This is a genomic window from Caballeronia catudaia, assembly GCF_001544755.2.
In the GTDB taxonomy this organism is placed as follows: Bacteria; Pseudomonadota; Gammaproteobacteria; order Burkholderiales; family Burkholderiaceae; genus Caballeronia; species Caballeronia catudaia.
This window is the reverse complement of sequence record NZ_FCOF02000031.1, coordinates 1-56,641: the sequence shown is the minus strand read 5'-3', so window position 1 is coordinate 56,641 and position 56,641 is coordinate 1. Positions and strand designations below refer to the sequence as shown.

Annotated in this window: 51 protein-coding genes and 6 pseudogenes; 34 read left to right on the top strand and 23 right to left on the bottom strand. The window is 61.9% G+C overall.

The window, feature by feature from the left end; genetic code table 11:
• The first annotated feature begins 25 nt into the window (after positions 1-25).
• Positions 26-421, top strand: a complete 396-nt coding sequence (locus tag AWB75_RS26025) for an acyl-CoA thioesterase (RefSeq protein ID WP_327219821.1) — start codon at positions 26-28, stop codon at positions 419-421.
• Positions 422-443: 22 nt separating this feature from the next.
• Here the strand turns inward: AWB75_RS26025 and AWB75_RS26020 are convergent, their stop codons facing one another.
• Entirely contained in the window at positions 444-875 is a 432-nt protein-coding gene (locus AWB75_RS26020) for a MarR family winged helix-turn-helix transcriptional regulator (RefSeq protein ID WP_061126914.1), read from the bottom strand.
• Between the two features lie 418 nt (positions 876-1,293).
• On the opposite strand from AWB75_RS26020, the gene AWB75_RS26015 reads away from it, so the two are divergent.
• The 3 genes from AWB75_RS26015 (at position 1,294) to AWB75_RS26005 (ending at position 3,844) form a co-directional block, all read left to right on the top strand.
• Positions 1,294-1,665, top strand: a complete 372-nt coding sequence (locus tag AWB75_RS26015; protein WP_061126913.1) for a tautomerase family protein — start codon at positions 1,294-1,296, stop codon at positions 1,663-1,665.
• Positions 1,666-1,735: 70 nt separating this feature from the next.
• Positions 1,736-3,064 (top strand): MFS transporter, encoded by a 1,329-nt coding sequence (locus AWB75_RS26010; protein ID WP_235012241.1) that lies wholly within the window; start codon positions 1,736-1,738, stop codon positions 3,062-3,064.
• A 21-nt stretch (positions 3,065-3,085) separates the two neighbouring features.
• The gene (locus tag AWB75_RS26005) at positions 3,086-3,844 is read left to right on the top strand and encodes an SDR family NAD(P)-dependent oxidoreductase (protein ID WP_061126911.1); all 759 of its coding nucleotides are present in this window, start codon (positions 3,086-3,088) and stop codon (positions 3,842-3,844) included.
• A 46-nt stretch (positions 3,845-3,890) separates the two neighbouring features.
• Here AWB75_RS26005 and AWB75_RS26000 read toward each other — a convergent pair whose 3' ends face one another.
• Positions 3,891-4,106: a hypothetical protein gene (locus AWB75_RS26000; protein WP_061126910.1), complete on the bottom strand. Its 216-nt coding sequence runs from the start codon at positions 4,104-4,106 to the stop codon at positions 3,891-3,893.
• Positions 4,107-4,842: 736 nt separating this feature from the next.
• Between AWB75_RS26000 and AWB75_RS25995 the strand changes: the two genes are divergently transcribed.
• From AWB75_RS25995 to AWB75_RS25980, 4 genes are all read left to right on the top strand, one after another.
• Positions 4,843-5,706, top strand: a complete 864-nt coding sequence (locus AWB75_RS25995) for a VOC family protein (protein WP_061126909.1) — start codon at positions 4,843-4,845, stop codon at positions 5,704-5,706.
• Positions 5,707-5,846: 140 nt separating this feature from the next.
• Positions 5,847-7,208, top strand: coding sequence for an MFS transporter (locus tag AWB75_RS25990; protein ID WP_061126908.1), 1,362 nt, complete (start codon positions 5,847-5,849; stop codon positions 7,206-7,208).
• 397 nt (positions 7,209-7,605) lie between these two features.
• On the top strand, positions 7,606-7,905 hold the full coding sequence (locus AWB75_RS25985) for a toxin-antitoxin system TumE family protein (RefSeq protein WP_235012240.1): 300 nt from the start codon (positions 7,606-7,608) through the stop codon (positions 7,903-7,905).
• Positions 7,887-8,249, top strand: coding sequence for an HVO_A0114 family putative DNA-binding protein (locus AWB75_RS25980; RefSeq protein WP_235012239.1), 363 nt, complete (start codon positions 7,887-7,889; stop codon positions 8,247-8,249). The genes AWB75_RS25985 and AWB75_RS25980 overlap by 19 nt, the downstream gene beginning before the upstream one ends.
• Before the next feature lie 640 nt (positions 8,250-8,889).
• Here AWB75_RS25980 and AWB75_RS38210 read toward each other — a convergent pair.
• The 4 genes and pseudogenes from AWB75_RS38210 to AWB75_RS39200 form a co-directional block, all read right to left on the bottom strand.
• Positions 8,890-9,064, bottom strand: a pseudogene (locus AWB75_RS38210) (transposase); the annotation flags it as partial.
• A gap of 83 nt (positions 9,065-9,147) precedes the next feature.
• Positions 9,148-10,362 carry an MFS transporter gene (locus AWB75_RS25965; RefSeq protein ID WP_061126905.1) on the bottom strand — a complete coding sequence of 405 codons (1,215 nt, stop codon included), beginning with the start codon at positions 10,360-10,362 and terminating at the stop codon, positions 9,148-9,150.
• Positions 10,363-10,398: 36 nt separating this feature from the next.
• Positions 10,399-10,902 (bottom strand): DsbA family protein, encoded by a 504-nt coding sequence (locus AWB75_RS25960; RefSeq protein ID WP_268807869.1) that lies wholly within the window; start codon positions 10,900-10,902, stop codon positions 10,399-10,401.
• On the bottom strand, positions 10,830-11,069 hold the full coding sequence (locus AWB75_RS39200; RefSeq protein ID WP_268807868.1) for a DsbA family protein: 240 nt from the start codon (positions 11,067-11,069) through the stop codon (positions 10,830-10,832). Before AWB75_RS39200 ends, AWB75_RS25960 begins: the two co-directional genes overlap by 73 nt.
• A 120-nt stretch (positions 11,070-11,189) precedes the next feature.
• Here AWB75_RS39200 and AWB75_RS25955 point away from each other — a divergent pair, with 120 nt between their 5' ends.
• Positions 11,190-12,110, top strand: a complete 921-nt coding sequence (locus AWB75_RS25955) for a LysR family transcriptional regulator (protein WP_061126904.1) — start codon at positions 11,190-11,192, stop codon at positions 12,108-12,110.
• Positions 12,111-12,729: 619 nt separating this feature from the next.
• Here the strand turns inward: AWB75_RS25955 and AWB75_RS25950 are convergent.
• The 3 genes from AWB75_RS25950 to AWB75_RS25940 are packed head-to-tail and all read right to left on the bottom strand — an operon-like array spanning position 12,730 to position 15,737.
• Positions 12,730-13,656: a LysR family transcriptional regulator gene (locus AWB75_RS25950; RefSeq protein ID WP_061126903.1), complete on the bottom strand. Its 927-nt coding sequence runs from the start codon at positions 13,654-13,656 to the stop codon at positions 12,730-12,732.
• 21 nt (positions 13,657-13,677) lie between these two features.
• Positions 13,678-15,234, bottom strand: a complete 1,557-nt coding sequence (locus AWB75_RS25945) for an MFS transporter (RefSeq protein ID WP_061126902.1) — start codon at positions 15,232-15,234, stop codon at positions 13,678-13,680.
• The gene (locus tag AWB75_RS25940) at positions 15,231-15,737 is read right to left on the bottom strand and encodes a MerR family transcriptional regulator (RefSeq protein ID WP_061126901.1); all 507 of its coding nucleotides are present in this window, start codon (positions 15,735-15,737) and stop codon (positions 15,231-15,233) included. Before AWB75_RS25940 ends, AWB75_RS25945 begins: the two co-directional genes overlap by 4 nt.
• Before the next feature lie 430 nt (positions 15,738-16,167).
• Here AWB75_RS25940 and AWB75_RS25935 point away from each other — a divergent pair, with 430 nt between their 5' ends.
• The 3 genes and pseudogenes from AWB75_RS25935 to AWB75_RS38715 all read left to right on the top strand — a co-directional run.
• Positions 16,168-17,079, top strand: a complete 912-nt coding sequence (locus AWB75_RS25935; protein WP_061126900.1) for a LysR family transcriptional regulator — start codon at positions 16,168-16,170, stop codon at positions 17,077-17,079.
• A 374-nt stretch (positions 17,080-17,453) separates the two neighbouring features.
• Positions 17,454-17,744, top strand: coding sequence for a hypothetical protein (locus AWB75_RS25930; protein ID WP_143746499.1), 291 nt, complete (start codon positions 17,454-17,456; stop codon positions 17,742-17,744).
• 273 nt (positions 17,745-18,017) lie between these two features.
• Positions 18,018-18,251 (top strand): annotated as a pseudogene (locus AWB75_RS38715) (MarR family winged helix-turn-helix transcriptional regulator); the annotation flags it as partial.
• A gap of 47 nt (positions 18,252-18,298) precedes the next feature.
• Here the strand turns inward: AWB75_RS38715 and AWB75_RS25925 are convergent.
• The 4 genes from AWB75_RS25925 to AWB75_RS25910 all read right to left on the bottom strand — a co-directional run bounded on the left by AWB75_RS25925 (position 18,299) and on the right by AWB75_RS25910 (position 22,198).
• Positions 18,299-19,075 carry an enoyl-CoA hydratase gene (locus tag AWB75_RS25925; protein ID WP_061126898.1) on the bottom strand — a complete coding sequence of 259 codons (777 nt, stop codon included), beginning with the start codon at positions 19,073-19,075 and terminating at the stop codon, positions 18,299-18,301.
• 368 nt (positions 19,076-19,443) lie between these two features.
• Positions 19,444-20,424: an NAD(P)H-dependent flavin oxidoreductase gene (locus AWB75_RS25920; RefSeq protein ID WP_061126897.1), complete on the bottom strand. Its 981-nt coding sequence runs from the start codon at positions 20,422-20,424 to the stop codon at positions 19,444-19,446.
• A gap of 142 nt (positions 20,425-20,566) precedes the next feature.
• On the bottom strand, positions 20,567-21,355 hold the full coding sequence (locus AWB75_RS25915; RefSeq protein ID WP_061126930.1) for a crotonase/enoyl-CoA hydratase family protein: 789 nt from the start codon (positions 21,353-21,355) through the stop codon (positions 20,567-20,569).
• Between the two features lie 60 nt (positions 21,356-21,415).
• Positions 21,416-22,198: an SDR family oxidoreductase gene (locus AWB75_RS25910; protein ID WP_061126896.1), complete on the bottom strand. Its 783-nt coding sequence runs from the start codon at positions 22,196-22,198 to the stop codon at positions 21,416-21,418.
• A gap of 160 nt (positions 22,199-22,358) precedes the next feature.
• Here AWB75_RS25910 and AWB75_RS25905 point away from each other — a divergent pair, with 160 nt between their 5' ends.
• Positions 22,359-22,961, top strand: coding sequence for a TetR/AcrR family transcriptional regulator (locus AWB75_RS25905; RefSeq protein ID WP_200823033.1), 603 nt, complete (start codon positions 22,359-22,361; stop codon positions 22,959-22,961).
• Between the two features lie 33 nt (positions 22,962-22,994).
• Here the strand turns inward: AWB75_RS25905 and AWB75_RS38710 are convergent, their stop codons facing one another.
• On the bottom strand, positions 22,995-23,399 hold the full coding sequence (locus tag AWB75_RS38710; protein ID WP_235012238.1) for a hypothetical protein: 405 nt from the start codon (positions 23,397-23,399) through the stop codon (positions 22,995-22,997).
• A gap of 541 nt (positions 23,400-23,940) precedes the next feature.
• Between AWB75_RS38710 and AWB75_RS25895 the strand changes: the two genes are divergently transcribed.
• The 13 genes from AWB75_RS25895 to AWB75_RS25835 all read left to right on the top strand — a co-directional run bounded on the left by AWB75_RS25895 (position 23,941) and on the right by AWB75_RS25835 (position 38,961).
• Positions 23,941-26,061: a 3-hydroxyacyl-CoA dehydrogenase NAD-binding domain-containing protein gene (locus tag AWB75_RS25895; protein ID WP_061126895.1), complete on the top strand. Its 2,121-nt coding sequence runs from the start codon at positions 23,941-23,943 to the stop codon at positions 26,059-26,061.
• Positions 26,062-26,075: 14 nt separating this feature from the next.
• A complete protein-coding gene (locus tag AWB75_RS25890) occupies positions 26,076-27,257 on the top strand; it encodes an acetyl-CoA C-acyltransferase (protein ID WP_061126894.1) in 1,182 nt (393 codons plus the stop codon).
• Positions 27,258-27,269: 12 nt separating this feature from the next.
• The gene (locus tag AWB75_RS25885; RefSeq protein WP_061126893.1) at positions 27,270-28,478 is read left to right on the top strand and encodes an acyl-CoA dehydrogenase family protein; all 1,209 of its coding nucleotides are present in this window, start codon (positions 27,270-27,272) and stop codon (positions 28,476-28,478) included.
• Between the two features lie 10 nt (positions 28,479-28,488).
• A complete protein-coding gene (locus tag AWB75_RS25880; RefSeq protein WP_061126892.1) occupies positions 28,489-29,619 on the top strand; it encodes an acyl-CoA dehydrogenase family protein in 1,131 nt (376 codons plus the stop codon).
• Between the two features lie 4 nt (positions 29,620-29,623).
• Positions 29,624-30,436 (top strand): oxepin-CoA hydrolase, alternative type, encoded by an 813-nt coding sequence (locus tag AWB75_RS25875; protein WP_061126891.1) that lies wholly within the window; start codon positions 29,624-29,626, stop codon positions 30,434-30,436.
• A gap of 41 nt (positions 30,437-30,477) precedes the next feature.
• Complete coding sequence (locus AWB75_RS25870) at positions 30,478-31,686, top strand: CaiB/BaiF CoA transferase family protein (RefSeq protein ID WP_061126890.1); 1,209 nt, start codon at positions 30,478-30,480, stop codon at positions 31,684-31,686.
• 35 nt (positions 31,687-31,721) lie between these two features.
• A complete protein-coding gene (locus AWB75_RS25865) occupies positions 31,722-32,708 on the top strand; it encodes an NAD(P)H-dependent flavin oxidoreductase (RefSeq protein WP_061126889.1) in 987 nt (328 codons plus the stop codon).
• Positions 32,709-32,773: 65 nt separating this feature from the next.
• Complete coding sequence (locus tag AWB75_RS25860) at positions 32,774-33,523, top strand: electron transfer flavoprotein subunit beta/FixA family protein (RefSeq protein ID WP_061126888.1); 750 nt, start codon at positions 32,774-32,776, stop codon at positions 33,521-33,523.
• 14 nt (positions 33,524-33,537) lie between these two features.
• Entirely contained in the window at positions 33,538-34,473 is a 936-nt protein-coding gene (locus AWB75_RS25855) for an electron transfer flavoprotein subunit alpha/FixB family protein (protein ID WP_061126887.1), read from the top strand.
• Between the two features lie 152 nt (positions 34,474-34,625).
• Positions 34,626-34,943, top strand: a complete 318-nt coding sequence (locus AWB75_RS25850; RefSeq protein WP_061126886.1) for a DUF485 domain-containing protein — start codon at positions 34,626-34,628, stop codon at positions 34,941-34,943.
• A gap of 3 nt (positions 34,944-34,946) precedes the next feature.
• Positions 34,947-36,632 (top strand): cation acetate symporter, encoded by a 1,686-nt coding sequence (locus AWB75_RS25845; protein WP_061126885.1) that lies wholly within the window; start codon positions 34,947-34,949, stop codon positions 36,630-36,632.
• 87 nt (positions 36,633-36,719) lie between these two features.
• Positions 36,720-38,384 (top strand): electron transfer flavoprotein-ubiquinone oxidoreductase, encoded by a 1,665-nt coding sequence (locus tag AWB75_RS25840; protein ID WP_200823032.1) that lies wholly within the window; start codon positions 36,720-36,722, stop codon positions 38,382-38,384.
• A gap of 226 nt (positions 38,385-38,610) precedes the next feature.
• A complete protein-coding gene (locus tag AWB75_RS25835) occupies positions 38,611-38,961 on the top strand; it encodes a MaoC/PaaZ C-terminal domain-containing protein (protein WP_327219833.1) in 351 nt (116 codons plus the stop codon).
• Positions 38,962-39,176: 215 nt separating this feature from the next.
• Here the strand turns inward: AWB75_RS25835 and AWB75_RS38205 are convergent, their stop codons facing one another.
• Together AWB75_RS38205 and AWB75_RS25825 are read right to left on the bottom strand one after the other, a co-directional pair.
• Positions 39,177-39,356 (bottom strand): hypothetical protein, encoded by a 180-nt coding sequence (locus AWB75_RS38205; RefSeq protein WP_061126884.1) that lies wholly within the window; start codon positions 39,354-39,356, stop codon positions 39,177-39,179.
• Between the two features lie 182 nt (positions 39,357-39,538).
• A complete protein-coding gene (locus tag AWB75_RS25825) occupies positions 39,539-40,369 on the bottom strand; it encodes an alpha/beta fold hydrolase (protein ID WP_061126883.1) in 831 nt (276 codons plus the stop codon).
• A gap of 236 nt (positions 40,370-40,605) precedes the next feature.
• On the opposite strand from AWB75_RS25825, the pseudogene AWB75_RS25820 reads away from it, so the two are divergent.
• Positions 40,606-40,695 (top strand): annotated as a pseudogene (locus AWB75_RS25820) (DDE-type integrase/transposase/recombinase); the annotation flags it as partial.
• 5 nt (positions 40,696-40,700) lie between these two features.
• Here AWB75_RS25820 and AWB75_RS25815 read toward each other — a convergent pair.
• A complete protein-coding gene (locus AWB75_RS25815) occupies positions 40,701-40,907 on the bottom strand; it encodes a hypothetical protein (RefSeq protein WP_061126882.1) in 207 nt (68 codons plus the stop codon).
• Between the two features lie 334 nt (positions 40,908-41,241).
• Entirely contained in the window at positions 41,242-41,574 is a 333-nt protein-coding gene (locus AWB75_RS25810; RefSeq protein ID WP_061126881.1) for a DUF4148 domain-containing protein, read from the bottom strand.
• Positions 41,575-41,895: 321 nt separating this feature from the next.
• Here AWB75_RS25810 and AWB75_RS25805 point away from each other — a divergent pair, with 321 nt between their 5' ends.
• The 3 genes from AWB75_RS25805 (at position 41,896) to AWB75_RS25795 (ending at position 47,911) form a co-directional block, all read left to right on the top strand.
• Positions 41,896-45,096: an efflux RND transporter permease subunit gene (locus AWB75_RS25805; RefSeq protein WP_061126880.1), complete on the top strand. Its 3,201-nt coding sequence runs from the start codon at positions 41,896-41,898 to the stop codon at positions 45,094-45,096.
• A 97-nt stretch (positions 45,097-45,193) separates the two neighbouring features.
• Positions 45,194-46,354: an efflux RND transporter periplasmic adaptor subunit gene (locus AWB75_RS25800; RefSeq protein WP_235012245.1), complete on the top strand. Its 1,161-nt coding sequence runs from the start codon at positions 45,194-45,196 to the stop codon at positions 46,352-46,354.
• A gap of 12 nt (positions 46,355-46,366) precedes the next feature.
• Entirely contained in the window at positions 46,367-47,911 is a 1,545-nt protein-coding gene (locus AWB75_RS25795) for an efflux transporter outer membrane subunit (protein ID WP_087086837.1), read from the top strand.
• Here AWB75_RS25795 and AWB75_RS25790 read toward each other — a convergent pair.
• Together AWB75_RS25790 and AWB75_RS25785 are read right to left on the bottom strand one after the other, a co-directional pair.
• The gene (locus tag AWB75_RS25790; RefSeq protein ID WP_061126878.1) at positions 47,886-49,301 is read right to left on the bottom strand and encodes a heavy metal sensor histidine kinase; all 1,416 of its coding nucleotides are present in this window, start codon (positions 49,299-49,301) and stop codon (positions 47,886-47,888) included. The genes AWB75_RS25795 and AWB75_RS25790 overlap by 26 nt on opposite strands.
• Positions 49,301-49,978, bottom strand: coding sequence for a heavy metal response regulator transcription factor (locus AWB75_RS25785; protein WP_061126877.1), 678 nt, complete (start codon positions 49,976-49,978; stop codon positions 49,301-49,303). Before AWB75_RS25785 ends, AWB75_RS25790 begins: the two co-directional genes overlap by 1 nt.
• Positions 49,979-50,707: 729 nt before the next feature.
• Between AWB75_RS25785 and AWB75_RS38200 the strand changes: the two are divergent.
• Positions 50,708-51,030, top strand: a pseudogene (locus tag AWB75_RS38200) (DDE-type integrase/transposase/recombinase); the annotation flags it as partial.
• On the opposite strand, the pseudogene AWB75_RS25775 reads toward AWB75_RS38200, so the two are convergent.
• From AWB75_RS25775 to AWB75_RS25765, 3 genes and pseudogenes are all read right to left on the bottom strand, one after another.
• A pseudogene (locus AWB75_RS25775) lies at positions 51,018-51,333 on the bottom strand (F0F1 ATP synthase subunit alpha); the annotation flags it as partial. The pseudogenes AWB75_RS38200 and AWB75_RS25775 sit on opposite strands and share 13 nt — an antisense overlap.
• Before the next feature lie 394 nt (positions 51,334-51,727).
• Positions 51,728-51,976 (bottom strand): type II toxin-antitoxin system RelE/ParE family toxin, encoded by a 249-nt coding sequence (locus AWB75_RS25770; RefSeq protein WP_061126875.1) that lies wholly within the window; start codon positions 51,974-51,976, stop codon positions 51,728-51,730.
• Entirely contained in the window at positions 51,973-52,278 is a 306-nt protein-coding gene (locus tag AWB75_RS25765; RefSeq protein WP_061126927.1) for a type II toxin-antitoxin system RelB/DinJ family antitoxin, read from the bottom strand. Before AWB75_RS25765 ends, AWB75_RS25770 begins: the two co-directional genes overlap by 4 nt.
• A gap of 359 nt (positions 52,279-52,637) precedes the next feature.
• On the opposite strand from AWB75_RS25765, the pseudogene AWB75_RS39510 reads away from it, so the two are divergent.
• The 3 genes and pseudogenes from AWB75_RS39510 to AWB75_RS25750 all read left to right on the top strand — a co-directional run bounded on the left by AWB75_RS39510 (position 52,638) and on the right by AWB75_RS25750 (position 55,985).
• Positions 52,638-53,515, top strand: a pseudogene (locus tag AWB75_RS39510) (LysR substrate-binding domain-containing protein).
• Between the two features lie 62 nt (positions 53,516-53,577).
• Positions 53,578-53,679: a type II 3-dehydroquinate dehydratase gene (locus tag AWB75_RS39505; protein WP_235012236.1), complete on the top strand. Its 102-nt coding sequence runs from the start codon at positions 53,578-53,580 to the stop codon at positions 53,677-53,679.
• A 1,175-nt stretch (positions 53,680-54,854) separates the two neighbouring features.
• Entirely contained in the window at positions 54,855-55,985 is a 1,131-nt protein-coding gene (locus tag AWB75_RS25750) for a porin (protein ID WP_061126871.1), read from the top strand.
• Positions 55,986-56,641 lie beyond the last annotated feature (656 nt).

The window sequence follows — 56,641 nt, the reverse complement described above, 5'->3', positions numbered from 1 at the left end:
AAGCGATTTCCACTGGTTTTGCCAGATGAATACCCAATGGAAAGACATTGACATCTACGGGCACGTGAACAACGCCGTTCACTACACGTGGTTCGATACCGCAGTGAATGGATGGCTCGTCGCTCGCGGTCTTCTCGACCCGGTTCGTGGCGAGGCAGTCGGTCTGGTCGTGCACACGAGCTGTGAGTACTTCGACGAGGTCGTCTTTCCGGACCTCGTCACCTGTGGACTCTGCGTGAGCCGGGTGGGAAAGACCAGCGTGACGTATGAGATCAGTCTGTTCAGAAACGAGCGTGATCGGTCGTTCGCGCATGGCACGTTCGTTCACGCCTACGTCGACCGCGTGACGCGAAGGCCTGTTCCGCTATCGGAGGAGTTGCAGCGCGCGGCTCATCAGATTCAGGGTGGTAATACTGAATAGCAACTGAGCGCGGCGAGGCGGTCTACCGTTCGCTCCCGACGTTCTGCAGCTTTTCCAGCGCCTCTAGAAGCACATTCCTCGCAGGACCCTTGAGGTACTTCCTGAGTTCCTTCTCGACCTGAGTCTGCGCCGCGCGCCAGTGCGGTTCAGCCTCTTTCAAAACACGTTTGCCGGCAGGGCTGAGCTTCGCCAGTTTGTAGCGCGCATCGTCATCGCTGGAGACCTCAACCCATCCTGCATCGATGAGTAGTTTGATATTGCGCGAGATAGTCGTCTTGTCGAGCGACAACTCGGCTGCAATCTCGTTGTAGGTGGCCGAGCCGAGCCGATCAAGGCCGCGAAGCAAGGTGTGCTGGGTGATCTTCAGGCCCACTGGGCGGAGCGCCTCATCGTAAATGCTGGTCAGAGCATTCGCCGAGCGCCTGAACTGGGTGCAATAGCAATCGGTGAACATCGAAGATCCTTCTTGAGAGATTGATCAGTGTATATGCAACTATCGTAGCACTTCCTGACGAGACGTCGAGGAGAAGACTCGATGCAGCGTTGCGCACGGGCGTTCCAGAGAGAGTCGTCGGTGCGGGTTCTCACTAGGTTGAAGAGATGTCAAATGTCACTAGACTGTTGCATATACATCGGTTGTAGATGCATCTGTAGCGAACCAGAATCGGCACAACTCTCCAAGGCTGCAAACGTGGACCGGTAAGGAGTCGAGGCAAGAGACGAATTGTAGTTGCCGACCGGCTTTGCTGGGATTGCTGCGTCCATATAGATGCATATGCAACCACGGTTTCCCGACTGGTGTCCGGCAACTGCACGACCATTTATGCTGGATTGCCAATCCGTTATTCCTAACTTTGAAGGAGTCCCAGAAAATGCCCATTATCGTTTGCAACACGCGTGCCGGACTGGACGTCGACATTAAGCGGAAGATCGCCAAAGCGATCACTATCGCTGTGAACGAGACCATCAAGTCCCCACTCGAAATCATCAGCGTCGTCTTCAATGATCTCGCGTCCGAAAGCAGCTACGTGGGCGGCGAGCCAGGCGGCGACACCCTCATCATGTGCAACATCCGCGCAGGTCGATCGGACGAGGCGAAGTTCACGCTGGTCAGGAAAGTGAGCGCTATCTTCAGCGACTATGCTGGCATTTCGGAGGACCGTATCGAGACAGGTCTGCTCGAATTCAATCCTAAATTCATTATTCGCGGCGGCCAGCAGTTGCCCGATCCTCCCTACGCGTGATCAGCGGCGCGTGAAGCGAACAGGCAACAGATTCATACATATTTGCGGGTCAATGCATCAGGAGGCGGTTTTGGATACGAAGCAATCGAATGCGGCGGGGCATTCGTCATCGAAAATGGTGACGATCGCTATCGCCAGTTTCATGGGAAGTGCCATTGAGTGGTTCGACTTCTTTCTTTACGGGATCACCTCGGCACTCGTTTTTGGCAAGCTGTATTTTCCAGGTGGAGATCCGCTAACAGGGACACTTCTCGCGTTCGGCACCTTTGCGGTAGGTTTCATCGCACGACCATTCGGTGGCATCGTCGCGGGCCATCTCGGCGACCGTGTCGGGCGCAAGTTCGTGCTGGTAACCACCCTTCTGGCCATGGGGATGGCGACTACGTTGATCGGCCTTGTGCCGTCGTACGACAGCATCGGACTCGCCGCGCCGATCGTGCTGATCCTGCTGCGAATCGTGCAGGGGCTTGCCGTGGGTGGGGAGTGGGGCGGAGCCGCGCTGATCGCCGTGGAGCATGCCAATCCGAACCGACGCGGCCTTTACGGCAGCTTCCCGCAGATGGGACTTCCGGCAGGCCTGTGCATGGCAGTGGGTGGAATGGAATTGGCGAGTCGCTTACCTGAAACGGAATTTCTCGCATGGGGTTGGCGTATTCCGTTCTTGTTCAGCGCAGTACTCGTTGCCGTCGGACTCGTGATCCGGCTCCGCATTGAAGAGCCGCCTGCCTTCAGGAAGGTGCTCGACACCGACTCGACCGTCAAGCTGCCCATCGTCGAGGCGGTTCGTCGATTCCCGAAGGCAATTTTGCTTTCCGCCGGACTTCGCTTCGCGGATAACATTTTGTACTACGTATTTACCACTTTCGGCCTGAGCTATATGACGAGCCATCTCGGCTTGCCGCGAAAGACGGTGCTGGTTGCAATCTTGATGGCCGCCGCGCTCGAACTGCTGACGAACCCACTCTTCGGTGCGTTATCGGACAAGTTCGGTCGAAAGCAGGTGGTGATCTTCGGTGCACTCGTTGCGGTGGCGGCGCCCTTTCCGTTCTTTCACATGGTCGGGACCGGGAGTCCCACGATGATCCTGCTCGCCGAGATCATGGTGATCACGACTGCTCACGCGGCCGTGTTCTCGCCGATGGCCGCATGGTTCGCTGAAATGTTCAGTCCCGAAGTCCGCTATAGCGGGGTGACGATCGGATTCCAGTTGGGCGCATTGCTCGCCGGCGCACCGACGCCACTGATCGCCACGGCGCTCCTCGCGAAGTACGGCGACTACACGCCCGTGGCCGTCTTCGCGATGATCGCGGCAGCCATCACGCTCGTTTGCGCGCTGTTCGCGAGGGCCGCGCAGGATCGCACGGTCTGGATACAGTCTGCGAAGCCATCGATCAACTGAATCTGAAATCCGGGAGAACCTATGTCTGATCGACTTTTTAGCCTTGAAGGGAAGCACGCTGTCGTGACGGGCGCGGGCCGTGGTCTTGGCGCGGACATCGCTGCGTTGCTCGCAAGATCTGGAGCGCACGTCTATCTGCTGAGCAAGGATGCAGCCGAACTCGACGTCGTCGCGGAGCGCATCCATCGCAACGGCGGCGCCTGTACGCCTGTCACATGCGACCTCCTGAAAGACGATCAACTGGAGCGCGCGTTCGGCGAACTTCCCCGACTCGACATCCTCGTCAACAATGCCGGGACCAACATCCCGGCGCGACTCGCGGACGTGACGACCTCCGATCTGGAGTTCGTGATCGGCCTGAATATCAGAGCGACGTTTCTGGCGACGCGAGCGGCAGTGCGCAAGATGCTAGAAAGCGATGCGGCCGATGATCGAGCCATCATCAGCATCTCGTCGCAGATGGGTCATGTGGGCGCGCCTGAACGATCGGTGTATTGCATGACGAAGCACGCGATGGAAGGTTTGACGAAAGCACTCGCCGTCGAGCTCGCGCCCCGAATACGGGTGAATACCGTGGCGCCCACGTTCGTCGATACGCCGATGACGCAACCGTTCTTCGAGAACGAGCAGTTCAGGGACTGGGTCTTCGACCGGATCCCGATGGGCCGTCTGCTTTCAGGCGAGCAGGTCGCAGCGGCGGTGCTGTATCTCGCGTCTCCCGCGGCCGCGATGATCACTGGTACGAGTCTGCGCATCGACGGAGGATGGACGGCGCAGTAAGGTTCGCGATGGCGCGAATGAGAGCGCTCGAGTATCGGGCTGCCGCTCAGCCAAAAGCAAACCGCGCCAGCGCTTCCCGATCGAATGCGAGGCCTGTGCCCGGTCGGTCGGGAACATGAAACAATCCGTACTTGATGGAAAACGGCGTCTCGAGGATCGGATTTACCCAATCCTGCCATTCGAGCCAATGACCTGCTTCCGTGACCCGCACAAGATGCGCGGAAGCCTCGGGATACAGGTGACTGGACACGTCGGTGCCCAAGGCGGGGTCGCCTTAACTCCAGTGTGAGTTCCGGGTTAGGGCTCTTTAGATCTGGCAGACCTTTGCCTTGGGGCCCCAAAACTTGCTCATTGAAATCGGTTACTTGCTGTCTACCTTCGTAATTCATATCGGAGGTCATTCAACAGCATCGACATGCGGCGAAGGAGGGCGACGGCGTCAGGGCTGTAGGCGATGCTGGCTACCTCGGCTTCGGATATGCCTGACGAGACAGCATATCGACGCGGATGGGTCGTTCCGGCCAGTAGCGGTTGTTCGTCCGAGTGCTCTGAGGGGTATTCATGCGGCCGCTGTACGTCGAACAATGGGCGTTCATATCAGTGGTTGGTTCGAGTTGATGTCGCCAAGCGGTGCGGGACCCAATGCATCCTCGATCTCACCATATCGACTATCCAGCGCGTCCGACCCTCCATCCGCCAGCTTCCTCGTCATCGGGTGCAACACGAATCTTCTGACGTTTTGTTGCCTTGAGTTCGCATTGCGCGAAAACCAACGTAGCGAGAAGCATAGCCTTATGAGGCACGCGACGCTAGAAGCGCATTTCAATCGCTTGCGAGCTCCACGCCGGGTGTTTCGAATATGCGGATATCGTCTCGTAGCGTAAGCGGGCAATGCGACGGTGAAATCGCGAAGGGCAGCTTCGGGTCCACGAGAATTGTGCACCCACTGGGGTAATGCCGCCTATCCTTGGAGGTAGGCGAACCGCAGGATCCCGGTCATGATCAATTTGCACGAACTCCGGTATGTTCGGCTCGGTACCCGTGACATCGAAGCCGCGGTGGGGTATGCCTGCGATATTCTTGGATTGCAGCTGGTGCGCCGCGAGGGTGGGTGGACCTACCTGCGATCAGATGAGCGTGATCACACGCTGGTTTACTTCGAGGGCGATCCAAAGGACCATACGATCGCATTCGATGTCTCCGCGAATGAGGCGCTCGAGCATGCGGGCACGTTGTTGGAGCAAAACGGTTTCCGCGTGCACGCCGGCAGTCGCGACGAGTGCGATCAACGTCGCGTACGCAGCTTCATCGGCTTCAAGGATCCGTCGGGCAACCACATCGAATTGGTGTTCGGCGCCTTGCATTGCGGCCGCCGCTATTTCCCGGCTCGCGATGCCGGAATCACTGGCTTCAGCCACGTGGGCCTGCGCAGCACCGATCCCCGCCGCGATGAGATCTTCTGGACGACACTGTGCAATGCACGTGTGAGCGACTGGATCGGACCCGCGCCGCTGCTGAGAATCGACGAGATACACCACCGGATCGCCCTCTTTCCATCCTCGTTTGCCGGGATTCAACACATCAATCACCAGGTCGAAAGCATCGACGACCTCATGCGCTCCTGGTACACCCTGCGTGACCAGGGGATACCCATTCGGTTCGGACCTGGGCGGCATCCGACGTCGGGCGCCATCTTTCTCTACTTCGAGGGTCCCGACGGAATGACTTATGAATACTCGACAGGCGTTCGCCTGATCAGGCGGGACGAGGAGGCGACTTATTGCCCCCGTCACTTCCCGTTCGGTTCCACCGGCTTTTGCATGTGGGGCGCCAAACCAGATATTCCAGAGTTTCAATCCTGACGCGCGAGCCGATCCATCGCCGATCGCGCAGGAACAATATCAAGGCCCGGAGACGGAGCCTCGGAGAATTCGCGGGGCAAGCGTCCTGCCTGCACCCATCAACCAGGCGGGCAGGATTTCTCGACTGCAGGGAGAGCGCCATGGCGACGATCAGAACGGTCGACGTACAGGACTTCATCAACTCGCACAAGCTGTCGACGTATCAGCTTCTGATCGTCGCGTTGTGCTTCCTGGCCGTCGCGTTGGATGGTTTCGATACCGGAAGCGTCGGATTTATTGCGCCTGCCATCAGGAAGCAATTGGCATTGAGCGCACCTCAGTTGGCGCCTGTGTTCGGGGGCGGCCTGTTTGGTCTGATGATAGGCGCACTCGTATTTGGTCCACTTGCCGACAGGTTTGGGCGCAAGCCGATACTCTGCCTTTCAGTGGCGCTGTTCGGCGTCATGTGCTTGTGGTCCGCCTACGCGACCTCTGTGCGCGAGCTCATCGTATTGCGATTCCTGACGGGCCTGGGTCTTGGCGGAGCGATGCCTACAGCGATTACGATGACATCCGAAATCGGTCCCGAGAAACAGCGCTCGCTCCTGGTGACGAGCATGTTCTGCGGCTTCACGCTAGGCGGGGCGTTGGGGGGCGTGGTCGCCTCGCAGATCCTTCCGCTGCACGGCTGGCAGGGCGTGCTGTTATTCGGTGGAGCAATGCCGTTGGTGCTGGTGCCGGTTCTGGTTTGGCTTCTGCCCGAGTCTGCCCGGTACCTGACGTTGACCGGCCGAAACCAGGAGCAAGTGGTCCGCACGCTCCGACGCATCGCACCGCAGGACGTGCTCGACCATGCGACATACACCGTCCTCGAGAACAAGGTCGAGGGCTCTCCGGTCCGCAGCCTTTTCCGCAGAGGCATGATCGTTGGCACCGTCTGCCTCTGGCTCACCTTCTTCATGAGTTTGCTGGTGTATTACCTGCTCACCAGTTGGCTACCGACGGTGATTAACAACACAGGTATCCCTCTGGGTAGGACTGCGTTGGTCGCCGCCGCGCTGCCCTTCGGCAGCACGGTCGGCGCCGTGCTGATCGGCCGCCTGATGGACAGATACAATCCCTGTCTGGTGCTTGCAAGTTCCTACGCTATTGCCGCCATGTTTATCCTGCTCATCGGCGTCGCTTCGTCGTTGCCGATGCTGATGTTCGCGGTCTTTGGGGCAGGTCTTGGGACCGGCGGCTCGCAGACCGGCGTCAATGCACTGGCGGCGGCCTACTATCCAACCTCCAGCCGCGTCTCCGGCGTGAGTTGGGCACTTGGCATTGGCCGGGTGGGTTCGATCGTGGGCTCGATGGTCGGTGGAGTGCTGCTAGCCATGCATCTGGGCCTGCCGATCATGTTTGTTCTGGTTGCGATTCCCGCTATCGTCGCCGCACTCGGCATGCTTGGCATGGGACGCGACGTGGCCGCGCTCAGGTCGTCTGTAGTTGCTCGAACGCCCCCACGCTCCGCCAAGCTTTAGAGGCGACCGTCGGCGCCGAATACATGCATTGCATTTTCGTCGAAGGTAACTTCTCCGGCTTTTCATTCAGCGTCACCGCACGCCAATGGTGCTGACACGCTTCGCGAAGTTACGGAAGGACGCGGCCGATGGCCGGCCAACAGCTGACTTCCTGAATGTCGGCTCTGGGCCTGTGAACCGACGCCCGCGAGTCAGAACGTAGAACGTCGGCTCCAGGTCGAGACCGGCCAACGCGCTACTTGCAATTCTTGGCCAGAACATGCGGCGTTACCTGGAGAATGGCGCGTCTCATGTGGTCGTGGCTTGGCGCGGAGCCTCCTCCGCTGCACTTCTGACGTTGAAACCGACATTTTTCTTCGGGTTGTTGACGTACTTGACAACAGCAGGCGGTGTTGTCATGATTGTCAACATGAACGCTATCCGCCTTCTGAGACGCCGCGTCCCTGTCGATGAGCACTCGTTCGCGGCTTTCCTCGTGTGGCAAGTTCCGGAGCCGGTCGAGGGAAGCGCGCATTTCTACAAGTACAGCGTGGCCTACATCGTAAAAGGCGTCTGCGTGCTGCGGTACGACAATGAGCGCGGAAAGGGCGATCACAAGCACGTTGGCGACGTTGAGACGGCCTATGCGTTCACGACGCCAGAGCAGTTGATGACAGATTTCTGGTCAGATGTCGACCAATGGAGGGCTTCGACATGAACACGGTAACGCTCGGCGTCGCCTCCCGCGAAGCCATCACCCGCAGTTTCGCCGCGGCGATGCGCGGCGAACAGCAGGGCGAGTTCATTAGCTTTGCGACGCCCGAACTGCTTCTCAAGACGCTCACACAGCTGCGCTGGGACATCCTCAAGAAGATGACAGGCGCAGGCGCGATGTCGATTCGCGAACTGGCTCGCCGCGTCGGGCGCGACGTTCGACGCGTGCATGACGATGTGCTCGTGCTGCTCAATGTTGGCGTCCTAGAGCGCGCGGAAAACGGCGACATCGGGTTTCCCTACGACGCGGTCCACGTCGATTTCACGCTGCAAGCGGAGGCCGCTTGACGGCAGCCTCGAATGAGCCAACCGCAATCGCCTTGAAGATTTTTCTTCAGCGAGCGGGCGAAATTTTGTTGGGTGCGATATCGTCCGGCAGTTGAGCGCGAGGCGACACCGCGCCCGACAGCGATTCTGATCCGGCTGTCCTGCTTATCCAATCCTAAAACATAGGATAACTAACAAAATATCGTTAAGTTTCTTTATGTAAATCGACGACTCAAATTTTATGATGGGTGCGTATAGGCGCTGCGATGGGCCGGCGGCCGTCCCGGTTACGGCTGACACTCGAATCGAGACGTATTGTTACGCAACTCCTGCGGCAGCGGGATCGATCGTCTGCTCTCGAGCGACATAAAGACGAGTGTCTGCTCGATCCGGACGCGGAGCTCATCAATCAAACGACTTCGAAGCACTTGAACGCGTGGATCGAGCCTATCGGCGCACCGTCGACTACCAGCACACAAGTCGCCGCTGCGGTCCGGATCTCTTCGGTCGCGAACGCTGCTCGTGATCGGGCGGAACCGATCCTCGCAAGTGGTGAACTCGCTCATGTCTCGATGCCGGGACTGCTTGGCTATCCGCGGTCCCATAAATTCTCCGACCGCGATGACACCAATCAGTTCGGCCACGAGTCCCGCGCCTGCGATTCGAGGACCGGGAACTCGCGATACAACGGCACATCGTAGAGGGCCTCTTCCGTCGCTGGATCCGACAGACCGAACTAATGCTGGACGAAGCGAATGTGCAACATCGGTCGAAAGGGGAAATGGCGGACGGCCAGTCTCCCCCTTTGGACAGTGCGGCTCGATCAACTTGTACAGCCGCGAAAAGGTTCAAGCCGAGATGAAGTTGCTTCATCGCAGAGTTTCCTTAACGCAACGCCGCTGAGAACCGCACAGTCGGTTCACGCGCGACGCCTGGCATGGGAGCGGCCGATCAACAGGTAGTGAGCGAGCGCGATCAGTGGAAAGGCCGTGGCTACCGCGGCAACTAGCGGCCAGCCGCCATGCTCGTAGAGCGGACTGGCGATTGCCGACCCCAACGCGCCGCCAACGAAGATGCTTGTCATGTACAGCGCGTTAAGCCGGTTGCGGCTTGCCGCATGCAGCGCATAGATTTCGCGCTGACCTAGCACCATGTTCATCTGCACCGCGAAGTCGAGCACGATGCCGGTTGCCGCCAGGCCTGCCACGCTCCACGACGAGTGGATGAACGTCGGCATATAGGCGAGCGCGCCGACCACGAGCGCGATCAAGGTTGCGCGCACGGTGTGGCCGGCGTCGGCTAGACGGCCTGCTACCGGCGCGGAAGTCGCGCCGATTGCGCCGACCAGTGCGAACAGCCCGATCTGTGTCTGCGTGAGGCCCAACTGGCGCGTCAGTTCAATTGGAATCGCGGTCCAGAAGAGGCTGAACGATGCGAACATCAACGCCTGATACAGGGAGCGATGACGCAACACCGGCATAGTGCGCACGAGGTGGCCAAGCGAAACGATCAGCTCGAAGTACGTGGCCTGATGGGCGGGCTGGCGTCGCGGAATGGTCAGTCCGAGCAGGGCGGTCACCAGTGCCATCAGCACCGCAGCGGAGCCGAACACGGCGCGCCAGCCAAAGTGTCCCGCAACTACGCTGGAGATCGGGCGCGCCAGCAGGATGCCGAGCAGCAGGCCGCTCATGATCGTGCCCACCACTTTGCCGCGCGATTCGTCCGGTGAAAGATGGGCGGCGAGCGGAATCAGGATCTGCACGGCGACCGAACTGAATCCTACGAGAAGCGAGATGATGAGAAACCCGCCGGGTTGGTGCGCGAATGCCGCGGCGGCGAGACTCGCAATCGACACGAGTGCCGTGGAGATCATCAGCTTGCGGTTCTCGATCAGGTCGCCAAGCGGCACAAGAAAGAACAGCCCCAACGCGTACCCGATTTGCGTGAGCGAGACAATCAGGCTCGCCATGCCGCTCGACATATGAATGTCGGGGGCGATCAGCTCAGTGATCGGTTGCGCATAGTACAGGTTCGCGACAATGGCGCCGCAGCAGACGGCGAACAGAGCGATCAGACCATTTGTCAGTTTGACCGAACTGCCAGCGCTCGCTGTGGCAGATAGCTGGTTTGACATGACGACTCCATAAAGTAGATAACAAAAGAAGGGTGGTTATGCGGGAAGCCCAGCGAACCGAATCCGTTGCGCCGCTGCATGCAACGCGTTGCCGAAAACCGCTGGTGGCTGCGCGCCGCTGATCAAATGCCCGTCGATCACGATGACCGGTACGGCGTGAATGCCGGAGCCATCCTTAGGCCCGTAACGAGCGAGTGGCGCGCCAATGCGTGCGGACAGTAACTCGGCGCGTACGTCGTCGGTGTCGAGGCCGTGCAACGCGGCGATCTCAAGCAGTACGTCGGGCGAACCGATATCGCGTCCTGCCGAGAAATAGGCCGCAAAGATTGCGTCGCACAACGCAGCAGTTGCGCGCGGCTGGTTGCGCTGTTGCGATAACTGCACCAGGCGATGCGCAATGCGCGTATTGGGCGTTCGCAGCATCTTGTCGTAGTCAAAGCGGACACCGGCCGCGAGGCCAGCGGCGCTCACCTGCGCGTCCCCGATCTGCGAGCGCGCCCGACTGCCGAACTTCTGGCTGCGATACGTGCGGCGATCCATGCCTTCGGGGGCATGTCAGGGTTGAGTTCGAACGGCAGGTAGCGGAACGCAACCTCAGCCGTGCGTTCGATCCCGGCTTCCGCAAGCGCCGCGGCGGGGTTGCGCTGGCCGATCCAGCACCACGGGCAAATGAAGCCGTAGTGGACATCGATTCGGATGGCGGGCATGGCGAGTCGTCTCCGATGAGCAATGCCTGCAGCTTAGGCGTTGCGTTTTATATTCTGAATTGGGATAAAATGCAAGCTTGTGTTGCGTTGTACGCAACGTAAATCGTCAGTGAGTCGCGCATGAACAAATTCCTCGCCGTCAAAACCTTGCTCGAAGTAGCCGACGCAGGCGGATTTTCGAAGGCCGCGCAGCGCCTAGGCGTGGCCACCTCATCCGTGACGCGCCTCATGGATTCGCTCGAGGCGTCGCTCGGCACGGCGCTGTTGACGCGTACGCCGCGCAAGGTGAGCCTCACCGACGCGGGCATTGCCTACGTCGAGCAGGTGTCGAAGGTGCTCGACGATCTGGCGGAGGCCGACGAAAGCGTGTTCGATAGTGGCGCCGCGCCAGTCGGCGCGCTCCGCGTGTCGGTGCCGTCCACGTATAGCCGCTTGTGCCTCGCGCCGCATCTGGCGGCGTTTCTCTCCGAATATCCGCGCCTATTCCTCGACGTGGCGGTAAGCGACCGGTTCGTCGATCTCGCAGTTGAGCGCATTGACGTCGCCATTCGCATCGGCTCTGCCGACCGCGACGCCAATCTGATCGTGAAGAAGCTGGCAGATAATCCGCGTTGCGTCGTGGCGAGCCACGAGTACCTTGAACGTAGCGGCGCCCCCGCTGCGCCCGCGGACCTCGCCCGACACGAGTGCTTGCGCTTTGCCTATGGCGGTGGCTACCGCGCGCGGCAAGTGTGGGCCTTCGAGCGCGAAGGCTCGGAAGAACGCGTCGACGTGCGCGGCCAACTGCTCTCCAATAGTCTCGACATACTGTTCGAAGCGGTCATTTCCGGGAGGGGTATCGCGCTGCTGCCCGAGTGGCTTGTGGCGTCCGAGATCCGCGCCGGCCGCCTGATGCGCCTGTTCGAGACATTCCAGGCGCGACCTCAGCCGGGCGATGCGGTCGTGTATGCCGGGTACCTGCCTAATCGCCGCCAGTCGACCAAGGTGCGAGCGTTTTTGCAGTTCATCGAGCCACGGTTAAGAACTCCGCAAGAAGGCTGAGCCGCACGTTTCACTCGCACTAGCAGCGCCTGATGTATGCCGGCGCGGCGACGCTTACGTGAGGACAATGTAGGCCTCGCAACGCAGCTGGATTTGCTTGATGCTTCACATCAACGAGATAGGGCCGCCCCGTCCCGGACTTGCCCACAGGCTTACTCACACAATCTGTGGATAAGTCCGTCTCTGATGACGCGGGGTGGCGGCGCCGTGTATGAGGATCCGACCTCTTGACGATCTTTGAGGGCGCGGCGAACTATTCGACGCTCGATGTCGATTCACCGCAACCGGCCACTTTCAGCCCTTCACATCCGTCGTCAGTCGGCCGTTTTGGTGGCGACTCTCCTACTGTAACCGGTCATCGGACTGCGAATAATGCGGCGTCCCGTGCGATGGAGAGGGCGCCTTCCATGACTCACTAGGACGCGGTCGGGCTCGCTAGCTCACATCGGTCGCGCTTCCCAGATCGAGAAGAGAGTTTGGGATGCGGGATAATGCATATCTCCTGTCTCAAAAGGCCCTTCATCATGTTCTCGCCCATGTTAGTGCAGCACCTGGTCGGCCTTGGGCGAGGGCGCCGACAGCTGGCGGTCAGCTTCGCACGCCGGAACGTCTAGTTCAGTCAGCCGAGGTCGGCCGCGTCGCTTTCTAGGATGCTCGGAAAGAAGTCCTTGATGAATTCGACGAAGGTTTTCACCTTCGCGTTGAGATACTGACGCGAGGGATACAGCGCATGCAGCGTCAGCGATTGCAGGCGATATTCGGGCAGCACGCGCACGAGTACGCCGCTCGTCAGCGCGGCGCGGGCGGTCGACATCGGCAATGCGCCGATGCCCATGCCTTCGCACAATGCGACAGCCAGCGCGCCGGCTACGTTCACGCCGAAGTCTGCTTTCGGCAGTGGGAAGGTTTCTATTCCGTTCGGGCCCTCGAAGCGCCACGAGTCGCGCGGAAAAATCGTCGAGACGAGCTGATAGCAGCGATGCCTCGACAGCTCCTCCAGCGTGCGCGGCGTGCCATGCTCGTTCAGATAACGCGGCGATGCGCACAGCACGCTGTGCACGGTGCCGAGCCGTTGCGCGACGAGACTCGAATCGGGCAGATCCGCGATGGTCGCTTGCACGGTAAGGTCGTAGCCTTCGTCGATGATGTCGGGCGTGTGCTGCGAGAGCGTGAGATCGATGGAAACAGTCGGATGCTGTTCCTGATAATGCACGATGGCGGGCACGACATACGATTGCCCGAGGCTCGTCGATGCATGAATGCGCAGGTGCCCGGCAGGGCGCAGGCGCGCATCGGCGGCTTCGGCTTCGGCCTGATCTACGCAGGCGAGAATCTGCTCGCAGCGCTGCAGATAGCGCCGCCCCGCTTCGGTAAGAATCACGCGCCGCGTGCTGCGATGCAGGAGCCGCGCCTTCAGATGCGCTTCCAGACTGGCGATGGCGCGCGAGGTGGCGGCCGTCGAGGTATTCATGCGCTGCGCGGCGGCGGTGAAGCTTCCTTCTTCGGCTACGCGGGAAAACATCCGCATGCTGCTAAGTGTGTCCACCTTATTCCTGCACTTAAACGGTCAATCGATTCGCTTTTGCCATGCCGCGATCACGCTCGCGACGAGCGCAATGCCGATGATGTAGTAGAAGCCATCCAGCGAACTGAGGAAGTTCGCCTGCTGCGTGACGAGGCCGTTGATCTCGACGAGCGCTAGCGCCTTCGCGTCCGAGACGCTGTTGCCCATGTGCTGAAAGCCGCTGAGCAGGCTTTCATAGACGTTCTGGAAGATCGGGTTGTAGGCGTTGACCGATTCGACGAGCCGCGTCTGATGCAGCGCGGCGCGATGCTGTTCGAGGATGATGATGGTCGCGGTCGAGAACGAATACGTCAGTTGCTTGACGATGTTCTTGATGCGGTAGCCGTGGCTGTACTCTTCGATGGCGAAGACGCGAAACGTGAGATTTGCCACCGGCAGCGCGATGAAAAGCAGCAGCATGCCGCGCAGTACCATTGGACAGATGAGCCATCGCACGCTGACATCGGGCGGCATATTGACCATCCATGTGCCGATGAACGCGGCCAGCAGGAAGCCCGTCATGATCATCCACTTCTTGTGCTTGACGCGCGACGAGTAGCGGAAATAGATGACGGCCATCGCGAGCGAAACCATCGAAGTGAAGCCGACGAGCCGCCCCGCGTTTTCCACCGGATAGCGCAGCCCGCCTTCGAGCAGGCGCGAGACGAGAAAGCTCATCGCGTTGTTGATGTAGTAGAACGCGATGTACAGCACGATGCCGATCTGAAACGTCTTCTCCCGCAGCGCGTGCAGGCGCAGCAGCGGCCGCGGATGATGCCACTGATGCCAGGCGAACCACCCGAGCGAGAGCAGCCCGGCGACCGTCAGGACGATAAGTTCGGGCGAACCACCGAAGAGTTCGAAGCGCACCTGCTGCATGACGATCTGCAGCGCGCCCTGCGCGAACGCGAAGATGATGTACGGCCAGAAATGCGTGTCACCGCGCTGTTCCGGTTGCACGCGCCCCGTGCAAGGCACCGCGAGAAACGCCAGCAGGCCGAGCACTAGGCCTCCGAAGGCAGTGCACGCGAACAACGCGCGCCATCCGACCCACGCGACGAGATAGCCGCCGCACAGGGGCGCGAGCGCGGTCCCGAGCAGGATCATGTTCAGGAAGCGCCGCGTCGCTTTCGGACGCTGCTCCTGCATGAAGCGCGTCTGGATCAGGATGCGTGCCGCGCTCATCAGCGGGCCGATGAAGTAGCCCTGGAAGCCGCGCGCCATCGCGAGTCCAATCGCCGATTCGGAGAAGGTGGCCGCCACCGCGCCCGCCGCGAAAAGAAAGAGACATCCGGCGATATAGCGCCGGTTGCCGATCCGCTCGATCCACCATTGCTGCTGGAGAATGCCGAGCACGGACGCCACCGCATACGCGCTCGACGCCCACACGAGCTCATCCGGCGAAGCGTTGACGCCGCCCGCGATATAGCTTGTGAAAAACGAAAAGATCGAGTTGTCGAAATAGTCGAGGCCGGTGGCGAGCGCAATGGCCCACGCGAAAGAGTCAGCGCGAAACCGGTCCGTGATCTGCCTGGCAAAGCCGAGCGGCGTCGCAGTCATGTTTCATCGTCCCCCGCGCTTTTCGCTTTGCGTGTGCGGCGCGCGGCCAGCCGTTCCCGCAGCAGCGTTTCCTTGCTTTCGCCCGCGATCCGGCGCTGCAAATAGTCGAGGTCGCTGGCCAGTTCGGTGCGCACCGCCTGCGCTTCTTTCAGCTCGCGGCGCACGGCGGAAATGCGTGCATCCATCGCCTCGACCTGCTGCGAAAGCGCCTGTTCAATCTCGCGCAGCGACGAGGCGGAATAGCCGGTGCCGCCTTCACCGAGTGTTTCCATCGGCCGCTTGAGCATTTCGACGATGCCTTGCAGCGAAAAGCCAAGCGAGCGCAGTCGCAGGATGCGCGAGAACTTTTCCAGATCGTGCTCGCTATAGAGACGGTAGCGCCCTTCACTGCGGTTCGGGGTGACGAGCCCGCGCTCTTCGTAATACTTAAGCGTGCGCGGGGTGACTTGCAGCCGTTCGGCAGCGTCGCGAATGGTAAGCAACGTGGGCTTGGCGGAGGACATGATGGACTCCGGAGGTGCAGAATCGATGCTGCACATGATAACACAAACCTGTACGTTCGCGTTGAGGTTGAGGCGGCATATAAAGTGTTGCCGAAAGAGGGCGCGATGATAGACTTGAGCGAACGCGATACAGTCACGGGAGATGACGCGGAGAAGCTGGTGATCCGATGCCTGCTGCGCGGCGGCGGAGGTCCCAGCCTGCCGAGCGTTATCTCACTTCCTAAATTCTTACCAGGTAGTTCAGAGGTGCTTAAACGGTTCGCAGCGCCCAGCTAACCCCTTGCGACAGTAGGCGAATGTCAACACCTCGGCGTCAGGCCGCGCGGAACTTTTGTACTGCGGGTGACAGGTACGTCTTCGGTCGATAAAACAGGGCGTTGCATGACGCGTTGTCCGCCACATGACAACGATAGATATGCGCCGACGCCTTATGGACCTGAATCTCATCCGCCTGTTCGTCGAGATCGTCGAATCGCGCAGCCTGAGCGCCGCGGCGCGCAAGCTCGACATGACGCGCGCGAACATCAGCCAGCGGCTCAAGCTGCTGGAGCGCGAAACGGGCGCGCAGTTGCTGCGGCGCTCCACACGCAGCATAGAGCTGACGCAAGCCGGAAACACGCTCTATGAGTGCGGCAAGCGCATGCTGGACGACTTGAGCGCGGCGCGCGCGTCGATCGACAGTCTTGGGCAAACCCTGAGCGGCCGCGTGCGCATCAGCGTGCCGACGGGCTTCGGCCGATTGTTTATCGGATCGAAGCTGCTCGAATTCGCGCGCGTGCATCCGGGCATCAGGCTCGATGTCACGTTCAACAATCGCATCGAGGATCTGATCGCTTCCGAAGTCGATGTCGCGCTGAGAATCACGCGCACGCCGCCCCTAGATTGCGTCGCGCGCAATATCTGTCTAATCGACTGGCGTCTTTACGCATCGCCGGATTACGTGAAGGCGCACGGTCCGGTTCAATCGCCCGCCGATCTTCAAGGGCAGACGTTCGTTGCATCGCCGCATCCGGACCGGCGCGTAACGATGACGCTCACGCATCGGCAAAACGAAAACGACGTGCACGAGATCACGGTTCAATCCGTGCTGCAGTCGTCCGACTATCCGTTTCTCACCGAAGCGGTGTCTCAAGGTCTCGGCATCGGACTGTTGCCTGCATACATCCAGTACGCGCCCGCGAGCCAGGGATTCGTGCGCATCCTCCCGCAATATCGCGTGCTGGGGCCGCAAAACACGCTGTATATCGTGACGCTGCCGAATCGTTATCCGTCGGCCGCGACGCAGGCATTGATCGATTTTCTGCGGACCGAAGTCATCGCGCTCTCGCAAACTTGGGCCTGAAAAGATGCGCCAGCGTCAAGACTCAGTTGAATTCGTCAATCGCCAGTTAGATCTTCAAGTCGATACCCCTTCCACAATCGCCCTCGACAGGTTACACCGGAGACAAGGGCGATGATCCCAGAGCGTGCGCGGATGCCGTGAGGCAGGAAGTGCACGGCCGCGTTCTCGTTGTTACGGTAGACAATGCGCCCGTCAATGCGCTCGGCGCACAGGTCCGCACTCGGTTGCGTGCAGCGATCGAGACCGCCGATACCAATCCCGAAGGGCGGCGTTCTTTCTGAACGTTTCGCTGACGGGAAGTTTCGGCACGCGCAGTCCGTCGCTGGGCGGGCTGTTCAAGGTTCCGCGGCCTGCGCTTCGGGCCGCAGATTTCGTTGCCGATTCTTCAAGGCGGCGAAATCAAGCCGGATCTTAGATCTGGCCAACGTGCAGAAGTGTATCCAGTTCGCCAGTACGAAAGGGCGATCCAGACTGCGTTCCGCCAGGTGGCCGACGCGCTTGCCGCGCGCGGCTCACACGATCACGAGATCGAGGCCCGGGAGCATGACACCTTGGCCGACCTGTGTCGACTCGGATTATCCGAACTGCGGTACCGGACCGGCATCGACAGCTATCTGTCGGCGCTGATTGCGCAAAATGATCTGTCGCTTCGCGCCAACCGTTGATCACGGCGCTGGCGCGGCGTTTAACGAGCCTCGTCGATCGGTATCGTGCGTCGGTGGCGGTTGTATCGAGCAGTCAGGCGACCAGCCGCGGGCCGTCGACGCGCCCAGTACCGGTTGACTACCGGCGGCGCGGTCAACCATACCTCTTGATCGAAGTGAGCGACGCACGTGGGCGAGAGGTCTGAGCGGACTGAGGTGTTGGTGAAGCAGGCAAACCAAAGGGGCGCTTCCCGCCCTTATGCCATGAAACGAACCCATCGGAAGCACAACACGAGTGGGTTGGTTGATCGAGCCGAACGGGCTGGTCTCATCCAACGCCGTGCGGATGAGTTCGATCGATGCGCGTCCCGGCTGTGGCTGACGGAAGACGGGCCTGCTGCACTCGAGCGTCCGAAGGCAGTGCTCACACACTTGAATGCCCGGCTGCTCGGCGGATTTACAGCGTCCGAGATCGACATCGTAGTGAGATGGCTGACAACGTTGCAGGAGAAGTTTCCGGCCATTGACCGGAACGCGCACCGGGGACACCGACGGCGCCCCGGTGCGCACGGTTCTTATTGTCGAACGACTCTCGTGAGATCCGGCTGGCGTTTCTGGGCAAACGCCGCGAAGACTTCTTTCGCTTCGGCGCTTGCAAGTCGCTCGACGAAGATTGCGCTTTCTCGATCCATCTGAGCTACCATTTTCTCTGCGTCTCGCATGAGTCGCTTCATCGCGGTCAGCGACCCGATGGGCTTGGCGGCAATTTTCTCGGCGACGCGGCGCGCCTCTGCACGGAGTTCCGCGTTGGAGATCGCCTTGTTTGCAATACCCCATGCAACGGCATTGTTTGCAGGAACGGCTTCCCCGAGCGCGAACATTTCGAATGCCTTGACATGCCCAATTCGCAAAGGAAGCAAGTAGCTTGAAGCAGCTTCGGGAACGAGTGCCAGATTCACGAACGGGGTTATCAATTGGGCCTCTTCGGAGAGAAGCACATAGTCGCAATGGAGCAACATGGTCGTCCCAACTCCGACGGCCTTGCCCTGGACTGCAGCAATGATCGGTTTGCTGGCGTTCGCGAGGCCTCGCAGAAAGCGAACGACGTTGCGTTCCTTCGGCCCATTGCCTGTCGACTGTGCTGCAAATTCCGAGACGTCGTTGCCTGCCGTGAATGTGTCTCCATCGGCCTGAATCAACAACACACGGACTTCGTCGCCACTAGCTCTCGCAATAGCATCTGCTAATGCGCCATACATATCGTTAGTGAGAGCGTTTTTCTTATCCGGTCGCGCAATCGTGACGGACATTACACCACTACTTGATAGCTCAACTTTGATTTCCGGGGTCATTAGCTTGCCTCCTAAAAATGCGGCGTCGAGAGGTAGCTCCTCTGGAACGCCGCGATAAAAGTTCGTTGCGAAGTGTAAATCTGTTCGCGCCCGAAAGACGCCTGCGAAAAGTTGACGGGCTGTCAACTGAAACTTGACATCATAGCTGCGCCGGAGGCTGCCGCCCCGTCGATGCAGCAACCGATGAAGGCGGAACCTTGCGCTTCGGGCCGAGCGCCACAGGGTCACATGCCAGGCACCCGATTTCACGGCACGACTCGGTGATCAGACCCGCTGCCAGCGCGTTGAACCGTGCCTTTGCGGTCTTCCGTTACGCTGATCGCGCAATCATTGCGCGCAATGTAATTTCCTGGTTGGTAGCTCCAATTTCACGCTTGTGAAAGCATCGCGTGAAGCCGCCTCTCAACAATTTCTTCGGCCTGGTGCATGATTCGTTTGACCAACTCGCCCACCTTGGGGATGTCATGTATCAGTCCGGCAACCATGCCGCACGACCAGGCGCCGGCGTCCAGGTGGCCGTCCTTCATTACACGCGGATAGACGCCTCCAACCTCGTCTGCGATGTCCGAGAAGGCGATGTCGGCGCCGAGCTGCCTTTCCTTCTGCAGCAGACGCTCGACCCCAGCATTGTTCAGTACCCTTTCGGTATTGCGCAGCGGGCGCATCACGAGCCGTGTGTCCAGTTCGGTTGCCGCAACGATGGCCTGCTTGACGTTCTGGTGGACCGGCGCTTCGTGGGTCGCCACGAAGCGCGTGCCCATGTTGATACCGCCCGCGCCCATGGCGAGTGCGGCCACCAGCGAGCGACCGTCCGCCATGCCGCCCGAGGCGACGAACGGTATGCTGAGCTCGTCCGCAGCTCGGGGCAGCAGGATGAAGTTGGGGACATCGTCCTCGCCGGGATGGCCTCCGCATTCAAAACCGTCCACGCTGACCGCATCGCAGCCAATGCTCTCGGCCTTCAGTGCGTGCCGCACTGATGTGCATTTGTGAATCACCTTGATGCCGGCTTCCTTTAGCAGCGGCAGCCACTTCTGCGGATTGTTCCCAGCGGTCTCGACGATTTTTACGCCACCATCGATGATCGCGCGCACGTAGCCGGGGTAATCCGGCGGATTGCGTGCTGGAAGGAACGTCAGGTTAACGCCGAACGGCTTATCGGTCATGTCCCGGCAGTGCCGGATCTCGTGCGCCAGCGCCTCAGGGCTTGGCTGTGTCAGCGCCGTAATGAGGCCCAGGCCGCCCGCATTGGACACCGCTGCGGCCAGTTCCGCGAATCCTACGTAGTGCATCCCGCCTTGGATGATGGGATGCTCGATGCCGAACAATTCCGTGATTTGCGTCTTCATTGCGACTCTCTCTTGAATGGATGGATAGGGTACGCGGGGATACCCGTCAGAACCGGGCCGGCTCTACCATCACGCCGCGCCCATTTCCACGCGCTGCCGCAGGACCGAAATCCGTGGGCGTTTCCCGTGTGAACCAGCGGGATCACCGCCCCGCGAAGCGGGCCTCCCGACGCTCGACAAAGGACTGTATTCCTTCCCTGAAGTCCTCGGACGCAAAGACCTCCTCTCGAATCTGCGGGATGACGGCAATCGCTGCCTCCTCGCCGTGCTCGATATAGGTCAGAGCCGCCGCCTTGGTCGCACGCAGACCGATCGGCGCGACCTTGCAGATCGCCCGGGCGATCTCCATCGCACGCTCGCGGTGCCGCCCGTATGGATGCACTTCCTGGACGAAGCCGCAGCGGTAGGCCTCCTCGGCGGAGAAGTCGTCACACAGGAACAGGTGGTACATCGCATTGCCCCAGCCCGTGCGCGTAAGGTAACGGTAGTGCGCGCCAACCAGCGGCGCGATGCCGCGCTTCGATTCCATCTGGCAGAAGCGAGCGGTGTCGGCTGCAATCACGATGTCCGAGGCCAGCATCTGCTCGAGGCCGATCGTATAAGTGATCCCATGAACTACCGAGATCACCGGCTTGCCGCATCGTTTGCCCAGACCGAACGGATCGATCTGGTCGTCGGGTATCGGCTTTGCCGTGGCGCTCGGGCCAAAGAACTTGGGCATGTCGAGGCCGGCAGTGGTGTGTTCGCCGGCGGGGTCGAGAACTGCCACCCACAGGTTGTCGTCGTCGTCGAAATCGGTCAACCGCTGCGAGAGCTGCTGCATCATCTCCGGGGTGAACGCGTTCTTCTTGGCCGCGTTGTCGACCGAGATGATCGCGACATGGTCCTCGATCGTCATGCGGACTTCGGGCGTGGTTGCTGCGTTGCTCATAGGGGTTTCCTTCGCTTGGGCGGATTGACACTTCGGATGGTTGGGCATGGCCGGATGAAATCAGACGGCAGTCACGCCGCCGTCCACGGCAAGAATCTGGCCGGTGATGTGCTTGCCCGCGTCACTGGCGAACAGCAGGGCTGCGCCCTTGAGATCGTCGTCATCACCGATGCGCTGCAGCGGCGCGCGCTCCGCCAGTTTCTCGATTCCGACCTTCTCGATCATTCCCCTGGTCATCTTCGACGGGAAGAAGCCCGGCGCGAGTGCATTGACGGTGATACCGTACTTCCCCCACTCGCCGGCGAGCGCACGGGTGAAATTGACGACCGCGCCCTTGCTCGTGTTGTAAGCGATCGTCGGCTGGCTTGTGGGACCGTTGCCTTTGAGGCCGGCGATTGAGGCGACATTGATGACGCGGCCATAGCGATTGGGGATCATCGACAGCCTCCCGATCTGCTGCGTGAGCAGGAAGATCGCCCGTACGTTCAAGTTCATGACTTTGTCCCAGGCGGACAGCGGATGGTCGGCCGTGGCTGCGCCCCACGTGGCGCCGGCATTGTTGACGAGAATGTCGATCTTGCCCAGGCGTTCCATCGCGTCGTTGGCAAGGCGCTCGACATGGTCTTCTCTGGCGTTGTCCGCCGCGATCCAGCTTGCATCCACATCCAGGCCGGCCAGATGCGCCTGTGCCGACTCAAGCACGTCTGCCTTGCGCGCCGAGATCACCACGCGGGCACCTTGCGTGCCTAGCGCCTCGGCGATCTGCAGGCCCAGGCCGCTGGATCCGCCGGTGATGAGGGCCGTTTGGCCCTTCAGGTTGAAAAGATCCGCCACAGCAGTCATTGCAGTCTCCTTGTCGATGGATGTAACGGGACATCCTGTGGGCTGTGGATGCCGGCAAAGGGCACCTCGTAGTGCTCCAGATCAATAGGTTCATCCAGCTCGTGGGGGCAGCTGTCGACTATCTGGATGATGCTTGTCATGCAGGAGAATGACGTGCAAAATGCAGAATGTCAAGACAAGCTATGAGGGAAATTCGATGGGACACTCACAGGCGGACAAGGCGCGCAGCAGGGAACGCATCTTGAGCCAGGCAGCCGAACAAATCAGGAATGGCGGACTGGAATCGGTTAGCGTTGGGAAACTGATGCGCAGCGCCAACCTGACCCATGGCGGCTTCTATGGTCACTTCGCATCACGCTCGGAGTTGCTGGCGCACGCGCTCGAACGCGCGATGGAAGAGGGCAAGGCCGCATTCGAGGCGAATCGGGGCAACGGGACGCCTGATTATGAGAAGACGGTGCGCAGCTATCTTAGCCGCCCGCATCGGGAGTCACGCACAACAGGTTGCGCGATTGCGGCGCTCGCGGGCGACGTGGCGCGTGCTGACGAACCGGTGCGCGAGACCATGTCGGCCCACATCGAACGGTTCATCGATCGGATTGACAGTGCGCTGTGCTCTGACGACCCCGATTTGGCCATATTCGCCGTCAGCGCGATGATCGGCGCCCTAGTGGTGTCGCGGGTGATGGCCGACGAAAAGCGGTCTGACGCGGTGCTAGCCGCAGCGAAACGGCAATTGCTGGCAATGCATGAACGCGAGTGAGCCGTTTCGTCATCGTCCAACGTTAGTCCATCATTAACGAGCATGAAGCGAAAATCGTTCACGAGGCTGACTTGCTTTCCATTCAAGCCCCTTGGCCTGATGCACTGTCGAGATGACGTAATCGGCTTCGTGTACGGGCGTCATTCGTTGCGCGAGCGCCCGCAGATAGTCCGTACCTAGCTCATCGACGATTTGGACAATTGGCAGTAAGTCTTGTCCGACCGCGCTGCGCGCGAATGATTGGAAGTCCTTCCAGTTTTCAAACGGCGCAAAGGCCAACGGATGGAAAGCGCGCTGACCCGCGAGCAATTCACCGGCACCGTCCGAGTCCGCGACGATCTCTCTGGGACTCGTGCAAATGGCTGGCCGATGACCCATTTCGAGACCAGCCGCCAATTGCCAGATGGCCGCCGCGTTCTTCCCGGCAAAGGATGGCATCAACCGGCGGCGAAATCGCGGGGTCTTCTACCATGATGGAGCCAATGCCCGGCTGGCCACGTATCGGCGCGGACTCGCCAAGCAGCGCGAGTACGCGACTCGCGCGCGTGGCAAATGTCTGTCCAAAGCGGAAAGATCCAGTAAGCGATCGCTCCGGCGCGTCGATTTGCGCCATCTCGCCATTCATAGACCTGCTGGTACGGATCGCCGACAGAGATGATCTGCGCATGCCGCTGTCGACCAAGCACCGACAGCGTGACGCGGTCGCTGTCCCGCGCCGCTCGCCTTTAGGGCGGTCAAACTGCGCGCCGCGCTCCCTTGCACTGTGCCCGTCGGAAGTCCCTTTGGGGGCAACACATTTAGGGCGGGAGTAGATCATTTCGCTCGCGCAAAACCCGGGCTAGACAATGTCGTTTTCCCCCGCCATCGACGATCGAGCGTCAAGTCTCAGTTAACAGGGCGTCAAGCGCTAGTTGGCTTGTCTAGCCAATGGCTGCCTTTCACAATCGTCTCACACCAGACAAACAGGGAGACAAGGCAGATGATCCCAGTAACACCGAGCGACGTCATCAAACGAGAACTGCACGGCCGCGTTCTCGTGGTGCGCATCGACAACCCGCCCGTCAACGCGCTCAGCGCTCGGGTGCGAAACGAACTGCAACTAGCGTTCGAGGCCGCCGAGGCTGATGCGACAGTCGATGCCGTGCTGCTGATCGGCGCGGGTCGCGCCTTCGCCGGCGGCGCGGATATCCGCGAGTTCGGGAAACTGCCGAAGCCTCCGGCGCTGCCCGACGTATGCAACCAGATCGAAGCCTGTGGTAAGCCGGTCGTCGCAGCGATTCACGGCGTGGCGCTCGGCGGCGGTCTCGAGCTCGCGCTCGCGGCGCACTACCGCATCGCTGTTTCCGGCGCGAAGTTCGGCTTGCCTGAAGTGACGCTCGGCTTGCTGCCGGGCTCGGGCGGCACACAGCGCGCGCCGCGTCTCGTCGGCGCGAAGGCCGCGCTGGATCTGATGTTGAGCGGCCGTCATATCGGCGCGAAAGATGCGCACGCGCTCGGTCTCATCGACGAGATCGCTTCGACGGACGACGTATTGGCCGATGGTCTCGCGTACACGCAGCGCTTGCTGGCCGCGCACGCTCCGGCACGCCGCACACGTGACGCGCGAGCACTCGCGGATCGCACATCGAGCCGTGCTGCGATCGAAGCTGCGCGCGCCGATGCAGCGAAGAAGACGCGGCATCTCTTCTCGCCGATGAAGATCGTCGACGCAGTGCAGGCCGCGCTCGAAATGTCCTTCGACGATGGCCTGCGCCACGAGCGTCAACTCTTCCTGCAATGTCTCGACAGCCCGCAACGCGCCGGTCTGGTCCACGCGTTCTTCGCCGAGCGTGAGGTGCAGAAAGCGCCCGAAACGCGCAAGGCGAAGCCGCGTGCGATTACGAACGTCGGCGTGATCGGCGGCGGCACGATGGGCGCGGGCATCGCGGTGGCGCTGCTGGACGCGGGCCTGCCCGTGACCATGATCGAGCGCGACGATGCATCGCTGCTGCGAGGCGGCGCGCTCGTCGAAAAGGTGTATGACAGGCTGGTCGAGAAAGGCCGCATGTCGCTTGAAGAGAAAGCCGATGTTCTCGCGCGCCTCTCTGGCAGCACGTCGTATGACGCGCTCGATAAAGCCGATCTGGTGATCGAAGCGGTCTTCGAAGACATGGCCGTGAAGAAGGCCGTATTCGCCGAGCTCGATCGCGTGTGCAAGCGAGGCGCGGTGCTCGCGACCAACACGTCGTATCTCGACATCGACGCCATTGCCGCGAGTATTTCGCGTCCGGCCGATGTTGTCGGCCTACACTTCTTCTCGCCGGCGAACGTGATGAAGCTGCTGGAAGTTGTGGTGCCCTCGAAGGCGAGCGCGGATGTAATCGCGACCGCATTCGATCTCGCGAAAAAGCTGCGCAAGGTGCCGGTGCGCGCAGGGGTGTGCGATGGCTTCATCGGCAATCGCGTGCTCGCGATCTACCGCGCGGCCGCCGATCACATGATGGAAGACGGCGCGTCGCCGTATCAGATCGACCGCGCCGTGCGCGACTTCGGCTTTCCGATGGGACCGTTTCAAGTCTCCGACCTCGCGGGTGGCGATATCGGCTGGGCCACGCGCAAACGCCGCGCCGCCACGCGCGATCCGAAAATGCGTTACGTGCAGATCGCGGACCGCATCTGCGAGCGCGGCTGGTTCGGCCAGAAGACGGGACGCGGCTTTTATCTCTATGCGGAAGGCGGGCGCACCGGCCAGCCCGATCCCGAAGTCGAAGCGATCATCATGGACGAACGGCAACGCGCCGGCATCACACCGCGCACCTTTTCCGACGACGAAATCATGCGCCGCTACATGGCCGCGATGATTAACGAAGGTGCGAACGTCGTGCATGAAGGCATTGCGCTGCGTCCGCTCGATGTGGACGTCACGTTCGTTCACGGCTACGGCTTCCCGCGTCATCGCGGTGGCCCGATGAAGTACGCCGATACCGTCGGCCTCGCCAACGTGCTCGCCGATATTCGTGAGTTCGCAAAAGATGATCCGCTCTTCTGGAAGCCGTCGCCGCTCATCGTTGACCTGGTCGAGCGCGGCGCCACGCTCGCGAGCCTCAATCAATCCGCCTGACGCAGGAGAAACCCATGCGCGAAGCAGTTATCGTTTCCACCGCACGCACACCGCTCACCAAGGCGCACCGCGGCGAGTTCAACGTCACGCCGGGTCCGACGCTCGCATCGTTCGCGGTGGGTGCAGCCGTCGAGCGCTCGGGCATCGATCCGGCAATCATCGAGGACACGATCCTCGGCTGCGGTTATCCGGAAGGCGTCACAGGCCGTAACGTCGCGCGCCAGGCCGTGATTCGCGCGGGCTTGCCGCTCTCGATCGCGGGCACCACCGTCAACCGCTTCTGTGCGTCAGGGCTTCAGGCAATCGCGATGGCGGCGGGGCGCATCGTCGTAGAGGGCGCGCCCGCGATGATCGCGGGCGGCGTAGAAAGCATCTCGGGCATCCGGACCCGTGAAGACGGCGTAAGCGGGCTCGATCCCTGGATCGTCGAGCACAAGCCGTCGGTCTACATGGCGATGATCGACACCGCCGATATCGTCGCCCAGCGTTACGGCATCAGCCGCGAGGCGCAGGACCGCTTCTCGGAGGAAAGCCAGCGCCGCACGGCCGAAGCGCAGCGCGCGGGCCGTTATGCCGATGAGATTGTGCCCGTCACGACGACGATGTCCGTCACCGATAGGGAAACGCGCGTCGTCAGCTATCGCGAGGTGACGGTTTCCGCCGACACCTGCAATCGCCCCGGCACGACCTATGAAGGGCTCGCGAATCTCGTCCCCGTCAAAGGCCCGGACAAGTTCATCACGGCGGGCAACGCATCGCAGAACGCCGACGGCGCATCCGCCTGCGTGCTGATGGATGCGAAGGCTGCCGAGCGCGCGAACATCGCACCGCTGGGCGCGTTTCGCGGCTTCGCGGTCGCGGGCTGCGAGCCGGATGAAATGGGCATCGGTCCGGTGCTCGCGGTGCCGAAGCTGCTCGCGCGTCATGCCCTGACCGTGGACGACATCGGCTTGTGGGAGCTCAACGAAGCGTTCGCATCGCAGGCCATCTATTGCCAGAAGAAGCTCGAGATTCCGTCGGAGCGTCTGAACGTGAACGGGGGCGCGATTTCCGTCGGGCATCCGTTCGGCATGACGGGCTCGCGTCTCGTGGGCCACGTTCTCATCGAGGGACGGCGGCGCGGCGTGAAGTACGCGGTCGTCACGATGTGCATGGCCGGCGGCATGGGCGCCGCGGGCCTCTTCGAAATCTATTGAGAGAAGCGATTCATGGATCTGAAGTTCACTCCCGAAGAGGAAGCGTTTCGCGCGAGCGTCGTGCGCTTTCTCGATGAGAAGCTGCCCGCGCGGCTCGCCGACAAGGCGCGCAACGGCGTCCATCTCACGCGCGACGACATGGTCGAATGGCACGCCATTCTCAACGAACAGGGCTGGCTCGCGAATCACTGGCCGAAGGAGTACGGCGGCCCCGGCTGGAACACGGCGCAGAAGTTCATCTTCGAGAACGAGTGCGCGCTCGCGGGTGCGCCGCGCATCGTGCCGTTCGGCGTGAATATGCTCGGGCCGGTGCTCATCAAGTACGGCAGCGAAGCGCAGAAGCGCTACTGGCTGCCACGCATACTCGATGGTTCCGACTGGTGGTGCCAGGGCTATTCGGAACCTGGCTCGGGGTCCGATCTCGCATCGGTGAAGACGACCGCCGTGCGCGGCATCGACGCTCAGGGCGAGCATTACATCGTCAATGGGCAGAAGACGTGGACGACGCTCGGGCAGCACGCGAATATGATCTTCTGCCTCGTGCGCACGGCTAACGACGTGCGCAAGCAGGAAGGCATTAGCTTTCTGCTGGTCGATATGAAGGCGCCCGGCGTCGAAGTGCGTCCGATCATCACGCTCGACGGCGATCACGAAATCAACGAAGTGTTTTTCACCGATGTGCGTGTGCCGGCCTCCAATCTCGTCGGCGAGGAGAACAAGGGCTGGACGTACGCGAAATATCTGCTGACCTATGAGCGCACGAACATCGCGGGCGTGGGCTTTTCGATGGCGGCGCTCGCGCGCCTGAAGCGCGTCGTGGCGAACGTGAAGCGCAACGGCCGTCCGCTCGCCGACGATCCGCTCTTCGCTGCGCGCCTCGCGCGCGTTGAGATCGATCTGGAGAACATGAAGACGACCAACCTGCGCGTGGTCGCCGCGGTTGCGGGCGGCGGCGTGCCGGGTGCGGAAAGCTCGATGCTCAAGATCCGCGGCACCGAGATCCGCCAGGAGCTCTCGTCGCTGACGCGCCGTGCGATGGGTCCTTATGCGCAGCCGCTCATCGAACAAGCGCTGCAAGAGGGCTACGACGAGGCGCCCGTCGCACCTCGCGAGGCCGCCAGCGCCGCCGCGGTCTACTTCAACAACCGCAAGCTGTCGATCTTCGGCGGCTCCAACGAAATCCAAAAGAACATCATCTCGAAGATGATTCTGGGACTGTAGGGGAAATGCGATGAATTTCCAGCATACCGAAGACCGCCGCATGCTGGCGGATACGCTGAACCGCTTTCTCAGCGATCAGTACGGGTTCGCCACGCGTGACAAGCTCGCGCGCAGCGCGGCGGGTTTTAGCCACGAGCTGTGGGGCCGCTTTGCGGAACTGGGTGTCGTGGGCGCGCTCTTCAGCGAGGCCGATGGTGGCTTTGGCGGCGACGGCTTCGATATCGCCGTCGTCTTCGAGAGCCTCGGACGCGGCCTCGTAGTCGAACCGTTCCTGGGTGCGCTCGTCGTCGGGCGGGCGCTGGCTCATGCGGGCAGCGATGCCCAGAAAGCGCTTATCGCGAATCTCGTCGAAGGGCGTGCCGTCGGGGCGCTCGCGCACGACGAACCGGGTTCGCATTATGAATTGTCGAAGGTCACGACGCGCGCCGTGCGCGGCTCGAACGGCTGGGTGCTCACGGGTGCCAAGGCGGTCGTGCACCAGGGCGCACAGGCCGACTTCTTCCTCGTCTCGGCGCGCACGAGTGGCGCAGTCGATGCCGAGGACGGCATCTCACTCTTCGTCGTGCCGATAGATACGGCGGGCATCGCGGTACGCGACTATCCGAAGATCGATGGCGGACGCGCGGCCGAGATCGTTCTAAACGAAGTGTGCCTCGGTGACGACGCGTTGCTCGGCGAACGGGGCGCAGGATTCGAGACGCTCGAACATAGCATCGGCGCGGGCGTACTGGCGTTGTGCGCGGAGGCACTTGGCGCAATGGAGGTCGCGAAAGAGCACACGCTCGAGTATCTGCGCACTCGCAAGCAGTTCGGCGTCGTCATTGGCAGCTTCCAGGCTCTTCAGCACCGCATGTCGGACCTGTTGCTCGAGATTGAGCAGGCCCGCTCGGCCGTCATCAACGCCGCTGCTGCGCTCGGCAAAGGCCGCATCGAGCGTGAACGCGCGCTGTCGTCGGCGAAGTACAGCATCGGCCGCATCGGCACCCGCGTGGCCGAAGAATGCGTCCAGATGCACGGCGGCATCGGCATGACCTGGGAACTTCCGCTTGCGCACTATGCCAAGCGCCTTGTCATGATCGACCATCAGTTCGGCGACGAAGACCATCATCTCGAACGCTACATCACACTCGGCAGGAGCTGATGCTATGAGCGAAGTTATCGTCGCGCATCGCGATGGCGCGGTTCAGGTGCTGTCCTTCAACAACCCGGCCACGCGCAATGCGCTCACGCCCGAGGTGTACTCGGCGCTTTCGGCGGCGTTCGAGCAAGCTCAGCGCGATCCCGATGTAGGCGCGATCCTGCTGACCGGCGCGGGCGGGGTGTTCTGCTCCGGTGGCGATCTGAGGCGGCTTGCGCAACGGCGCGCCATGACGCCGCCCGAGCGGCGCGCGGGCATCGAAGGTCTGCACGGCTTGATCCGCGCTATCCGTGACTGCGGCAAGCCCGTGATCGCGGCGGTCGAAGGATCGGCGGCCGGCGCGGGCCTGTCGATTGCGTTGGCGTGCGACCTGCTGGTCGCCGCGCGCAATGCGTCGTTCTCGGTGGCGTACGTGAAGGTCGGCCTCTCGCCCGATGGGGGCGCTACCGCATTCCTGTCCGAGTTCGTCTCGCGGCAGGTGTTGACCGAACTGTGCTTGACGGGCAAGCCGGTCACGGGTGAACGCATGCATGCGCTCGGTGTCGTGAATCGCCTCGCCGCACCCGGTAGCGCACTCGCGGAGGCAATCGTTATGGCACGGACATTGGCGAGCGGTCCCGAGCGCGCGATAGCCCGGATCAAGAGCCTGTGCCGTCATGCCGGTGAGAACACCCTCGACGCGCAACTGGACCTGGAAGCGCGGAACATGGTGGACTCGCTCGGTGATGACGAGGCCGCTGAAGGCATCGAGGCTTTCTTCGGCAAACGCTCCGCTGATTTCTCCGCATTGCGTCGCGCGTCAGCCGTGCTGTCGCAATAGATCGGGTGCTTCGTCACCCACCCTTGTCATCGGGATTTGAAATGTCGAACTTGAATTCCTCCCTGCCGCTCGCCGGCGTTCGCGTTCTCGATCTGTCACGCGTGCTTGCGGGACCCTGGTGCGCCATGGTGCTCGGCGATCTAGGCGCCGAAGTCATCAAGGTCGAGCACCCAGGGCGCGGTGACGACACGCGCGACTGGGGCCTGAGAGTCGGCGCGACCGAGACGACCTATTTCAACAGTGTCAATCGCAACAAGCGCTCGGTGTGCCTCGACCTGCAAACCGCCGGCGGCCAGCGGATCGCCCAAGAGCTGGCGCAGCAGAGCGACGTGGTGATCCAGAATTTCAAGTTCGGCGGCGCGGAGAAATTCGGGCTCGGCTATGAGCAGTTGAAGGCGGGACATGACGATCTCATCTACTGCTCGATCTCCGGCTACGACCGCAGTGGCCCGGAAGCGGCCCGTCCCGGCTACGATCTGGTGATTCAAGGCGAAGCGGGGCTGATGGCGCTCAATGGCGAGCCCGACCAGCCGCCACTCAAGTTCGGTGTGGCCGCTGTCGATCTTTTCACGGGCATGTACTCGGGCCAGGCGGTGCTCGCTGCGCTCTTCGAGCGTCAGAAGACCGGCAAGGGCCGCCACATCGAGATGGCACTGTTCGATTGCGGCCTGATGATTACCTCCTACTACGGGCTCGAAGCGCTGCGCCAGGGCGATGACCCGCCGCGCTACGGAAATGCGCATCCGTCGATCATGCCGTACGGCGTATTCGACGCGGAGGATGGACCGGTCGTCATCACGGTCGGCACCAACCCGCAGTATGAGCGTTTCTGCCGCGAGGTGATCGAGCGTCCCGATCTCGTGGAGGACGAGCGCTTTCGCACGAACCTCGACCGCGCAGCCAACCGCGCAGTGCTCGGGCCCGAGCTTAAGCGCGAGATCGGCAAGAAAAAGCGCCAGCTGCTGCTTGAGCGTCTTAGGGGGGCCGGCATTCCCTGTGGCGAAGTCCTTGGTCTGCACGAGGCGCTCACCTCGAAGCGCGCGCTCGAGGGCGGGCTCGTGACGACGCAATCTCATCCGGATGCCGGCAGCACGCACGTGCTGGCACCGCCTTACCGCTTTGACGGTGCGCGCCTGCCGGTGCGAAGCGCCCCGCCGAAACTCGGGGAAGGCACGAACGATGTCCTACAGTCGCTGCTCGGGCTGTCAGAGGAACAACTTTCACGACTGAAGGCTGAGGGCGTCATCTGACGCTGCATGTGCGCTGTTGCGCAGAGGACCGTCCAATGAGCAAGATCGCCTTTTCCAACGCTTTTACCGAATTGTTCGGCACACGCCTGCCCATCGTCGCCGGTGGCCTGATGTGGCTCGCCGATGCGGACTATGTCGCCGCCGCGTCGCGCGCCGGCATCATTGGTTTCATCACGGCGGCGAGCTTTCCCGAGCCGCAAGCCCTACGCGATCAGATCCGGCGCTGCCGCGACCTATGCGAAGGCGGCCCGTTCGGCGTCAACATCTCGATGCTTCCGAAGCTCGTTCCCGGCGAGAAGACGCGGGAAGTGTTCGAACTCGTCATCAATGAAGGCGTGAAGTGTGTCGAAACCTCGGGTCGCAATCCCGAAGAGTACATGCCACTCCTGAAGCAGGCCGGTGTGAAGGTGCTCCACAAGGTGCCGGCGGTACGGTTTGCCGTTAAGGCGGCCGCGATCGGCGTCGATGCGGTCGCAATCGTCGGTGCCGAATGCGGGGGGCATCCGGGACTCGACATGGTGGGGTCGTTCGTCAATGCCGCGTGGGCCGAAAGCGAGCTCGACATTCCTTACCTCATCGGCGGCGGCATCGGCCGCGGCTCGCAACTCGCCGCCGCGCTCGCGATGGGCGCCTCCGGAGTGGTCGTCGGTACGCGCTTCGCCGTGGCAGAGGAGATCTGGGCACATGCCGACTACAAGCGCAGGCTGGTCGAAGCAGGACCGACCGACACGGACCTGTGCATGCAGTCGGTGCGCAATACGGTGCGTACGCTGCGCAACGAGACGACGGCCGCCGTGAAGGAGATCGAGGCGCGGAACCCCAATGTGACCATTCAGGACCTGATGCCCATGGTTGCCGGCAAGATCGGCCGCAATGCCTATGTCACGGGCGACTGGTCCAAGGGCCTGCTGGCGGCAGGGCAGTCGCTCGCGTTCATCGACCGTATCGAGCCGCTTGGCGAGATCGTGAGTCGCTTCGAGAGCGACATGCGCCAGGCGATGGGGCGGCTGGCGATTCACTGATCAGGATTTACGGACGCTGCGCGGGGTCGTGCCGGCATCTGTCATTAATGCAAGGAGAGGTTGAGATGAAGGTACTGGTGCCAGTCAAACGCGTGATCGACTACAACGTGAACGTCCGCGTCAAATCGGATAACACAGGCGTGGATATCGCCAACGTGAAGATGTCGATGAACCCCTTCGACGAAATCGCCGTCGAAGAGGCTGTGCGTCTGAAGGAAGCGCGTGTTGCTACCGAAGTGATCGCCGTGTCGTGCGGCGTCACGCAATGCCAGGAAACCTTGCGCACGGCGTTGGCGATCGGTGCGGATCGCGCGATTCTCGTTGAATCCGCCGATGAACTGCAGCCGCTCGCGGTCGCGAAAATTCTCAAGGCGTTGGTCGATCAGGAAAAGCCTGAGCTCGTCATCCTCGGCAAGCAGGCGATCGACGATGACTCAAATCAGACTGGTCAGATGCTCGCTGCACTGGCAGGTCTTCCGCAAGCGACGTTCGCCTCGAAGCTGACGATCGCCGACGGCAAAGCCATGGTCTCGCGCGAAGTTGATGGCGGTGCGGAAACGCTGTCTCTGAAGCTCCCCGCAGTCGTAACTACGGACCTGCGCCTGAACGAGCCGCGTTACGTGACGCTGCCCAACATCATGAAGGCGAAGAAGAAGCCGCTCAGCACCGTCAAACCGGCGGACTTGGGCGTGGACGTGACGCCGCGCCTTAAAACGCTCAAGGTGACGGAGCCTGCGAAGCGCTCGGCCGGTGTGATGGTGCCGGACGTGAAGACGCTGGTCGAGAAGCTGAAGACCGAAGCCAAGGTACTGTGAGCGGAGAGATAGACATGACAATTCTCGTAATTGCGGAACACGACAACGCGTCGTTGAAGGCGGCGACGCTCAATACGGTGGCCGCGACAGCGAAGATCGGCGGTGAGATTCACGTGCTGGTGGCGGGTTTGAATGCACAGGCCGCGGCCGACCAGGCGGCGCAGATCGCCGGGGTGGCGAAGGTGCTCTTGGCCGATGCGCCGCAACTGGCCGAAGGCCTGGCGGAAAACGTCGAAGGCACGGTGCTGTCGATTGCGAAGAACTACTCGCACATCCTTGCTTCATCAACGGCTTACGGCAAGAGCGTCGCACCGCGTATCGCGGCGCGTCTGGATGTGGCGCAGATCAGCGACATCACCGCCGTGAACAATGCCGACACGTTCGAGCGACCGATCTATGCGGGCAACGCGATTGCAACGGTTCAATCTCAAGACCCGATCAAGGTGATTACGGTCCGCGCGACGGGCTTCGACCCGGTAGCCGCGCAAGGCGGCAGTGCGACGGTGGAGAAAATCGAGGCGGCAGCCGATGCAGGCATCTCGCAGTTCGTGAGCCGCGAGCTGACGAAGCTGGACCGACCGGAACTGACGAGCGCGAGCATCATCGTGTCGGGCGGCCGGGGCTTGGGTAATGGCGAGAACTACACGAAGGTGCTGGAGCCGCTGGCGGACAAGCTCGGCGCGGCACTGGGCGCTTCGCGCGCGGCGGTGGATGCAGGCTTCGTGCCGAATGATTACCAGGTGGGGCAGACGGGCAAGATCGTTGCGCCGCAACTGTATGTCGCGGTGGGGATCTCGGGCGCGATCCAGCACTTGGCGGGCATGAAGGACAGCAAGGTGATCGTCGCGATCAACAAGGATCCCGAAGCGCCGATCTTCAGCGTCGCGGACTACGGCCTGGTCGGCGATCTGTTTACCGCAGTGCCGGAACTGGCGACAGAACTGAGCTGAGCACGGGCGAGCATCGAATTACGCGCGGAGCCATTCCGCGCCCGCCAAGACCAGAAGCTGCCTCAAGCAGCCCCTAAGCATACCGAGCCACCGAGGGCTGATTCCATCCGTCGTCAAAGCGACTTCATCAGATTGCAGGCAGGAGACAAACCATGCAGCCGATCCAGATCGATTCAATCGAAGCGAGTCCCGCGTATCGGCGGCTCATCGCGTCACGCAGGCGCTTCAGCTTCATGCTGACGGCGCTGATGATCCTCATCTACTACGGCTTTATCCTGTTCGTCGCCCTGGCGCCGCACGTGCTCGCCCGTCCGCTGTATGCGGGCGCCACGACCAACATTGGCATCGTCGCGGGCGTGGGCATCATCCTGGTCGCAGTCGGGATGAGCGGCTGGTACGTGATGCGCACGAACCGCACGCTCGATCCGTTGATGAGCGAATTTCTCGCCAACGTCCGGCATGGAGAATAGACAATGAAACTCCTTCACTTCCTTTGTAGCGCAATCCTTGCCTCGATGGCGGCAGTTGCTCACGCCTCCTCCATCGAAGGCCCGGTGCCCGGCCATGTCGAGCTGAATCCGGTTGCGATCGGCATGTTTTTGCTGTTCGTGCTTGTCACGCTAGGCATCACGCGATGGGCTTCGCGCAGGACCCGCACGACCAAGGACTTCTACAGCGCCGGTGGAGGCATCACCGGCTTTCAGAACGGGCTCGCCATCGCCGGCGACTATATGTCCGCGGCCTCGTTCCTGGGCCTCTCGGGCATGGTGTTCGTATTTGGGTTCGATGGCCTGATCTACTCGGTCGGCTTTCTCGTGGGCTGGCCATTCGTGATGTTCCTGCTCGCCGAACCCTTGCGCAACCTCGGCAAGTTTACGTTCGTCGATGTGATCGCCTACCGCTTCCAGCAGGCGCCGATTCGCCTGATGTCGGCCAGCACGTCGCTTGTCGTCGTAATCTTCTATCTGGTCGTGCAGATGGTCGGTGCGGGCAAGCTGATCCAGATGCTGTTCGGATTGCCGTACTGGATGGCCGAAATCATCGTCGGCGCGCTGATGGTAACCTACGTATTCTTTGGCGGCATGGTGGCGACCACCTGGGTGCAGATCATCAAGGCCGTGTTGCTCCTGTTTGGCGCGACGTTCATGGCCGTCACCGCGCTTGCGCAATTCGGCTTCAGTCCCGATGAGATGTTTCGACGCGCCGTCGCTGTTCACCCCGGCGCACTCAGTATCGTGGGCCCGGGCAAGCTGGTGAAGGATCCTTTGAACGCGCTGTCGCTCGGCATCGCGCTGATGTTCGGCACTGCAGGGCTCCCCAATATCCTGATGCGCTTCTTTACCGTGTCAAGCGCGAAAGAGGCCCGCAAGTCCGCATTCATCGCCACCGGGTTCATCGGGTACTTCTATCTGTTGACCTTCATCATCGGCTTCTCCGCAATTGCACTGCTCGCCCAGCATCCCGAGTTCTTCAAGTCCACGGTCGATGGGCATTTCCATCTCACGCGAGACTTGCTCGGCGGCTCGAACATGGTCGCAGTCAAGCTGGCGCAGGCGTTGGGGGGCAATCTGTTCTACGGATTCATCGCGGCCGTGACCTTCGCGACGATCTTGGCGGTGGTGGCGGGTCTCGCGCTCTCGGGAGCAGCCACGGTTTCGCATGACCTTTACGCTTGCTGGCTCGCGCGCGGCAAAGCGAACGAAGCTCGCGAGATGCGCATCTCCCGCCTTGCGACACTCACCCTGAGTGTCGTCGCGATCGGGCTCGGCATTCTGTTCGAGCACATCAACGTGGCCTTCATGGCCGGCCTCGTCGGGGCGGTCGCGGCCAGTGCGAATTTCCCGGTGCTGGTCGCGTCGATTTTCTGGCGCGGCATGACGACCCGCGGCGCCGTCGCGGGCGGCAGTCTCGGGTTGATTTCCGCGGTGCTCATGACAGCGCTATCGAAATCGGTATGGGTCGATGTGCTGCATCAGGCACATGCCCCGGTGTTCCTCGACAATCCCGCTCTGGTTTCAGTGCCGCTCGCGTTCGCGGGTATCTGGGTTTTCTCGATGCTCGATCGCAGCGCTCGTGCGCAGCGAGAGCGGGATGCCTTCGCGCTGCAGGAGTTCTATGGCCAGACGGGCCTCCTGCCGGTGAAGGCGGTCGATCATTGAACCAGCAGCGGACGTTCAGGTTGTCGTGACGCTCAAACCCGAGGGAAATTTACTCGGAGCCTGATATCAAAGTACATGGAAAGTAATATGCCGCGCCATCATCAATACGGTCCCCGCGAATCGATGGAATACGACGTTGTGATCGTCGGAGGCGGTCCGGCAGGACTGTCCGCTGCGATACGCCTGAAGCAGCTGGCCGCTGAGAAGGGTGTCGAAATTGGCGTGTGCGTGCTGGAAAAGGGCTCCGAAATCGGCGCGCACATTCTGTCGGGCGCGGTCATGGACCCGCGCGCACTCGATGAGCTGATCCCGGACTGGAAGGAAGCGGGTGCGCCGCTGAACGTCCCCGTCACCGAAGACCGTTTCCTCTTCCTGTCGAAAAACGGGGGGATGTCCGTGCCGAACTGGGCATTGCCGCACAACTTCAGGAACCATGGCAACTATGTCGTCAGCCTCGCCAAGGTCACGCGCTGGCTCGGCAACAAGGCCGAAGGGCTGGGCGTGGAAATCTTCCCGGGCTTTCCAGCCGCCGAAGTGCTGTATAACGACGACGGCTCGGTGAAGGGTGTGGCGACGGGGGACATGGGTATCGGCAAGGACGGCTTGCCGACTGAAAACTTCCAACGCGGCATGGAACTGCACGCAAAGTACACGTTCTTTTGCGAGGGCGCGCGCGGACACCTGGGCCGCCAGCTGAATGAGAAGTTCGAGCTGGGCAAGGAGTCCGATCCGCAGGTCTATGGGATCGGCATCAAGGAGCTGTGGGAGATCGACCCTGCCAAGCATCAGCCGGGTCTCGTGATTCACACGGCAGGCTGGCCGCTGGATGCGGATACTTATGGCGGCTCGTTTCTGTACCACATCGACAACAACCAGGTGATAGTGGGCTTCGTCGTGGGCCTTGCGTACACGAACCCGTATCTCTCGCCGTTCGAGGAGTTTCAACGCTACAAGACGCATCCTGAGATCCGTGCCTTCCTGGAAGGCGGCAAGCGAGTTTCATACGGTGCCCGGGCGATCACGGCAGGCGGCCTGATGTCCCTACCGAAGCTCACTTTCGCTGGCGGCGCGCTGGTGGGCGACGACGCGGGCTTTCTCAATGCCTCGCGCATCAAGGGCAGCCACGCGGCAATCAAGACCGGCATGCTGGCTGCAGAGGCCGCATTCGAGGCGGTGCACGCCGGCCGCAGCGGCGATGAGCTTACGGCCTATCCGGAAGGATTCAGGAACTCGTGGCTGCACGATGAGCTTTACCGCGCCCGCAACTTCAAGCAGTGGATGAGCAAGGGCCTGTACACGGGCACGCTGATGGTGGGCATCGAGCAGAAGCTCTTGGGCGGCAAGGTGCCCTGGACGCTGCATCACAAGCACCGCGACCACGAGTTGCTCAGGCCGGCCTCGCAGTGCAGGCCGATCGAGTATCCGAAGCCCGATGGCAAGCTCACGTTCGACCGGCTATCGTCGGTGTTCATCTCGAACACGAGCCATGAAGAGAACCAGCCAGCGCATCTGACGCTCAAGGATCCGTCCGTGCCGGTCGGCATCAACCTCGCCACCTATGCAGGACCCGAAGCGCGCTTCTGCCCGGCGGGCGTCTACGAGTTCGTGAAAAACGAGCAGGACGAAGACCGGCTGCAGATCAATGCGCAGAATTGCGTGCACTGCAAGACCTGTGACATCAAGGACCCTACGCAAAACATCGTGTGGATGTCGCCGGAGGGTGGTGGCGGACCGAACTATCCGAACATGTGAGCGTTGAGGGCGGTGCCAACTTGCACGCGGACTAGGACGAGCTTTTCGTGCTGCCTGGTGCGCGCAAGTGCTCGATCTTCAACGCGCCACCGCGCTCTGTCGCCTTTGCACATGCAGGTCTCAATCGTTCTGGCTTGGGTGCGAATCATAGGACCGTGCCGGCGCGCTCGGGAAGTCGTCGGTTACCTGTCTCCGCATTGCCGCTGAGCTGGAGGTTTTCTTGAGAGTGTTTGAGCAACTTCGGGAACTCGAGGCGCACATCGGCCAGCCGCTCGGTGTCGGCGAGTGGATGACGGTCGATCAGACGCGCATCGATCGCTTCGCGGACGTCACCGACGATCCGCAATGGATTCACATCGATCCCGTTCGCGCGGGGAGGGGCACGTTCGGCGCGACCGTCGCGCACGGATTCCTGACGCTGAGCCTGTTGCCGTCGCTCTGTTCGAGCGCGTTTCGCGTTGCCGACACGCGCACGGCAGTAAACTACGGGTTGAACCGCGTGCGCTTCCCGGCGCCCGTGCAGGTCGGGCAGCCGCATTCGCGCGGCGTGCAGGCTGCTCGCATACGGGCCGATTGACAATGGCGCGCAGATGACGGTCGAAGTGACCGTTCAGCGCGAACGATCGACAAAGCCGGTTTGCGTCGCCGAGTTCGTGTCGCGGCGTTATCTGTGACCATCAACCACCTCGACAACAACGACGGGGCGCCAATGCGCTTCGGCGACAAGCCTCGACGGTGGTCGTCGCGCCTCGAACGTCGTTACTGTGGAAGCTGCGTCCCCGGTTCAGAAAATTAGAAAATTCTCCTCCGGTTCGCCGGCGACATCACAATGCTCAGCTTCGGACTGACGATGCGGTCGCTGCCGTTTCCCGAGTTGGCAGGATTGTCGTTCAACACCTCGTACCAGAACTGGTCCGCCCGCAGTCCGGCGACCGTGCGCAGCCGCAGACGCCAGACGGTCGGGTTGCACACGTAGAGCGCCGCGCTGGTCTCGGTGACGGTGTCGGTGCGGTGAGGGGCGTCCGAGATGCAACCATTCTTCCGCCTCTGAGCATGCTGACTTCATTGCCAGAGCGTTTCGTTCCGTCCAGCGTTGGAGCGGCAACTCCTAGTCCGCCTCGAAGCGAACTAGCAGTGCATTCGACCGGGCTCGCTCAGGCCTTGATAAAGGCCAACAGGTCCGCGTTGATGACGTCCGCGTGCGTGGTCGGCATGCCATGTGGGAAGCCTTTGTATGTCTTCAACGTGCCTTTCTTCAGAAGCTTGGCCGACAGCGGCCCGGAATCGGCATAAGGAACGATCTGATCATCGTCGCCGTGCATCACCAGAACAGGCAGGTTGATCTTCTTCAGGTCCTCGGTGAAGTCAGTCTGCGAAAACGCCACGATGCCGTCGTAGTGCGCCTTTGCGCTCCCCATCATTCCCTGTCGCCACCAGTTCTGGACAATGCCTTCCTGGGTCGTTGCGCCCGGTCGGTTGAAGCCGTAGAACGGACCTGCGGGAAGGTTGCGGAAGAACTGCGCCCGGTTGGTCGCGGTTTGCAGTTGCAGATCGTCGAACACCTCCTTCGGCAGACCGCCCGGGTTGGACGCAGTCTTGACCATAAGCGGCGGCACTGCCGCGACAAGGCAGGCCTTCGAAGCATGCTTCTCGCCGTGGCGCGCCAGGTAACGAACAACTTCACCGCCCCCAGTGGAATGGCCAACGTGGATGGCACCCTTGAGGTTGAGATGAGTCACCACGGCTGCCAGGTCGTCGGCGTAATGGTCCATGTCGTGCCCGTCCCAGACCTGCGACGAGCGCCCGTGGCCGCGCCGGTCATGGGCAACGACGCGATAGCCCTTTGAGAGGAAGAACATCATCTGGGCATCCCAATCATCGGAGCTCAGAGGCCATCCGTGCGAGAAGACGATAGGCGTCGCATTGGCGGGCCCCCAGTCCTTGTAGAAGATTTGGACACCGTCCTTGGTTGTGACGTAGTTCATGGCTAAATATCCTTGCGAAGTTGCCGCGCTGCCAGACGCGGCCGACGCAGCGGAGGCTGCATTGGCCACAGCCGCGGATACTGCGGCGCCGGCCCCTAGAATCAGCAATTGGCGGCGCGTAATTTCAGGGAAGCTAGGCTTTGGTAATTCAGACATGCGTTTCATGACAAGATCTCACATGAGTTGTACGGCGGTAACGAATGGGGCAATGAATGGGTATGAACGCTGTAGCCCATTGGAAGTATCTGTACCGCGCCGTGGACAACGCGGGCGATACGATCGATTTTCTGTTGCGTGCGCATCGTGACAAGACTGCGGCAAAGCGCTAACTTCAGAACTCGATTGCGTAGAGCGGCGAACCTGAGGTGGTGACGATCGACAAGAGCGAAGCGAATCTATTGCTCGCCCTACCATCCTTATCGAGATAAAACCCTTCAAGTTTGTCGGAACGCGCGAGATCGGCTACAGCGTCGGCGAAATCCGTCGCTTCGTCGGCGATCTCGGCAGATGGCCGTGCCCTGCGGATGGTAGCTTGCATCTTCGTGCTCCAACATATGTCCCCCCGAAATTGGCTTTTTGGCGTGAACCGGCGGCCGCTTCATTACTGATCAAACACATTCAATGCTGTCGTTCACACGCATAGCGTCCGCTTTGATCGGCTCCCCGCAGCGCTGACAGGAGAGCGGCGCGCACACGACGACCGGCTCACTCTAAGGATGGTGCGAAAACGCGTAGAGCGTTACGGCGTCCCGTTTAGCTAGACAGCGCTGGCGCTGCTGGATGGCACGGTGAAACTGAACGACGCGTACAGTCATCCTCAGGTGGAACATGGCCATTTTCCGATGGTCCAGTGTAAGAACCTCTGCGCAGTTTCACCGGTCAATGCTTCGAATGGAGTCCCTGTCGCCGGAATGGACCGTGGTCTGCACGGCCGGCGCGCCAGAGCCCGACGTGCCGCTCATCCCCGTGCCGCCCACCGCCGCGTTTGACGTCGTATTCTCTTGCGCGACGATGGCCTCCGCGTGCTGGATATCGCTGGGATAGTTGATCTCGGAGCCTCCCGGCCGATAGCCGGCCTGTTCGACGCGCTGAAGATCGGCGCGGACCTCGGCGCGCGTCACCGGACCGCTGGTCGACTGGGCAAATGCGCACACCGGTGCGGCCAGCGCGCATGAAACGAACATTGCGGAAACGAGTGCTTTCATGATGGTCACCTTTGCATGAGGGCCGCCGCATCCAGGAGTAGTGCAGTTCCGGCCTGCCTTCGACGACATCGCGAAGGTTGCATGCATTTTTGTCGTGCAGCGCTGACCCAGAGGTGACGTGCCGATTACGACTTCGTTATCTTCCCTTCCGCCGCCAATCGCGTCGATTCACTCGTTGTGCAGATAACAGATCCGTAATGCCCGGGTCATGACGAGGTAAGCGCGGTCTTCACATACTTGCGTCCATCACGCCGCCTCGCAGCCGCCTCCGACGCATTCGCCGGTGGCCGCAGTCGTTCTCGTCTCAACCCGGACCCTGTCATGTGGATCGTCAAACTGGCCCTCACGCGCCCCTACACGTTCATCGTCCTCGCGTTGCTGCTCTTCATCCTCGGGCCGCTCGCGATCATGCGAACGCCCACCGACATTTTTCCGAACATCGACATTCCCGTGGTCAGCATCGTCTGGACGTACAACGGGTTCTCGGCCCAGGACATGGCGCAGCGCATCACCTCGAACTACGAGCGCGCCCTCACCTCCGATGTCGACGACATCGAGCACATCGAATCGCAGTCGCTCGATGGCGTTTCGGTCGTCAAGATCTTTTTCCATCCAGGCGCCGACATCAACCGCGCAATCGCGGAGGCGGCCTCGAATTCCGCGTCGATCTTGCGCATCCTGCCGCCCGGCACGCTGCCGCCGAACATCATCACGTACAACGCCTCGACCGTGCCGGTGCTGCAGCTCGGCCTGTCCAGCGCGACGCTGCCGGAGCAGTCGCTCTATGACCTCGGCAACAGCTTCATCCGCACGCAGCTCGCGACCGTGCAAGGCGAGGCGGTGCCACTGCCCTACGGCGGCAAGATCCGCCAGATCATGGTCCAGCTCGACCCGAAGGCACTGCAGGCAAAAGGGCTCGCGCCAGTCGATGTCGTGAACGCCGTCAATGCGCAAAACCTCATCCTGCCTGGCGGCACCGCAAAGATCGGCTCACGCGAATACAACGTCGAGATGAACGGCAGCACCCAAACGGTCGCCGCGCTCAACGATCTGCCCATCAAGACGGTCAACGGTACTGTAGTCTACGTGCGCGACGTTGCGCATGTGATCGATGGCTACGCGCCCCAGACGAACATCGTGCGCGCAGACGGCAAACGCGCGGCGCTTCTCACGGTGGAGAAGACCGGCAGCGCCTCGACCCTCACGATCATCGGGCAAGTCAAGGCCATGCTGCCGAAGATCGCGGCCGGCCTGCCGGGGACGCTCAAGATCACACCGCTCTCGGACCAGTCGCTGTTCGTGAAGGGAGCCATTTCCGGGGTCGTGCACGAAGCGCTGATCGCGGCCTGTCTCACGGCCGCCATGATCCTGCTCTTTCTCGGCAGCTGGCGCGCCACGCTGATCATCGCGGTCTCCATCCCTCTCGCCGTGCTGACGTCGCTGATTGCGCTCTCGGCGCTCGGCGAGACCATCAACATCATGACGCTCGGCGGTCTCGCGCTCGCCGTGGGCATACTCGTCGACGACGCCACCGTCGCGATCGAAAACATCACGCATCACCTCGAACGCGGTGCGCCGCTGCACGACGCCATCCTGAACGGCTCGGGCGAGATCGCGGTCCCGACATTCGTCTCGACGCTCTCGATCTGCATTGTCTTCGTCCCGATGTTCCTGCTCTCGGGCGTCGCGCGCTATCTATTCGTGCCGCTCGCCGAGGCCGTCGTGTTCGCGATGTGCGCGTCGTACTTCTTCTCGCGCACGCTGATCCCCACGCTCGCCATGTACCTGCTGCGCGCGCGGACCAGGGACGCCGCGCCCGTCCGCGGCATCGCCGGCGCGCTGAGCCGCTTCCAGGCGGGCTTCGAACACCGCTTCGAGGCCCTGCGTGAGCGCTATCGCGCGGTGCTCGCAGCGGCTCTCGCGCATCAGCACCGTTTCGTCGTGCTGTGGCTCGCGGCGTGCCTGGGCTCGCTCGTGCTGATGCCGTTCGCGGGCCGCGACTTCTTCCCGGCTGTCGATACCGGCGAAATCCGCTTGCATTTGCGTGCGCCGACCGGCACGCGCATCGAAGAGACCGCGCGCATCACCGACCAGGTCGAGGCGAAAATCCGCACCTTGATTCCCGCGGACGAAGAGGCCTCGGTGCTCGACAACATCGGCGTGCCGGTGAGCGGCATCAACCTCACCTACGACTCTTCCGATCCGATCGGCCCCGAAGACGCGGACATCCTGATCACGCTCGCGCCAAAGCACAAGTCGACCGCGCAATACGTCGCGCAGTTGCGCAACACGCTGGACGCGTCGTTTCCGGGCGTGACCTTCGCGTTCCTGCCGGCCGACATCGTCAGCCAGATTCTCAACTTCGGTCTGCCCGCGCCCATCGACGTGCAGATCGTCGGAAACAAGCTCGCGCAGAACCGCGTCGTGGCGAACCGTCTGCTCGATCAGATGCGCGGAGTGCGCGGCCTGGTCGATGCCCGCATCCAGCAGCCCGGCGACGCGCCGACCATCAACCTGAATGTCGACCGCACGAAGGCCATGCAGGCCGGGCTCACGCAGCGCGACGTCGCGCAGAACCTGCTGATCGCGCTGTCAGGCAGCTCGCAGACCACGCCGAACTTCTGGCTCGATCCAAAAAACGGCGTCAGCTATCCGCTCATGGCCGAAGTGCCGCAATACGACATTCATTCGCTTCAGACGCTCGCCAACATTCCCGTGACGACGCAGTCTGTCGCCTTCAATCCGCAGAACCAGCTCGGCACGCTCGGGACCCTCTCCCGCAGTTCTCAGCAAGCCGTCGTCTCGCACTACAACGTCCAGCCCGTGCTCGACATCTTCGCCTCGACGCAGGGACGCGATCTCGGCGGCGTGGCCAGCGACGTCACGCGGCTCGTCGATGCGGCGCGCGCGCAGTTGCCGCCGGGCTCGTCGATCGTGATGCGCGGCCAGGTGCAGTCGATGAACGCCTCGTTCAGCGGGCTCGCGTTCGGCCTCGTCTTTGCGATCGCGCTCGTCTATCTGCTGATGGTCGTGAATTTCCAGTCGTGGCTCGACCCGCTCATCATCATCAGCGGGCTCCCCGCCTCGATGGCCGGCATCGCATGGATGCTGTTCGTCACGCAGACGACGCTCAGCGTGCCTGCCCTGACCGGCACCATCCTCTGCATCGGTATCGCGACGGCCAACAGCATTCTCGTCATCAACACTGCCCGCGAGTCCCTCGCCGGCGGCATGGCGCCGCTGGCCGCCGCGCTCGATGCCGGCTTCAATCGCTTCCGTCCCGTGCTGATGACGGCGCTCGCGATGCTGATCGGCATGCTGCCGATGGCGCTCGGACTCGGCGACGGCGGCGAGCAGAACGCACCGCTCGGGCGCGCCGTCATCGGCGGCCTCGCAGTGGGGACGCTGTCCACGCTCGTGTTCGTTCCCGTCGTGTTCAGCATGGTCCACGGCTGGCTTGCGACGCGGCGGACGGCGCGCGCCACGGCGGCCGATGGTGACGCGACCACTCACGTTCAATAAGGGAATTCTCATGACCCCGCAAACTTCTCCCGAAGAGCGCCCCGCGGACAAGCCATCGGCGCACGCCCGATCCGCACCGGCCATTAGCAAGCGCCACATGCTCCCGCTCGCCCTCGGTTTGGGCTCCGTCGTCGTCGCGCTGCTCGGAGCCGGCATCGTGCCACATCTCGACGCGCACACCGCTCAGGCCGCGCAAGTGGCCGCGCAACGCGACCCGATCGTGGCCACCGTCACGCCCACGCGCGCGCCCGCGACTCAGGACTTGCTGCTGCCGGGCGCGGTCATGCCGTGGGCCGACGCATCGATCTACGCGCGCACCAGCGGCTACGTGCAGCACTGGTACGCGGACATCGGCGCGCACGTGAAGGCGGGCCAGATGCTCGCGCAGATCGACACGCCCGAGCTCGATGCGCAGTTGCAGCAGGCACGTGCCGACGAAGCGACGGCCGAGGCCAACTACCGCTTCGCGAACAGCACCGCGCAACGATGGCAGACGATGCTGCAGACGCAGTCCGTCTCGCAGCAGGATGCCAGCGCGAAGACGAGCGACGCGGCCGCGAAGCTTGCCGCGCTGCAGGCCGCGCAAGCCAACGTGGCGCGCCTGCAGGAGATGGTCTCGTATCAGAAGGTGACTGCGCCGTTCGATGGCGTCCTCACCGTGCGCAACGTTCAGGTCGGGGCACTCGTCACGGGGGGCGGCACGCCCGGGCTCGCCACCATGCCCGGCGAGCTGTTTCACATCGCCCAGACCGACCGGCTGCGCGTCTACGTCGACGTGCCGCAGGACGACGCGAGCGCCGTCACGCCGGGCACGCGCGTCTGGCTCGCGACACAGCAATATCCCGGGCGCCGCTTCGCCGCGACCGTCGCGCGCAGCGCCGATGCAATCGATCCCGTGAGCCGCACCCTGCACGTGGAAGTGGACGTCGACAACCGCGACGGCGCGTTAATGCCGGGCGCTTACGCCCAGGTCCATTTGGAGCTCGCGAGCAACCCGGCGCTCGAGCTCCCGGTGAGTGCGCTGCTGTTCCGCCCCGACGGCGTGGCCGTGGCCGTCGTCGGCGCGAACGGCAAGGTGCAGTTGCGCCGGGTGACCATCGGCCGCGATTTCGGCACGTACCTCGAGATCGCTACCGGTCTCTCGGCGACCGACCGCGTCATTGACAATCCCGGCGACGCCATCGCCGACGGCGAAAGCGTGCGCGTGACGGCCAGTCCCGGCACCCCGGCTTCGGCCGCGACGGGCGGCAAGGCATAGGCGAGGATCATCATGTTCGACATCCATGTCTGCCGGATGCGCAGCCTCGTCGCGACCGGCATGGCGGCGACCCTAGCCGCCTGTTCGACGCTACCGCATTACAGCGTGCCCGAGGTCGCCGTGCCCGCGCACTACGCCGCGGCGCCGCAAGCGGCGCCCGGGTGGTCCGTGGCGAGCCCCGCCGACGGCCAGCCGCGCGGCCCCTGGTGGACCGCCTTCAACGACGAGGAACTCGATCAGCTGGAAGCCCGCGTCGATGTCTCGAACCAGACGGTGCGCCGCGCAGTCGCGCAGCTTCAGGCCGCGCGTGCGATGGTCGATTACCAGCGCGCCGGTTACGCACCCACGGTCACGGCGGGAGCGGCGCAGCAGCGCTACCGCACCTCACAGAATCTCGTGGATCACTCGCTCGCGGGCAAGACGATTCCCGATTACTCGGTGGGCGTGGCGGCAAGCTGGGAGCCGGACTTGTTCGGGCGCGTGAAAGACGCGACGGTCGCCGCGCGCGACAACGCCCAGGCGAGCGAAGCGGATCTCGAATCGGTGCGCCTCTCGGTGACCAGCCAGCTCGCGACCGACTACTTCGATCTGCGCTCGCTCGACCGGCAAAAGCAGCTGCTCGACGACACCGTGACCGCCTACGGCGCCGCGCTGCGCATCGTCCAGCAACAACTCGCGGACGGCGCCATCGATGCCTCGGCCGTCGCGCAGGCACAAACGCAGCTCGAAAGCGCACGCACCGCGGACAGCGACATCGACGTGGAGCGCGCGCAACTAGAGCACGCCGTTGCGACGCTGATCGGCGTGCCTGCCTCCTCGTTCGTGCTGTCGCCGAACGTCGAGCCGGCCAGCGTGCCGTCCATTCCCGCAGGCGTGCCCTCGGCTCTGCTGCAGCGGCGCCCCGACATCGCCGCAGCCGAGCGGCGCGTGGCCATGGCCAACGCGCAGATCGGCGAGGCGCACGCGGCGTTCTATCCCGACCTCACCCTTTCGGCATCAGCGGGACTCGAAAGCACCTTCTTCGCGCCATGGCTCACCGCACCGAGCCTCTTCTGGTCGCTCGGCGCGCAGCTCGCGGGCACGCTCTTCGACGGCGGCCGGCGCGACGCCTCGCTCAAACAGGCCAATGCGCAATACGACGCCGCGGTCGCGGGCTACCGGCAAACCGTGCTCACGGCGTTCCAGCAGGTCGAGGACAACCTGAGCGCGCTCGATACGCTGGCCGGTGAAGCCGTGAGCCAGCAACGTGCGACGGTCGCCGCGCAGCTCTCGCTCAAGCTCACGACCAACCGCTATCAGGCGGGCGCCGTGAACTATCTGGACGTCGTGACCGCGCAGACCATCGCGCTCAGCAATGAACGCAACGAAGAGCAGATCGCCGGCCGCCGGCTCGATGCGAGCGTGCACCTGCTGCAGGCGCTGGGCGGCGGATGGGGTCGTGCGTCGCTTGGCGCAAGTGCGGAACCGCGTAGCGGCGACCGCACATCGCCGAGTGGGTACACGGAATCGCCTCGCCAGAGCAGCGGTCCGCTCAGCGACGCGGAAAGCTCAGAATGAAGCGCGTGCCGTTCACGTCGCTCATGGCGCTCGCCTTGCCGCCGTGCAAGGCCATGATCGTGCGCACGATCGCGAGTCCGAGACCGGCCGAAGCCGTTGACTTCGGCCCGCTATGACGCGAGGCATCGGCGCGGTAGAAGCGGTCGAAGATCCGTTCCAGCAGCGCGGGGTCGATGGGCGTGCCGGGATTGGCAACGGTGACCTCGAGCGCGCTGGCCGTCTGCGCGACACTCATCGTGATCTCGCCGCCGCGCGGCGTGTACCGCAGCGCATTGGCGAGCAGGTTCCCGACGGCGCGCCGGAACAGTTCCTTGTCCGCCCGCAGGCGGCCGCTGCCCGTCACGCGGATGTTCACGCCGGCATCGTCCGCGAGCCCCTCGAAGTAGTCGGCGATCTGCGCGAGCGCCTCCTTTGCATCGAACTCGGCAAGCGCCGTCACGAACTGCGGATGCTCCGCACGTGCAAGGAAGATCACGCTTTCGATCATCCGGGAAAGACGCTCGCACTCCTCGAGATTCGATTCGAGCAGCGCCTCGTATTCGGGCACAGAGCGCGCGCGGGAGAGCGCCACTTCGGTCGCGCCGCGCAGATTGGCGAGCGGCGTGCGCATGTCGTGCGCGAGATCGGCCGTGTATTGCGACATGCGCTCGAAGCCGCCGTGCAGGCGCTCGAGCATCGCGTTGAGGGACTCGACGAGTGTTTCCAGTTCGCGCGGCGCGCCATCGACTTCGATCGGCGTGTCGAGACGCTCGACCGTCACGGCTCCGGCGCGCGCAGCCATGTCGCGCAACGGGCGCAGCGACTCGCGCACGAGCAGCCAGCTCGCCGCGAACGCGAGCAGCATGCCGACGCTACCCGCCAGATAGAGCCGCTCGCGATAACGGTCCAGCAGCCGCCAGCGGTCGGTCATGTCGCGGGCGATCACGACGATGACGGGCGTGCCGTCGCGAAGCGTCGCGTCGGCAGCGAGCCCCCGCGCGGGCACACCGCGTGCGCTTTGCCATTCGAGCACGTCGCGCTCCGTGATTCGTTGCGACGCGCCGAGGCGTCCCGCGAGCGCCGCTGCCGGGAATGTCGCGTCGGCCAGGCTTTGTGTGTTGTGTTCGACGAGATTTGCGCCGCCTGCATCGCGAATCTCCATCGACAGCGCCTGATGACCGAGTACCTGGCTCGTGAGGCGGTCCGCGTGCTCGCGCACGTCATCCTCGGAGCGGAGTTCCTCGGCAAGTCTGCGCGTATGCCGCGCGATCAGCACGATGTCGAGATCGTCCTGGCGCTTGATTTCCCGATCGAGCGTGAAGTAGAGCGTGCTCCCCACGAGGGCGAACACCGTGAGCGTCGTGCCGGCGAAACTGAGCGCAAGCGTCGTGGTGAGCGCGCGCGCGGGCATCAGGCGGGCTCTTTGAGTTCGGCGACGTAACCGACGCCGCGCACGGTATGGATGAGCTTGACGGGAAAGGCGTCGTCAATCTTGGCACGCAGCCGGCGAATGGCGACTTCGACGACGTTGGTGTCGCTGTCGAAGTTCATGTCCCAGACATACGACGCGATTTGCGTGCGCGTCATCACTTCGCCCTGGCGGCGCACGAGCAGTTGCAGCAGTGAAAATTCGCGCGGCGTCAGGTCGATGCGAGTCGTGCCACGCCGCACGCGCCGCCGCGTGACATCGATTTCGAGGTCACCGAGCTTCATCACATCGCTCTCGCGCGGGGGACTGCGCCGCGCGAGCGTTCTCACGCGCGCGAGCAGTTCGACGAATGCGAAGGGCTTGACGAGATAATCGTCGCCGCCCAGTTCGAGGCCTTTGACGCGATCGCTGACGTCGTCACGTGCAGTGAGAAACAGGACTGGCGTCGTACGCGTGGCGCGCAGCGCCTTGAGCACCGACCAGCCGTCCATGGCGGGAAGCATAACGTCGAGCACGATAACGTCGTACTCGGACTCCTTCGCGAGAATCAGGCCTTCGGCGCCGTCGGCGGCGACATCCACGGCATAGCCCGACTCCTCGAAACCCTTTTTCAGGTAGACACCGGTCTTCGGTTCGTCTTCGATCACTAAAATGCGCATGGCCGCTCATCGTTGAGTCCGTGTGATTCGATTTTATGCGTTCCTCGCGCGTCGCATAGTGCTCCTGCCTTCTCGCGTCGTGCGGAGCGGGCAGCAGACACGGTTGAGGCAAGAGCCTTCGCTCCGAACACTCCTATGAAGGGCAATACGCCTGACCACATCGAGCGCACGTTAAGCCATGGTATGGAGTGACTCAACCATTCGACTGCGTCGACAATCCCAGGTACAGCTAGTCACGCCGGATCCGATTGCCTAACCTGACTCATCGCGATGTCGCTTTTCGGCGTCAATCCGCATCGCCTGTCTGTCCCAGGCTTCGTTTCGTATTCCCACTTTTAAGTATCAGAGACGTACATGAGCAAGAAGGGCGCTGAAGTCATTGTGTAAGTTCTCGGGCAGGCGGGAGTCAAGCGCTATGGCATCGGGGCGACACGCTCCATCTGATTGGAGAGGACCCGGAACGCAGCTTGATCGGCTGGGAAACGGGCGCCTACTGCGAGCGTGCGTTGTCGGTGGCTAGCCTGCGCCATCATCCACTGGTCGCCGCTTTTTACCTCCTTCAACTCATTCCACGAGATCGGCACTTCATTCTTTCAAATTCATGTGCTTACCGCGTCAGAACGGTTCTGTCGCATTAACCCGGAGAAGGTAGAATTCGAGCTTGACGAAAACGCTTTGACCGCGCGATGGAGAAGACACTGACGCCAAACGACGTTTGCTCCGGGCAGTCTGAAGCGGCTGCACTATCCGCATTGCTGCTATGCGTGCGATGGTACGTTGCCTACTCGCTGAGTCTTCGCAAGCTTGAGGAAATGCTGGCTGAGCGCGATGTTGGCGGCGATCGTTTGGATGGTGCATCGCTGGGTTATCAAGGTGATGCATCTGTTAGAAAAGACATTTCGGAAGCTCAAGCGTCCGGTCGGCAAGAGTTGGCCAGTTGACGAGATCTATATCAAGGTCAAGGGCTCGTGGAAGTATCTTTGCCGAGCAGTGGATAAAACGGGAAACACATCGATCTTCTGTTCCGAGCCAAGCGGAACAAGACGAGCGCATGCTGACCGCGATCGCGAAAATACTTCGCAATCGAAAAGCCGCTGAACGGCGCGATCCATTGCAGCCCGGGCGAAGCGGCCGAGGAGGCGACCCCGAATACGCAGCGCGCGAAGTCGCCGTTGGGACGCGCCGCGTCGATCACGCGCTGCACGGCAGTGGCGCTTTGGCCGATGGCTACGACGCAGATCACATCGGCGTTTCTCTGGTTCACCAAGGCGTCGACCGCGCTCGCCGTTTCTCGCACGGTTCCCGATGGTCAATTCACGCCGGCCGCGTCCGATAGCGAACAGCGCCTCGACGAGCGAGTGTCGGGAAAGCATACTGCGACTGCCTCATCAACGCGGCCTCTGGATGTCAGTAACCGCTAAGTACAAGGCGGTGGGCTCAGAATCGATGGCCGCTATGCCTTGGAAGCGGCCGTCGTGATAGTGCAGAGGCGTATGACCGAAGTGGGTCGGGAATTGCCGGTCGTCGAAGCGGAAACAGCTACGCGTTAGCAGTAGTTCTTGCTAACGGTCGTCAAGCCACCGAGCAGATGCGACATGTCGACGAGTCGTTGTGCCACCAGATGACGGACTTCCCCTTCGCATTGCCATGTGTTGAGGTTCGCTATTTCCGCTAATGGGTGCATCAATTCGGCTAATGTGGGTCATCTCGGCGACTTATTTCGACCATACGAGTTCGACGCTCCGAGGCTCAGCCAAGATATGCCTCCGCTAACAGGTCAGATTGCCTTATGTGGCAAGGGTTTCCATGGCTTATGACTATCTCACGAGTCCCGTCGATGCGACCCAGCCGGCCAGTCTCAGGGAACTGAAGCAGTTGGCGGACTTGAGTGCGAATCCGATCATCGACCATAACGGCAGCACGCGGGCTCTCGGCTTCGATGTGGTCGAAAATTCGGTCTCGGTCCTCAGGCGCGAAGATCGACCATTCAAGCCTCACGCATCACCGTCGGCTTTACGCAGCGCTGCCGCGCGACGTTTAGCGAAATGGGCTTCGACGTCATCGTCCGGAATAGCCGGCCGCGGATCGGCTAATGCCTCCTGTACTTTCGCGCGGAACCAGGCGTCATGGAGGGCAGGGTCAGCAGCGAATGCGAAAGGAAGCGCACCTTCATTTGCGACGCGCGTCAGCAGGATACGCACGGCGTCGGAGACAGTCAGCCCCATGTTTTCGAGCACCGCGGCCGCGCGTTCTTTCAGCACCGGATCGATGCGCGTCTGTACCAATGCACTCGCAGCCATAACGCGACTCCTTTCAGTGGTTCGGTTCTCCTGCATTGTAATTCAACTGCATTACATGCGATATCACCGCACTTCTGACATGCCCGGCAGCGATTTGACGTCCCGGAGCAACCGAGCGAAGTCTCGACCGCACTTCACGACCGGATGCGCGCTTTGCGACAACCGCTCGCAGAGAACGACGCTGTTCGTAGGCCTGCGATACGTCTCGAGAAAACCGGCATGGTGCCGTGCAAACGTTCATGCAGGGCAATGGCACCGCCGGGCGGGATGCGGCCGTAGATCGTTTATGCTGTCAAGAAGCGCAATCTTACGTTCAACCCTGTCCCGCCGAGCCCATCGGCCAATGACACCTCGGCAGCATGTTGGTCTGCAATGCGCTTGATGATCGACATTCCCAGTCCGCTTCCTGGTACGTCCTGCCCAGAACCGCGATTAAACCGGTCCCATACCAGATGACGCTCGAGGTAAAGCTGCTGCATCGCACCACCCGCCGCGTGTCGCTCACGACCGACGGCGAAACGGTCAATCGATGGGCGCGCGCGATCCTGCAGGACGTCGATGCGATGCGCGACGATCTATCCAACCTGCGGGTAAATCCTAGGGGATCGCTGCGGATGAGTTCGAGCCAGCGTCTCGGGCGCAGTCACATCGCGCCCATCGTGTCGCTGATGAAGAAGCGCTATCCCGAGCTCGAAATCTGGCTGGAACTTGTCGACCGGCGCGTCAATCTCGTCGATGAGGGTTTCGATCTCGACATTCGCGTGGGAGCGGTGCAGGAGCCGGGGCTGATCGCGCATCACATCGCCGTAAGTCCACGCGTGTTGTGCGCAGCGCCCGGCTACCTCGACATGCTCGGACGCCCGAAGAGCGTCGACGAACTCGCGCGCACGACTGTCTCGTCTTCCGCGAGCGCGACGAGCCGTTCGGCGTGTGGCGTCTGCTCGGCCCGGGAGGCTGGAGTACCGTGAAAGTTACCGGGCCGCTGGCTTCCAATCACAGCGACGTGGTCTTACGCTGGGCCCACGATGGTCACGGCATCGTGATGGTCGTGCAGTCGTATGTGGCGCGAGCGCTCGCGCAAGGCACGCTCGAGCGCGTGCTGCCAGCCTGGGAGCAACCGGCGGACGTATGGGCAATATCGGCCGCACGCGCGGCGCAATCGGCGAAGGGGCGCGTTTGCATCGACTTTCTCAAACAGGAACTGGCGGATGGCGAGTTCGCACTGTGGAAACCGTGAACGAAGTCGCGGCGCAAACTGCGCGAATGACTGCGCCACGGTCTGACGAGCGCTGAGACTCCTTGCTGATCAACGCCGGAGGTTACACCCACTACAGCTACAGCATCTCCGATGCGCTGGCGATTCTTCCCTGCTCGGCCCTCGGCACCCAGACATACCAATGATTTGACCTCGGCGCGCTTCACAAAGGGCGCGCGTCGTTCGACGGCTTCTCGAATTCGAACGCAGTTCGACGTGCCTTTCTCAACCCTTGCGCGCCGGCGCGATTGTCATCAATTCGTTCGACGGCTGCTTTCGAAGACGAAGCGGCCGACTGGATGTTCATCTTCGGTCCGGATCCGATGACCGCAACTGGCCGGGAGGCGACCCATGGACGGGCGTGGTTGAGTCTTGTACCCACCGTGCGGACGAAAGGAAGCCGACTTTGTCCCCATACCTGGTTTTTCGTATGAGTTGCTACGCGGTATCTACGTATCTACCGGCCCGCAACATTGTGATGCCTTTCTTGCACACGGTCGATACCGTCTGGTTATCAGCGCGACGGGCTCTGTGCCCGTCGCTCGGCTGTTGCCGAGGCCGCTTCGCTACAGCAGTCCGTTCCGGGCAAGCAGGCGCGACGAGATCAAAGCCAGCCAGTTTCGCTTGCTCGAGCGTTTCGACCCTGCGCCGCGGGCGATAGATATCGTTCCGGTCCGCCAGGCTAGCAATGGTCACAAGCCAACCCTTTTTGGCGTCTTTCGGGTGCACCGTGACGCGATACCCACAGGCTTCGATGTAGGCGTTTCCCTTCTGCGAAGTCTTCCACTTCCGACCGAGCCAGCGTTTTCGACTGCTAGCTCGATTGCGCATCTGGTTGTCTCGATGGTCGGCCTGCGCACGGTCGCCCTCCATATGTCCGGCGCACACGCATCCCACCGTCAGGACCTGCGGGTATTCCGGGTGCGTCATGCGATGGGCATAGCGCACGGCACTGGACTCGCACATCTCGCACATTACTTGGGGGCTACCAAGGTCTTCAATGTCCGTACAGGTCCATCCTTTATGAGGCACCCCTCGTCGCGACCATTCTGCCGCAACCAGCCCTGCCTCAGCTTATTTACCCACGCGCGTCAAGTGTTCGCTTCGCCGGGCTTGCGCCCGCACTTGACCCTCCAGTCCGCCCACTCGAGATTCGAAAGAGGCAAGAGTGGATATCACCTACATGTTTCAACCCAGCGCGAAACCGCGATGAAAGATTTCGTGCCCTAAGATCGTGTCCGTTTGGTTAGTCGCAGAAGCGGCGGCATTCGACGCGATGCCGCCGTTCATTAGACCGTTCAACGAGCGCAGAGAGGGGACGATGAAAAAGAGAATCGGTTGGACCTTGGCGGCGACGGCCGGCGTATTGATGGCGGGTAACGCACAGGCGCAATCGAGCGTTCAGCTGTACGGGCTTCTGGATATGAGCGTGCCCACCTATATCACCCATGCCGATGCTGACGGCAATCACGTTATCGGGATGGGTAACGGCGGCGAGCCGTGGTTCAGCGGCAGCCGCTTCGGCATGAGAGGCGCCGAAGACATCGGCGGCGGCTCAAAGATCATCTTCGCCCTCGAAGCCGAATACCGTGTCGCCGACGGCCAGATGGAAGATCCGGGCCAGCTATTCGATCGCGACGCGTGGGTCGGGCTCGACAACCCAATGGTCGGCGAGCTGACCGCCGGTTTCCAGAACACGATCGCGCGTGACGCTGCGGCGATTTACGGCGATCCCTACGGCTCGGCGAAGCTCAGGTACGAGGAGGGCGGCTGGACCAACTCGAACAATTTCAAGCAAATGATCTTTTACGCGGCCAGCGCGACAAGCACGCGGTCCACGAATAGCGTCGCGTGGAAGAAGCTGTTCAGCAATGGCCTGTTCGCCAGCGCGAACTACGCGTTCAGCAACTCGACCTCGTTTGCGCCGGGATCAAGCTACCAGTTCGCCGGTGGCTACAATGGGGGGCTGTTCGCGCTGTCGGGCTTCTATAACCACGTCAACCACGGTGGATTCACCAATCAGACGTGGTCGGTCGGCGGCAACTATATCTTCGATATCTTCCGCGTGAACGCCGGCTACTTCCATTACCTGGGAGGTCAGGGAGCCTTAGCTCAGCGTCACGATGACGCGTGGACCGTGTCCTTCAAGATCGCGCCGAAGGGTGCCTTCGACTATGAGCTCGGCTATCAGCAGATGCGCGTGCATAACGCCGCGTACAATGCCGACGGCAACATTCCCAACGCGAATATCGGCACGCCGGATCTGACCAACGGCGTTCACAACGGCTTCAAGGAAACGCTCTACGGTTCGATCTTCTATCACCTATCCAAACGCACCGAGCTCTATCTGGCTGGCGACTACATGAAGCTGCATGGCGGCTATACGGTCGGCAGCACGTTCGGCGCGACGAACCAGCTTGAACTGACGACGGGTGTCCGTACGCGCTTCTAAACGACGAGCGAGACGGTTGTTGGACTACCGCAGGGACGGAGGCAGCGAATTCTTCGCTGTCTCCCTTTTTTTGGTGTGCCCTTTGCTCGACTACTTTTAGGGACGGCAGACGACATGCGGCGCCGTATAGTCCGTGGGATAGTCCGACCTCGGTCCGCTCAGCAAACGAAGCCGGTAAGTCGCGATCACCTCGGCTTCGCGCTGCTCCGTCTGGGTCAAGGATGCAGGCGCGGGTTGTACGCCTCCCGGCGGATTGACATCACACGTAAGAGTTTTACCGTCGCGCAGCTGAACGGTCGTCGTGTACACGGCGTCGGGCGACGCGGCACGGCCGGTGCCTTGCCATGAAACTCCTGCGAAAAGCGCCGCGGACATCATCGCGTATCGCGTTTTAACAAATGCCTTGCGCGTCACGAGTCTTCGGAAGCCTGCCGTCGTGCCAGAGGTGAAATTCGGGTGGGGTGTGCCAAGAACGCGAGCATCAATCGACCGATGTTTGCGGAGCTTTACCAAAGATGAAGGAAGGCCCTTCGGAGTCGGCTTGCAGGAGCAGGCTCCAAACCGCCACAAGCTGCGTGGGTAAAGAGCCCTCGTGGTGAGCGTTGTTGGAAAAGGCAGGGATCTACTCTGTCAGGTAAGAATCAAAGAGACGAACG

Bases quoted from the DNA above. Each gene is read 5' to 3' on its own strand.
- AWB75_RS25925 (WP_061126898.1), bottom strand. From the start codon at position 19,075: ATGACCCCGGAAATCAAAGTTGAGCTATCAAGTAGTGGTGTAATGTCC.
- AWB75_RS25990 (WP_061126908.1), top strand. From the start codon at position 5,847: ATGGCGACGATCAGAACGGTCGACGTACAGGACTTCATCAACTCGCAC.
- AWB75_RS25855 (WP_061126887.1), top strand. From the start codon at position 33,538: ATGACAATTCTCGTAATTGCGGAACACGACAACGCGTCGTTGAAGGCG.
- AWB75_RS25785 (WP_061126877.1), bottom strand. From the start codon at position 49,978: ATGCGCATTTTAGTGATCGAAGACGAACCGAAGACCGGTGTCTACCTG.
- AWB75_RS26005 (WP_061126911.1), top strand. From the start codon at position 3,086: ATGTCTGATCGACTTTTTAGCCTTGAAGGGAAGCACGCTGTCGTGACG.
- AWB75_RS25850 (WP_061126886.1), top strand. From the start codon at position 34,626: ATGCAGCCGATCCAGATCGATTCAATCGAAGCGAGTCCCGCGTATCGG.
- AWB75_RS25825 (WP_061126883.1), bottom strand. From the start codon at position 40,369: ATGAACTACGTCACAACCAAGGACGGTGTCCAAATCTTCTACAAGGAC.
- AWB75_RS25870 (WP_061126890.1), top strand. From the start codon at position 30,478: ATGTCGAACTTGAATTCCTCCCTGCCGCTCGCCGGCGTTCGCGTTCTC.
- AWB75_RS25985 (WP_235012240.1), top strand. From the start codon at position 7,606: ATGATTGTCAACATGAACGCTATCCGCCTTCTGAGACGCCGCGTCCCT.
- AWB75_RS25860 (WP_061126888.1), top strand. From the start codon at position 32,774: ATGAAGGTACTGGTGCCAGTCAAACGCGTGATCGACTACAACGTGAAC.
- AWB75_RS25765 (WP_061126927.1), bottom strand. From the start codon at position 52,278: ATGGCTGCGAGTGCATTGGTACAGACGCGCATCGATCCGGTGCTGAAA.
- AWB75_RS25810 (WP_061126881.1), bottom strand. From the start codon at position 41,574: ATGAAAGCACTCGTTTCCGCAATGTTCGTTTCATGCGCGCTGGCCGCA.
- AWB75_RS25905 (WP_200823033.1), top strand. From the start codon at position 22,359: ATGCAGAATGTCAAGACAAGCTATGAGGGAAATTCGATGGGACACTCA.
- AWB75_RS25840 (WP_200823032.1), top strand. From the start codon at position 36,720: ATGCCGCGCCATCATCAATACGGTCCCCGCGAATCGATGGAATACGAC.
- AWB75_RS25750 (WP_061126871.1), top strand. From the start codon at position 54,855: ATGAAAAAGAGAATCGGTTGGACCTTGGCGGCGACGGCCGGCGTATTG.
- AWB75_RS25995 (WP_061126909.1), top strand. From the start codon at position 4,843: ATGATCAATTTGCACGAACTCCGGTATGTTCGGCTCGGTACCCGTGAC.
- AWB75_RS25805 (WP_061126880.1), top strand. From the start codon at position 41,896: ATGTGGATCGTCAAACTGGCCCTCACGCGCCCCTACACGTTCATCGTC.
- AWB75_RS25790 (WP_061126878.1), bottom strand. From the start codon at position 49,301: ATGCCCGCGCGCGCGCTCACCACGACGCTTGCGCTCAGTTTCGCCGGC.
- AWB75_RS25865 (WP_061126889.1), top strand. From the start codon at position 31,722: ATGAGCAAGATCGCCTTTTCCAACGCTTTTACCGAATTGTTCGGCACA.
- AWB75_RS25920 (WP_061126897.1), bottom strand. From the start codon at position 20,424: ATGAAGACGCAAATCACGGAATTGTTCGGCATCGAGCATCCCATCATC.
- AWB75_RS26015 (WP_061126913.1), top strand. From the start codon at position 1,294: ATGCCCATTATCGTTTGCAACACGCGTGCCGGACTGGACGTCGACATT.
- AWB75_RS26025 (WP_327219821.1), top strand. From the start codon at position 26: ATGAATACCCAATGGAAAGACATTGACATCTACGGGCACGTGAACAAC.
- AWB75_RS26020 (WP_061126914.1), bottom strand. From the start codon at position 875: ATGTTCACCGATTGCTATTGCACCCAGTTCAGGCGCTCGGCGAATGCT.
- AWB75_RS25935 (WP_061126900.1), top strand. From the start codon at position 16,168: ATGGACCTGAATCTCATCCGCCTGTTCGTCGAGATCGTCGAATCGCGC.
- AWB75_RS38710 (WP_235012238.1), bottom strand. From the start codon at position 23,399: ATGCCATCCTTTGCCGGGAAGAACGCGGCGGCCATCTGGCAATTGGCG.
- AWB75_RS25815 (WP_061126882.1), bottom strand. From the start codon at position 40,907: ATGCAAGCTACCATCCGCAGGGCACGGCCATCTGCCGAGATCGCCGAC.
- AWB75_RS25965 (WP_061126905.1), bottom strand. From the start codon at position 10,362: ATGTCAAACCAGCTATCTGCCACAGCGAGCGCTGGCAGTTCGGTCAAA.
- AWB75_RS25880 (WP_061126892.1), top strand. From the start codon at position 28,489: ATGAATTTCCAGCATACCGAAGACCGCCGCATGCTGGCGGATACGCTG.
- AWB75_RS25960 (WP_268807869.1), bottom strand. From the start codon at position 10,902: ATGGATCGCCGCACGTATCGCAGCCAGAAGTTCGGCAGTCGGGCGCGC.
- AWB75_RS25795 (WP_087086837.1), top strand. From the start codon at position 46,367: ATGTTCGACATCCATGTCTGCCGGATGCGCAGCCTCGTCGCGACCGGC.
- AWB75_RS25940 (WP_061126901.1), bottom strand. From the start codon at position 15,737: ATGTCCTCCGCCAAGCCCACGTTGCTTACCATTCGCGACGCTGCCGAA.
- AWB75_RS25845 (WP_061126885.1), top strand. From the start codon at position 34,947: ATGAAACTCCTTCACTTCCTTTGTAGCGCAATCCTTGCCTCGATGGCG.
- AWB75_RS25885 (WP_061126893.1), top strand. From the start codon at position 27,270: ATGGATCTGAAGTTCACTCCCGAAGAGGAAGCGTTTCGCGCGAGCGTC.
- AWB75_RS25800 (WP_235012245.1), top strand. From the start codon at position 45,194: ATGCTCCCGCTCGCCCTCGGTTTGGGCTCCGTCGTCGTCGCGCTGCTC.
- AWB75_RS39200 (WP_268807868.1), bottom strand. From the start codon at position 11,069: ATGCCCGCCATCCGAATCGATGTCCACTACGGCTTCATTTGCCCGTGG.
- AWB75_RS25895 (WP_061126895.1), top strand. From the start codon at position 23,941: ATGATCCCAGTAACACCGAGCGACGTCATCAAACGAGAACTGCACGGC.
- AWB75_RS25910 (WP_061126896.1), bottom strand. From the start codon at position 22,198: ATGACTGCTGTGGCGGATCTTTTCAACCTGAAGGGCCAAACGGCCCTC.
- AWB75_RS25980 (WP_235012239.1), top strand. From the start codon at position 7,887: ATGGAGGGCTTCGACATGAACACGGTAACGCTCGGCGTCGCCTCCCGC.
- AWB75_RS25890 (WP_061126894.1), top strand. From the start codon at position 26,076: ATGCGCGAAGCAGTTATCGTTTCCACCGCACGCACACCGCTCACCAAG.
- AWB75_RS25945 (WP_061126902.1), bottom strand. From the start codon at position 15,234: ATGACTGCGACGCCGCTCGGCTTTGCCAGGCAGATCACGGACCGGTTT.
- AWB75_RS25875 (WP_061126891.1), top strand. From the start codon at position 29,624: ATGAGCGAAGTTATCGTCGCGCATCGCGATGGCGCGGTTCAGGTGCTG.
- AWB75_RS25955 (WP_061126904.1), top strand. From the start codon at position 11,190: ATGAACAAATTCCTCGCCGTCAAAACCTTGCTCGAAGTAGCCGACGCA.
- AWB75_RS25915 (WP_061126930.1), bottom strand. From the start codon at position 21,355: ATGAGCAACGCAGCAACCACGCCCGAAGTCCGCATGACGATCGAGGAC.